This window comes from Rhodococcus sp. P4_F5 (assembly GCF_056401315.1).
Genome location: NZ_JBFUJP010000015.1, coordinates 1 through 57671, shown reverse-complemented (window position 1 = coordinate 57671; position 57671 = coordinate 1). Strand labels below are relative to the sequence as shown.

The following is a 57671-nucleotide window of genomic DNA, read 5'->3' as shown; positions in this document are numbered from 1 at the left end:
GGTGAACACCCTAGCCAGCCGGGGGTGTTCACCCATGACGGAGCAGGTTGGGCTGCATGCGGATTGGATAGGTCTACCAGCCGGTAATCACAGTTAAGGATGGCCCTTGATCGCACAGATATGGATGAATTCTAGGTTGGGGAAGTCAGGTTCGCCTCCGTCAGGCTGATGACTTGCCGGCGCCGTCTGAACGGCGACGAGGGATGACCCCCGAGTGGGGTGACGAGTCAGCTGGACTAGGGGCAGTCCCAGGAGTCATCGGCGGTTGCCAGATCCGGCAAAGAGAGCGCAGCTCTGGTGGCTGCCTGCAGAGCTCGGAGGGCAGGATTGAGAGGGGAAGAGAGTGCGGGCGGCAGGACTATGTGAACTAAGGCAGGTCTTCGGCATCGCATCGACCGGCGTTTTCGCCGTCGTGGGTTGGTCGTCGTGTCGGGGTGAGCAGGTCAGGGTTGACCGCTCGCGCGGCTTGGACCAGGGCGATGATGAGTAGTCCATAGACCCACACCGAGTACGCCCAGGGGCTGTGGGTGACCGCGGTGATGCGGGGGTCGTCCTTGGTCCAGTAGGTGCAGCGCACGCCGGCAGGCAAGAGCTCGTATTCGTGGGACCAGGCGATATTGGGATGGAACCTGCTCACCAGGTCCGGATCTGGTGGAGGGAGTCGGTCGGATGGGAAGCCGTCCGGCACGTGCCCGTCGCGTTGGGAGCAGGTATAGCCGGGGTAGTCGTTGTAGTCGTCGATGCTGGCGAACACGAGGACGGCGATCGATCCACAGATCGACAGCAGCACAGAGGCTGCAGCCGCAGACCTGCGTGCGTTTCGACCAGTGGCGCTGAAAGATAGCCAGATAATCGCGCCCAACAGCACAAGAATCAGGCTTATAGGCGACTGGAGCGGAGCGAGGAATGCCCCCACGGACACCTCCCATCCGAGCGTCGGTTCTTCTCCAGTGCGAGGGTAGCCATGAGTGACGGAGCCGTGGGAGTTGGCGTGTGCGCGGCAAGGTCGACAGGGTTTCTACGGCGCGGTTTACGGCTCTGAATCGCACGTTCAGGGGTGTCGCGGGTGCGGACGTACGGACACCGGAACGACAGCTGGCGTGCATGATGGCCGAGCTCGCCGATGCACTGGGCCCGACCTTGGAGTTGGCGGCGAGGTGGGTGAGGGGGAACGTGAACGCGATAGAAGCGTCCGTGTCAGGATCGAGACATGAGCAGCGCGAGACAGATCAGCGAGCAGGCCGTGGTCCTGGCGATGGACTACGGACAGTTCAGTCTCTCCGGCGGCCTCGGGGATTTCGAGGACGAGCTCGAACTGCTCGCGCATGCGCAGGCTGCGCAACCGTGCGCTGGTGACGGCAAGGCGCTGGTGGTGCTGAGCCCGCACCAGAACAACTTCGAGATGCCGATCGCCGTGCAAGTGTGGGACGGGCGCCCGCCCGCGGACCGGGACGAGTGGCAGCAGGTTTGCGAGGAACGACTCCGGATCTCCGARGCCGGGCAGATGATGATCGCCTCACCCACCACGGGCGAGGTCTTCTGCGAGGTCCCCGGAGGTGACTATCTGATAGAGGTCARCGGCCGYGGGTTCGTCAACTACGGCTGGCCCGGAACYACYACTCCAGGCGATGTTTGGAGGATYCGGCTGTGGCCCAACGAGGGAACCGCACCGCAGCCGGCTCAGATGTGGGACATGCCCGGMTACGGGATCCCCGAGRACAGCCCGCTCCCCGAGCCCACAGTGGAGCCGGCGGAATCGGACGAGCCGAAGTGGATCACGGTGTCCGGGCCAGGAGGCGGCAGCCGCAYGGTCACACCGTCCGAACTGCGCGCCGAGTCCGCCGAGAGGGAACGTCGGGCATGGGGCGGCGGTGACCCAATCCCYGAACTKCTCGAGTACARCGGCGGACAGCACCTCGCCAARTACGACCGCGCCCTCGTGCKCGCACTCMTCGACATGGACGACAYCCGGYTACGCGAGGTCGCGCRATGGTGCGTCACCAAGGCGTACRAGYTCGCCGGCCTCRCCGACCGACCCTGGATCGCACCCGCGTTGACGGCTCTGCACGCCGGTGACCCACTGCCGTCGCCGTTCGACGACCATGCCACAGCATCCGCACACTTCGAGGCCGAGCGCCGATGAGAAGCGCCGGACCGTGTGAGTAACAGACAGGGCGTGATCTACTCGATCGGGGAGTTCGACCCGTTCGACATGGGTCCGAGCAGCCGTCCCGCGTTTGCGCTCCCCACGATCTTCGCGGCCGCAAAGCCGGACCCGAGGCAGGCTGCGTTCGAGGCGCTCTACGGCGCCTCGGTTACATACCAGGAAGATGCACGCGAACAGCATGGCCAGCTCCGGGCGGCATTCGGGATCGCACCCGGCCAGCCGTAACCGGTATCAGCGAGTCAACGCAACTGGACCGGAGACAACCTCACCTGCTGGTCATTCGGGATGCGTCCGTCTCATCGGATCACAAAACCCCAGGTTCTTGTCTCAACATCTCAACATGTCCGAATTCTGTCTCAAGATTCGGTGTCTGCGGCAGCAGTTGTAGGTTCCGGACCTACTTGTCCGATCGGCCTGTGGATTTCAAGATCTTCCACGACACTTGTCCTTGAAATTCCGCGCGAAGATGTCCTTTTCCACGGCTCCCGATCCGATTCAGTTCCGCAAGATCGCGGCCCCACGAATCGTGTCGGACCGCCATGACATCTTTGCAACTCAAGTCCATCGCGACGGACGTCGATAGGCACTCAGTGTCGGAGTGGACCAGGCCGGCCAAAATGAAACCCCTCATCTGAACCGTGCCGGGTTTGATGCCGCCTCCTGCTTGTGAAGGTCAACGTTGCAACCGCCCCGCTCCAGTTGGACCTGTCGCGGTGTCAACCACACCGGGGGCAGTCCCTCTGGTCTCGGCGCCTGCTTCGGCAAATCCTTGATCCTCGCCGCCTTCGTGAACGAGGCCATCACTAAGTGGCGCAAGCACTTTGCTCGCAAGAAACAAGCCTGATCACGAACTCGATGTACCCGCGGATATTCCGGTATGGCGAAGGTCAAAACGCACATCCAAACCCGCAGAAAGGCGTTCAGCGGGTTTCGGTCGGGGTGGTTCGATGTGAGGTTCCGCGCGACGAGGAAACAGGCGCGCCGGGTCTGCGGACGTAGGCCGGGGTGAGGGACGAGAGGAYCTTGGTGTCGTCGTCGACGATCAGGATGCAGGCGGTGTCAGTCACCTGATCCGTCGTGCCTGACCGAGGAGGAACGAGGCCCGCCCGCCCCAGCACTTACCGGGTCAGCAGGCCGGCGTGGTGGGTGTGACGCCGCCGTTCTGCGCGTCCGTGCTCGCGACCGTCTCGTCCTCGCCGAGGGCACGGATCTCTTCGGCGCTGGCGACGACCGCGGGTGCGGTGGCGGCTGCGGTCGTGACGTCTTCCGGTTTGAGTTCACCCTTCGCGACCAGCGCGGCGACCTCTTCCGGGCTCAGGGCGGGATCGCACTCGTTGTTCGGGGTGTCGGACTGCATGGCCGGGACGAGCTTCCCGGCGGGGGCGGGGGCGGAGACTACGACCGGTGCGGTCTCGGAGATGGCGCCGCTTGCCCAGGCAATGCCGGGCACGACGATCGCGGCGACAGCAGCGATTCCGGCTGCGGTGATGGCTACTCGTCGGCGGACGGGGTTGTCGATGATGGACTTACGCATGGATGATCTCCTCGCTCGGTGCCGCGGCCCTGGTTGCCCCGACATCAACGAACTTATGGCCGGAAAACTGGGCGTTCGCTAGCGAACTCTTAGGGGTTGGTTAGAGAATCCTGCTCGTCTGCTGTGATGATTGCCGCGCGATCCGCAGCACACCGCGAAACCCCTCGGGTGTGCTGGATGGCGGTCCGCGCTTTGTGGTGATTGCAGGGCCCGCCGAGGCGATCGAACTCATCATTTCGGAGCCGCGGATCGACGTGGTAGTTGATGACCCGGATGTTGACCCGCCCCGCTGCTACTCAATCTTGGTGAGTGGCCGGCAGGAGAAATGATCCAGTTTGTCGATCGTCAACCAGCACACCCGACACCGGTTCGGGACTCGATCCCACGCTGGGGAGACGCGGACCGAAGGTGTCCTGTTTATCCGTCCTGCATATCGGTCTCGGGCGCCCGAGGTGGAACCACTGCAGTCGGAACATAATTGGGGGACACATGAGCAAGACACACATGGCTGAATATGTCAATCCCATTCAGGTCCAGCAGGGCGGCTTGATCCGGACCCACCCTGATGCACGGATCAGGCAGATTGCTGAGCTCGGGTATGAGCGAGTCGGCAGGAGTCCGTGCCGGTTTCGATGATGTTGCCGCCGCGGTGGTCGAGGCAATCCGCTTGCTTGACCCTGAGTTAGCGGGCAAGAGCGCGGACAGGGTTCCTGAGAAGCGCACAAAAGTTCGCCGCCGGCTCAGGGTGATGATCGAGACCGAGATCGACCTCGCCAGCCCAGAGAACGTCTGTGGCTGGATTCTCCGCCGAGGGAGACCCTCGCGGGCAGATGATGACCGGCCTTCATACCGGACGCGGTCGAATCGCGGATCAGCCGCGGGCACGTTGACCGATGGCCGCTTTGTTGACGATATGGGCGATTCGACCTGCCCGTGTTGCGTCTCGAGCGGCACAGACGATCCACCACAGCATCTGTTTGCGGGCGCTGGGCGGAAAACTGTCCCAGTTGCTTCGAGCTTGCGGGTCCCGGTCCAGCGCCGCCTGCAAGTCAGATGGTTCCTCGAGGTCTTCGACTTGGTCGAGAATCGTCCACCAACCAGTGGATTTCGCGGCAGCAATGGCACGGTGACCAGCAGCGGTCATGAGGCCACGCGCCTCCATATCGGCTGCGCGTTCGCGGTTGAGTCGGGTCCAGGAACTCTTGCGTCTACGCGGCGTGAACAGTTGCAAATTGCGCTCTTCGTCGAAGATGGTGTTGGTGGAGTCGATCCAACCAAAGCAGATGGCTTCCTCGACGGCCTGAGGGTAAGGGCAGCGTGGTCGGCTGGTGGTGGTGCGCCAGGAGCACAACCACACACCTCGGGCTGACGTGTGATTGTCCGTCAACCAAGTTCGCCACTGTTCCCGAGTCTCGGCGTGGATGATCGGGTAGTCGAACTTCCACATTGGGGGGTGGACGGAAGCCGGTGGCGATGATTTCGAATTGGTCACTTACTCTCCAAGCTCAGAGGGAAACGGATACGTGTCTCGATAGACGAGGGGCCTGCGCAGGGAACACGTCCCCGCGGCAACCTGGACATGAATGGTCTTGTCGCGCAATCCTCTTCTGACTGTCATGGTGGCGAGACCCTGAGGTGAAGGGCGAGCCGACTGACGGTGTCGGCGAGCTCGGTTGGTTCGATGACGACCACTGGGGCGGTGAGCGCAATGCGCGCAACCGTCATGGCGAGCCTGCCGAGATCTTCGCTGCGGATCTGGACAAGGCAGCGGTCCGCTGCCACATCGATCGGTGTGTGGTCAATCCATCTGAGTACGCCCTCGAGGTCGGCGAACGTGGCTTCGATGGCGAGTTTTGCATCGTGGTGACGGGGTGGCGAGCCGACTGATCTCGCGACGAAGCCTGCCGCGTCACCGCCCGGGATCTCGCGTGGCGTGAAATGACTGCCTGCCAGCCAGGGCTCCGAGAGCCGGTCCAGTCGAAATGTTCGCCAGTCCGCACGATGGTGGTCCCATGCTACGAGATACCAACGACGTCCCGCCGTGACAAGGCGGTGCGGCTCGACGAGCCGTCTGCTGCTCTCGCCATCACCTCGCCGGTAGTCGAAACGAACGTGCTCGTGGTCGCGACATGCCGCAGCGAGCACACTGAGTGCTTCGGGGTCGACGACGTCGTCGTCGGCCCGCCGCATGGAACTGACGCTCGAATGCAGTGCCGACACACGTCGGCGTAGTCGATGGGGCAGGAGTGTTTCGATCTTCGTCAGCGCGCGCAGCGACGTTTCTTCGATGCCTCCGATGGCGGCCTCGGCGGCGTAGCGCAGTCCGACGGCTACCGCCACGGACTCGTCATCGTCGAGGATCAGGGGCGGCACGTGCGCCCCCGTTGCAAGTCGGTAGCCCCCGTATTTTCCGGACGTGGAATCGACCGGATAGCCAAGGTCGCGTAGGCGATCGATGTCGCGGCGCACCGTCCGCTGCGTGACATCGAGTCGTGCGGCAAGTTCGGCACAGTGCCAGAAACGATGGGTCTGAAGGAGCGAGAGCAGTTGCAGTGCTCGGCCTGTGGGATCGTTCCGCATTTCTTCAGATTGCCAGCGATCTAGGACTTCATGTGTCCACGATGCTCCCTATCGTCGGAGCAACCGGTCGATCCAGACACGAGATCGGTACTCAACTCAAAGGAGCATCCGTGAATCCATCCGACTTCCCCAGGCCCGTCCTTATCCCAGTCAACGGCGTGGAACTCGAAGTCTTTGAAGCAGGGCGACACAATGCCGGGAAACCCATCGTGCTGTGTCACGGATGGCCAGAGCACGCCTATTCTTGGCGATACCAGGTGCCCGCCCTTGTCGAGGCGGGCTACCACGTCATCGTCCCGAACCAGCGCGGCTACGGCAACTCATCACGTCCGACCGAAGTGACGGACTATGACATCGAACATTTGGCGGGTGATCTCATCGCACTTCTCGATCACTACGGCTACGAAGATGCCACCTTTGTCGGTCACGATTGGGGCGCCTTTGTCGTGTGGGGCCTGACCCTGTTGCACCCGGGCCGGGTAAACAAAGTGATCAACCTGAGCCTGCCCTACCAGGATCGCGGAGAGCAGCCCTGGATTGAGTTCATGGAAGCCGTGCTTGGCGGTGACTTCTACTTCGTCCACTTCAATCGACAGCCGGGCGTCGCGGACGCCGTGTTCGAAGACAACACCTTCCGGTTCCTCCGCAACCTGTACCGGAAGAACGAACCCCTCAGGGAGCCTCAGCCGGGTATGGCGCTGATCGATCTCGCCAGAGCAGAGACGCCACTCGGTGAGCCTCTGATGAGCGATAGCGAATTGGCCGTTTTCGTCTCCGCCTTCGAATCGACAGGATTCACGGGCAGCGTGAACTGGTACAGGAACCTTGACCGCAACTGGCATTTGCTGGCGGAGGTGGACCCGATTATCCAACAGCCCGCACTCATGATCTACGGCGACCGTGACGCGATCGCGAGGGCTGAGAACCTGACAGAGTTCGTGCCCAATGTGGAAGTAGTCAATCTCGACTGCGGTCATTGGATCCAGCAAGAAAGACCCGATGAGACCAACCAAGCGATCTTGAACTGGCTGGAACGGCAGGATGCCACATAGTTTCAAGGCTAGGTGCGGTCTCAGTGAAAATGTTAGTCTCATTCAGGTCCAGTAGGGGGCTTGATCCGGACCCACCTTGTGTATGAATCAAGCGGATTGCTGAGCTCGGGTGTGGGCGAGTCGGTAGGAGTCGGTGCCGGTTTCGATGATGTTGCCGCCGAAGGTGAGCCGATCCACGATGGCGGCGCAAAGTCGTGGGTCGGTGAACGTTTTCGTCCAGCCGGAGAACGATTCGTTGGAGGCGATGGCGACGGAGTTCTTTTCCTCCCGTTCGGTCAACACCTGGAAAAGCAGCTCGGCGCCTCGTTTGTCGAGTTCCATGTAACCGAGTTCGTCGATGCAGAGCAGATCCACTCGGCCGTAGCGGGCGATCGTGCGGGCGAGTTGTTTCTCGTCGGGGCTTCGACGAGTTCGTTCACCAGTCGGGTGGCGAGGACGTATTTGACGCGGTAACCGTGCTCGGCGGCCGCGGCGCCGAGCCCGATGAGTAGATGCGATTTCCCGGTTCCGGAGTCCCCGATCAAGCACAGGGGTTGGCCTTTGCGGATCCAGTCGCCGGTGGAGAGGGTGCCGATGGTGGCGGGGTTGATGTTGGGGTTGGCGTCGAAATCGAATTCGGAGAGCCACTTTTCGCGTGGGAAGCCAGCGCCCTTGATCCGTCGGACGACACTTCTGCGGTYACGGTCGTCGCATTCGGAGAGCAGAAGCTCAGCCAAGAAACCGTAGTAGGAGAGTTGGTCTTTGTGTGCGGAGCTGGCGGCCTCGGCAATGACGGCGCGAATGGTGGGAAGCCGCAGTCTCCGGCAGGCTTGGTCGACTGCGGCGGTGGCGGCTTCTTCTGTCAGTCCGCGGCGGCGCAGGGTGGTGGAGATCGATGTGCTGGGTCGGCTCATGTTCCTGTTCCTTCGGTGCTGTGTGTTGTGGCGCGGGTAGGCAAGCGGAGCAGCTGGTCGTAGCAATCAACACTGGGGAGTGGCCGTGAGTCGGGCCGGTAGACCGGCGATGACCGCTGCTGGATCGGCGAGACGGCGTTGGGTTAGGCTGACAACACGTTGCTCACCGCTGCCACGACGAGCAACGAGATGACGGCTTGAAACAGACCCACCCGCATCGATCTTCGATGACGAGTGCCGACGGGCTTCGACTGCAACGACGTCGGCGGTGACCGCGCCGACGGTCAAGGCCGCTTCGATGACGGCGATTACGTCATCGGTATCGATGATGCGGTGCAGGAGCAGGACATCGATGAATTGGCGGGTTCCGCCGGCGTCGCCGTCGGTTTTGCGGGCCGCAGCCCAGAACGCGTCATGACTCGAGGTGAATGTTCCATTTCTGCGGGCTGCGGCCAAAGCGCTCGCTCCTGGTAGCGCACCGGGTTTGGTGCGTAGCACTTCCAGGTAGTGGTCGAGATCGAGGCTTTGGCCGCCTTGAGTGACGACGCGCCTGTGACGTGCGATTACCGTCCGGCCGTCGAAGACCACTACTTCCGACGCCCGCAGCGACACCCGTACTTGTCTTCCGATGAAACGTTATGGGACAGAGTATTTCGCCATCCGGACGGTGATCAGTGCGCTGCGATCGACTCGGGGAGTCAAGGACAGTCCGGGGTGGAATTCTTCGTCTGGAGCGGGCAGCAGGAGCGGTGTCTCTGCTGCGAGGTCCTGCCCAACGGTCCGGATTCGGTTGTGGATGCGGCGGTTGTTGTCGGCGGTGTCCCAGGCGCGGATCTTCTCGTTGAGCTCATCGAGTGAGTCGACAACCGGCATCGGGGACAACCTGTTTCGGCGGAACCTGCCTACTTCACCCTCCACGCCGCCTTTCTCGTGTGCTCCGGAGATGCCGGGTTGGCAGTAGAACGCGTCGAACTCGAAGTGCGAACGGAAGAGCAACCATCGCTGGTTCTCCACCCGAGCACGAGATTGCCCGTAGATCACCTTCTGCACTGCGCTGGTCAAATTGTCGTATCGGATGTGACGGGTCGGGACACCACCGATCTCGTCGAACGCGGCGATATGGCCTTCGAGGAACGCTTCCTGCCCTTGCGTTGAGTAAACGCGGTGCACAGCTTTCCCTGAGTACGAGAGCCGGAAGGTGAACATGTGGCATTTGGTTTTCATCCCGGCCAGCATCACCCACACTTCACCGAAATCGACTTCCGCCTCGGCGCCGGGAGCGTGTTCTTGCGGGACGAACACTTCGATACGGCGTCCAGCTTCGACGTCAATCTGCGCTCGCCGGACCCGCACGTAATCACGCACCGTCGAATACGACAGCTCTTGCGCCCCACGCTCGTCGGCAAGTCTGGCGAGGATTCGGCGGGCMGTGTGACGTTGCTTGCGTGGTGCGTCGACATCAGCGGTGAGCATCACGTCGATCGCGTTTTTGAACGGATCGAGCTTCGGTGAACAACGCACCGGAACTTTTCTCGGCGGCGRCTGCGCGTGCGCCAACGCCATCCGCACCGTCGCCCGGCCGACCTGATGCCGGCGAGCCAACTCCCGAATCGAATACCCCTCGACCCGGGCATCTCTCCGGATACGAGCAAACAACTCCATCCGAGTCTCCATCACTGCCCTCCACCAGCTGCTGGCATCTGAACAACCAGATRCCACCAACACTGAGGTGGGCTCGGTTCAAACCGTCACCACCGCTGCGGCGAGTCGCAGATGGGTCTGGATCAAGCCGTCACAGCGGTCTCGAATCAAGCTGTCACAAACACTGCGTGTCAGGGTGAGTTGAGTCCAACGGTTCACAGCAACCCCGCCAGCAGACATTTTCAGCGCGTCGGCTCGATCGAGGGATCCGATGCCGAGTTGAGCCATGTTGCGATCGCGGATTCGGTCCTTTGTAGGTGTTCTCGGCGCTGACGCACTTCATGAAGGCGTTCGGTGAGCCGCGCCCGGGTGACCGAACAGCATTTGCGATCGTCGTCTGGGGTCGGTTCCAGGCAGGGCATCATCACAGTGATGTCGCCTGTGTTGAACCCAGCGTCCAGCAGTGCCTTGATCTGCTTGGCACGCGCTACGTGGGCAGGGGTGTAGTCGCGGTAGCCGGCTCTTGAGCGGTCCGGCTCGAGCAGACCGCTGGCTTCGTAGTGTCGAAGACGGTGCGTGGGCACTCCGACCTGGCTAGCTGCATCTCCGATACGCACGACGCGACCTTCCTACCTCGGGAATTTGACCTTCACATTGATCTTAAGGTTGATGATCGGCGCCATGGATTCCTTCTCTCGGCGTGTACCTGTTGTCGTATTGGCGATCACGCTGTTCGTCGTCACCACGAGCGAGTTCCAGGTCGCGGCGATGTTGACCGATATGGCCTCGGACTTGCATGACGCGCCCGCCACGCTCGGCATGCTGGTCACGGTGTACGCCCTCGGCATGGGTCTGGGCGGCCCGGCGGTTGCGTGGCTGCTACGCGGGCTGCCCGCCAGGCAGGGGTTGGTACTCGTCTTGGGTGCATACGCGGTGACCGAGGCGGTCGCGGGCACGGTGGGCTCGCCCGGTCCGTTGTTCGTGCTGCGGGCGGTGACCGGAGCACTGTCCGGGGCGACATTCGGTATGTCGTTGTCGATCGGCATGCGGTTGGGAAGTAAGTCGGAGCAGACCCGCTCGTCAGCCGTCATCCTGGCCGGACTCATGGCGGGGACGCTGCTCGGTCTGCCGCTGAGCCACTTGGTCGGCACGTTCTGCGGGTGGCGGGTCTCCTTCTACGTACTGGGCGGGGGCGCGGCGATCATGGCAGCAGTGGTCATGTTCACCGTGCCGGCATTGGGCCCGGATGAGAAGGCGGCCGACAGCGCCGACGGCGGCAGTCGTGCTCTGCGTAGTGGCGCACTGTGGGTTCGTTACGGCGCGAGCTTTCTGACCATCGGCGGCGCGTTCGCGGCCTTTGCGTTCATCGACCCCATCCTGCGGCGGAGCGGTTTGAGTGAGGTGTCATCGACCTGGGTGATGCTCGGTTTCGGTGTCGCTGCTCTGACGGCCAATGCGTTCGCAGGCCGCATCACGCCCGGCTCGGCCCGTCGATGGCTGCTGACGGGTCTGGCAACGCAGCTCCTGGCACTCGTGCTCTACCTCGCCGGCCCAGACGATGTCGCGATCGTCGCACTGGCCACGATCTTGTTGGGCGGAACGGGAATCGCACTCAACTCCTTGCTCGTCGATCGCGTCCTCTCAGTCGCCCAACCGACAATGCTTGTCAACACATTTCACACCTCTGCGATCACGATGGGGATCGCGGCAGCAACGGCGATCGGCGGCCGAAGTTACTACCGAATCGGGGACCTCAGCGCCACGCTCTGGGTGGGCTTTGCCTTCACCATCGCCGCGTTGGCCCTGACCTGTCAAACCCCAGACAAGGCGGCGTGGCCGAAGTCCGACACCGTTCCTGCCGTGTGAAGGACCTGACGCACACCAACGCCCCGTTGTCCGTCGAAGGCCGCCACCTGGTCGACGGGCAGGGTAGGCCGCTAGGAGGCCTCGATGGCATCCGTGGCCGAAGGCCGCCATCGCGGTCAACCCGACCAGGCATTGGTTTACCTTGCAGTGCTTGAATTTTGGTATCTCGGAACGGATGATGCGCGTCGTCTCGAGATCTGATACCGGTCGGCTTCGGTGGTACCACCCCAGACTCCGAATGGTTCCCGGGCAGTGAGGGCGTGGAGTCGACATGACGGTAGGACAGGACATGCTGCGCAGATGGCCTTGGCGTCACGTTCGCGGCGGGCCCGCGCTCCGCGTTCCTCGCCGTCTCGGGGGAAGAACAGGTTGGGGTCCATGTTTCGACATCGGGCACGGAGTCGCCAGTCCCATACCTCGCTGACAGGGGGTGGGAGGGGTGGGAGGGGTCCGGGCATCGCGGTGGTGTCCTCTCGGGGGCCGTTGCGTCCCACTGTCACACTCCTGCGCGTCAATGGTCGCGGCGGAGGCCGGGATGAGCCAGTCGGGTTGTGCAGATGGCGTCGAGTTGGTGTACGACGTGCTCCGGCAGATAGGAGGATGCGCCATTGTGCAGGTAGGCCTGGAGTCGCTGGAAGTACCTGGCCGGGGTGATGCCGAACTCCACAAAGATGTCGGCCGACGAACCTCCTCCCCAGTGTCTCCACTTCAGGGCGAACGCTAGGAGGTGGTCGTTGTCGGTCATCATGCCTCCTAGGATGCTTGCGCTGTCAGTGCGCTTGTGCGGCTGGGGAATTGCTAGTCCCTGAGTGCGGTGGGGCGTCTGCGATCGCGGGGATGGGTGTCGACGAATCAGTCAGTCTGCTGGGTGGTGGTCGTGAGTACGCTGCCAGAGCGTTGTTCGACCAGGTGATCACACCTTGACTGGACGGCGTTGTCGGGCAAGTGAAATGCGGGCCGCGCGGCCGCCCGACTGCTCGGCTCCGGGCGGCCCGATCGTGTGCGGATGTCCGTGACGGGACGTCCGCGGCTCGGTGCGGCCGACGAAGGTCAGACGGTGGCGACGGCGTATCCGTGAGCCTCGCCCGCCGTCGATATGGAGGGAGAAGGTCCGTGGCGGAGAATCCGTGCGGCACAGAGTTCCGACGCGGTGTCTGCGCAAGACGTGGTCTGTGACGCACACCGTGTCACAGAACCACCGATCCGCGAACACGACGGCGTTGTGGAGCATGCACTCACCGCTCACCGCTCGCCGGTCTCGTCTTGGAAGGCCGCCGCGCGGGCCATCTGCACAGGCCGACGGCGAACAATCGCCCATGCCACACCCAGCACCGCAAACCACACCGGAGTGACCAGCAGCGCGTGGAGAGTGTCCTCCTTCTGGGTGAACGCCCAGATCAGGAATCCGAAGAAGGCCAGCACGACATAGCACATCGGGATTCCGCCGGGCATCTTGTACGTGGAGGCCTCGTGCAGGTGCGGGCGGCGCTTGCGGTACACGATGTAGCTGATCAGGATGATCGTCCAGACGAAGATGAAGCAGAGCGAGGAGATGGTCGTCACGATGGTGAACGCCTCGATGATCGAGCTTCCGACTGCGACCATCACGACACCGGCCAGCAGGAACACGCCCGAGAGGTACAGGGCGTTGGCCGGGACTCGGCGGGAGGTCAGCTTGCCGAACAAGGCCGGCGCGTCACCCTGCCGGGCGAGGCCGTACACCATCCGCGACGTCGAGTAGATACCCGAATTCCCCGACGACGTCGCCGAGGTCAGAACCACGAAGTTGATCACCGAGGCGGCGATTCCGAGGCCAGCGAGAGTGAACATGGCCACGAACGGGCTGCGGTTGGCGCTGATCTCCCGCCACGGGGTGACCGAGATGATCACCACCAGGGCCACCACGTAGAAGAGCATCACACGAACCGGGATCGAGTTGATCGCCTTGGGCAGGTTCTTCTCCGGATCCTTGGCCTCGGCAGCGGTGGTGCCGACGAGTTCGATTCCGACGAACGCGAACGTCGCGATCTGGAAGCCGGCGACGAAGCCCATGAACCCGGTCGGGAAGAACCCACCGTCATTCCACAGATTGGCGAAGGAGGCCTCCGCACCGCCGGGCGCGGTGAAATGACTGAAGACCATCGCAAGGCCGACCACGATCAGGCCGACGATCGCAATGATCTTGATCAGCGCGAACCAGAACTCGGTCTCACCGAAAGCCTTCACGCTGGGCAGGTTCAGCCCGATCAGCAGCGCCACCGCCGCGAGCGCCGGGATCCACAACGGCAGCGAGCCCCACCAGTACGACACGTAGCCGGCAATCGCGATGACGTCGGCGATGCCGGTGACGATCCAGCAGAACCAGTAGGTCCATCCGGTGAAGAAGCCGGCCCACGGTCCGAGCAGGTCCGCGGCAAAATCCGCAAACGATTTGTAGTTAGTGTTGGAGAGCAGCAGCTCCCCCATGGCTCGCATGACGAAGAACAGCATCGTGCCGATGATCATGTACACGAAGATCACCGACGGACCGGCCAGGGAGATCGTCTTGCCGGACCCCATGAACAGGCCGGTGCCGATCGCGCCGCCGATCGCGATCAGCTGGATGTGACGGTTGGACAGTTGCCGCGACAGCCCCGGCTCGTTCGACTCGTCGGCTGTGTCAGTAGTTGACGCGGACGTGACTCTTGGCTTCGTGTACTCGGACACAAGATGCTCCTAGGTTGGGATGAGCGATGCACAGCAACAACAACTCTGGGCACACGGACGGCGCCGATACACAGCCCGGCTCGACTGGTCGGATCGATCGAAGCTGGGGTGTCCCGAGAGAGCACGGGTGCGCTTCCCAACTGCTCGGATGCCAAGAGACGGCCGCGACTCCTCGACAACTCCGATCATTGCCAATCGAGACTCCTCCGGCATCTACCCGATGGAGAGTGGTCGCAAGCCCTCACTGCGACTGAAGGACGTTCCGGCCCTTGGCCTCAGCGTCTCGCACCTGAGGTCTGTGCCGCGGATCACACTGTAGGGRCGGCGGGGCCGTAGCGCAACGGTCGAATCAAATCGAGAGGCCACATGGATGCACGGTGACCCCACGATGTTTCGGCAAATTCTGACCAAATCCGCAGTGCAACAGTGTCTTACGACACCAATGCTGGTTCCACCCATTCCACCCACAGCCACAGGTTCGGCAACGTCCCCGCAGCGGACCGTTTCGGCCGCCGGCGGACGAAACGGTGCAAACTCGGCCCACATTTTCATAGCGCATCACCGAAGGTGCATCGCACACTGCCGCTATGACCTCGGCCATGTCACCGCTGGTCAGGGGGCTGATTGTGCTGTTAGCACTGACTGCAGGCGAAGTGTTGGAAGGACAGCACCGTGACTTACCGCACGACCCATTCGAAGATTGTGTGACGGCCACCACGTTCGAGGAGAGGTACTTCATGAGGCTCAGTTCCACGGCCCCACAACGCGTCGGCATCGTTGGTGCGGGAATGGTCGGGCTGTCGACAGCATGGTTCCTGCAGGAGCGGGGAATCGAGGTTACGGTATTCGACCGCAAGGGAATTGCGGCCGGCGCATCATGGGGGAATGCCGGGTGGATCACGCCCGGTATCAGCACTCCGCTGCCCGAACCTGCAGTGCTCCGATACGGCGTTCGCGCCGTGCTCAGCCCGTCCTCACCCGTCTATGTGCCGCCTACGTTGAATCCTCGGTTGATTCGGTTCCTGGCATCATTTGCCCGACACAGCACCGCCGCACGGTGGCGCGTGGCGATGGAGTCGTTGGTAGGGATCAACCGACATGCGTTGTCCGCGTTCGACGAACTCGCGGACGGCGGTGTGAAGGGAAGCGCATATGAAGCGAAGTCCTTTCTGGCTGCGTACCGGACGCCGGCGGAACGGGCAATCCTGCTCGAGGAGATCGAGCACATTCGGTCTGCCGGTCAGGGCATCGAATTCGACGTCCTGACCGGTGACGACGCGCGCGAAGTTGAGCCGTCGCTGTCCGACGAGGTCGGAGCCGCCATCCGGCTACACGGCCAGCGATTCATGAATCCCGGTGACTTCGTGAACAGTCTTGCGGAGGCGGTCCGCGCGCGCGGAGGCACGATCCGCGAGGGCTACGATGTCTCCGGAGTCGTCGATGAAGTTGGCACCGTGCGCATTTCGAGCCAAACCGGCGACGTTGAGCGATTCGATGCCGTCGTCCTCGCGACCGGAACGTGGCTCGGCGACACCGCCCGCGACTTCGGCGTCGGGATTCCCGTACAGGCGGGGCGCGGATACAGCTTCAGCGTCGCGATCGATCACGTTCCGGCGGGGCCCGTCTACTTCCCGGCACAGCGGGTGGCTTGCACGCCCCTCGGAGACCGCCTCCGGGTCGCCGGAATGATGGAGTTCCGTGCCCCCGATGCCGCCCTGGATCGGCGGCGGATTGCCGCGATCGTGCGGGCCGCGCGGCCGTTGCTGCGTGGCGCTGACCTGGATGCGCGGCGCGACGAATGGGTGGGTTCACGACCGTGCACACCGGACGGACTGCCCGTGATCGGAGCGACCCGATCGCCGCGCGTGTTCGCGGCCGGCGGTCACGGCATGTGGGGGATCACCCTCGGGCCGGCGACGGGGCGCCTGCTCGCCGACACCATCACCACCGGGCGAACCGCACCCGAGCTGGCACCGTTCAATCCCCTGCGATGAGTCAAGCGGCGATGAATCCCTAGGCACATGCCGTCGCCCTCGACGCGACCTGCCAGACGTCAGGTCGCGTCGAGGCGACGGCAAACTTCCGAGCCGAAACGTGTGCCTGCGATCGGACCCCCGACCCAGGCCTAACGGCGCACGATCGGACTACCGGCAGCAGCCCGCCGGGCATTACCGTAAGAACACGAGTCCGACTGGTTGGGCGTCGATCGTGTGCTGAGCGAACGAGAACAGGCCCAGTCGAGTTGCCTCCGGCACCGAGGAGTACCGATGATCCACGTCAGTGCATTGATCGACTCTCTCGGCGGAGCATTGCTTCGCCAGGTTGTCTCCGGTCACCGAGACCAGATCAGCGACGTCACCCTCTCTGGCGACCCGTCCTTCGAGCACTCCGGAGGCCTCGTCCTGGGACTCGGAATCGACAGCACGGCCGCCGCCGTCGACCTCCTGCATCGCTCAGACCGCACCGGCGCCTGTGCCCTGATCCTCAAGGCGCCCTTCGCCGACGACCCGGACGTAACCGGCCTCGCCACCGAACTGGGCATCGGACTGGTCGAACTGCAGCCGCAGGCATCGTGGACACACCTGGTGTGGTTGACACGCAGCATCCTCGATCACTCCACGACACTCGCGGGATCAGAGATTCAGCGTGATCCCAGCGGCTACGGCGAACTGTTCGCGTTCGCCGACGCTGCCGCCGCGATCGTCTCCGCACCCGTAACTATCGAGGACGCCGACTCGCGCGTACTCGCCTACTCCGAACTCCAGGACACCGCCGACCCCGCCCGCATCTCCACCATCGTCGGCCGTCGCGTCCCTGACCGGATCATCAGCCACTTTCGCTCCCGCGGAACCTTCCGACGACTTCAAAAGTCCGACGAGCCGATCTGGGTCGATGCCGGCCCCGACGGCGTGCTGCCGCGCCTCATCATTCCTATCCGCGCCGGACGCGAGCTACTCGGCTCCATCTGGGCCGTGGACCCCGGACCCGTCCCCGACGACCAGGTACGCGAGCTGACCCGAACCGCTTCGGTGATCGCCCTGCACCTGCTGCGATTGCGCGCCCAATCTGGTTCCGCACGCCGCATTATGGCTGACCGTCTTCGCGCCGCATTGCTCACACCCGACCACGAAACCGGCCTGCGACTACCTCCAGGCCCATGGCGGGTCGTCGCCTTGGCCGACATTGGTACCGACGAGCCGCCGGACTATCGGGTCGAACTGTGGGAGTCGGTCATGCGCCGGCACGGATGGACACAGCCACTCCTCACTGCCATCGACGGCGTTCCGATAGCCGTGGTCACAGAAGGTGGGGCGCCGCGTACCGCGGGGAGCTGGGCATGGCTCCATGCACTGGCCGCCGAGACATCCGCATACGACAGTGGCGTGGCGGTCCTCGCCGGAAGGCCCGCGCACACGACGAAGGATCTCCCCCAGTCACGTGCCGAGGCAACCGAACTCATTCACCTGGCTCGCACCGGGCGCGTGGCGGCTCCGGCGACGACCTTCGAAGAATCCTGGCACGAAATCGTTCTCGCGCGAGCCCGAGCGGCACTGCTCACGGGGCCACCGCTCGGCGAGGGACCCGTCCAGACGCTGGTCGAGCACGATGCAGAGCGCGGAACCGAATACGTGACCACTCTGGCCACCTTCCTCGCACACTACGGCGAACCGAAGCGTGCCGCCCAGTCGCTTCATATCCATCCGAATACGTTGCGCTACAGAATGAAGCACATCACCGACCTCACCGGGCTCGACCTGACCGAGACCCGACTCCGCCTTGCTATCGCAATCCATCTCACCTCGGTCCTCGATGCCCGAAACGACACGAAGGCCACGAAGAACCTCACCGCCGGTGACGCCACCACAGGATCATCCGGCGATCATGCAGCGACTGAACTTCCGGGTGACCAGGTGTCTGAGGACATCCCGTAGGGGCTCCGCGTCATGAACCCCGGGGGCACAAAACACAAATGCGCGCTTGAGATCAGGTAAATCCGACCGCTAACCCACGGATCCCGGACGGGGAGGCATCTTTCGACCAAGGCCTCCCTCGTTGGTGAATCCGCACTAGATTTCCGCTGCGATTGGTGCAGTCGGGACGATGCCATCCTGGGTGACCAGCAGCACAATGGACACATCGGACGACGTCCTCGGCACTACATATCGACTCAGCTCAGACGGCACGCTTTCTCCGGCCATGTGCCAATTCCCATAAATGACAACAACACTCGAAGCAGGAGCAAATCAATGTCCGAGAACCCGTCCGCCCCCGATGCACTCCACGGCGCGAAAAGTGCCGCCCCTGCGCGCTTGACGACAGGGGAGGCGATCCTCAGCAAGGCCGGTTACACCCTGCCGGTCGCGGCGGCGCCAATCGGTGCGTATGTGGCGGCCGTGCAGGCCGGCAATCTGGTCTACACCTCAGGACAGCTACCGTTGGTCCAGGGGATGATCGAGCAACCGGGAAAAGTTGGTCGAGACGTTTCAGTGAACGATGCGTCGAGGGCGGCGGAGATCTGCACCCTGAACGCCCTCGCCGCCATCGATGCCCTCGTCGGACTCGACGCCGTTGTGCGCGTTGTGAAGGTGGTCGGGTTCGTCGCGTCTGCCCACGATTTCACTGGCCAGCCAGCCGTCATCAACGGGGCCTCGAAAATGCTCGTGAATGTCTTCGGTGACGCCGGGGTACATGCTCGCTCAGCTGTCGGCGTCGCGGAACTGCCCTTGAATGCACCCGTCGAGGTCGAACTCATCGTCGAGATCGCCTGACCCTCGAATCTCGCAGGCCTCCCCGACGATTCCTACACCGCCCTCCGGCCACGTCGTCCGTCCCCTGTGGTCACGTAGTCAGCCGAAGTCCACCAACGAAAGGAAGCACTATGGTGCACTGCTCGAAGCCCGCGCCCGACCAGCACATCATGGCTTTCGCCCTCAAATGGCGCCACTGGGGTGGTGGTCCGGCGGGTGACATCTTCATCGAGTTCGGCCTCACCCCGGTCCAGTACTTCCGTAGGCTGGAGGCCTTCCTGAATGCCGGCGCCGCAAATCACCTTCCCGCCGACATTGCCCAGCAACTGCGCACCATCTGCCGTGGCCGACTCACCACCAGCTGTCGCACCATGAACGCCGCACCACAAGTCTCGTGAGGACGATGTCATGGAAGCCGAATATCCTCAACTGCGTCTCGACGTCGATGCCCTCGACCACAACATCCGAGTGATGGCCAGCTGGTGCAGGGCGCGTGCCGTCGAGCTCGCTCCCCACGTCAAAACGAAGATGTCGGCTCCGATCATCGAGCGCTCGACGGAAAGTGAGGAATACCCTTGCCCTTCTTAGTGATTCACGCCGTGCTCGCGTGCGCGCAGTTGCTCAGTCCGCGGTGCCTGTCGGCAGCCGCCTCGCGGTTCGTCAGGACAATCGCCGTGGCGCGGGCCCAGTCTCGGTGGATGGCGATGGTCTCGTACGCCTCCGCTGATTACCGAGACCCACTGGACGACGAAGTCACCACCGCGCATCTGCCTCGGACTTCGGCGACATGGACGCGGCGCCCATGACATCGCTGCCGCGCCGCGTTGTCACGTCGAAGTACTCGATATCCGATCCGCAGACCAACTTCGAGTTCGATGTTCGGCGCACCGTCAATCCCGAGCTGGTCAAATCGATACTCGCCCGGTACCGCCGTCAATCCGAACAAGCCGTTGCCACACTGCGCGCGTTTGAAGGCCTCTACTACGATCCGCATAACCAGCAGAAGCTCGATGTCTGGGGAACATCGGACGCGCTGCGGCCGGTCTTCATGGCGATCCATGGCGGCTACTGAACGGCACTGTCCCGCCACGACGCAGCCTTCATGGCACACACTTAATGCGAAGGGAATCACCACTGTCACAGTCGATCACGGGTTGGCCCCGCTGACATCACTGGAAGAGATGGTGCGCCAGATCCGCTCCGCCGTCGCGTGGATCGATGATCAAGGGCGTCTCCGATCCGAGGAGACGAGCATTGAACAACTCGGCGATAACGTGGGGTGTCGGCGACTACCCCCTGATGGCGGAACATCTCCGGCCCGCGGCGCTGGCCGCTGTCGAGGCAGCAGCAGTCGCACCGGGCGATCGAGTGGTCGACGTGGCCACTGGCACAGGGAACGCAGCACTACTGTTTGTTTCGTTTCTTCGCTGTAGGTTCCGGATCTACTTGTCCGATCGGCCTGCGGTTTTCAAGATCTTCCACGGTAAATGCCCTAGAAATTCCGGCTGTAGATGTCCTATTCCGCAGGCCCTCGGGTACTGAGCATCCAAGGATCACGCTCTCGGGCACCTGAGCAGCGATCGTTGCCGTCCCTCCACCCGCATGGTTCTGGGCGGAGGGGCGCCGGCACTCGATGCCGAGGCACACGGTCGACATGGGCTCCCGGACTAGGTCCCGTTGTCACGGCGCGTGCTACTCGCCGTCGGCCCGCCCGTCCGCGTACTGCGCGACCACGCGGTCACGCCATTCGCGGAAGTCGTCGAACTTGCCGGCGAGCGTCTGCCGCACCAAACGGCACCTCGCTGCGGATCCCAGAGCATCAGGCCATGGCTCAGTGCCACCTCCATCAGGACGCCTGTGCTTCTGTTGAGCACCTGCTGGTCTGCGGCTGTAACCGCCTGTCCCGGAACAGGACCAGGGCCGGGCGCAACGATCGGCTGGAACACGCCTGACACGTTAACCGGAATCCGACAATCTGAACCGGTACCTACCGTGCGGCGGGTTGGATCATCCCGCGAGCGGGAGCGCAAACGTGCACGGCACCTCACGCGGATGGGCCGGGTCGAGGACGTTGAGAGCCATGTAGGCTGCCCGCTTCGTGCCGGCGATCGAGAGGTGATCGGAGTAGTCCTGTTCGCAGCCATCCTGGACAACAACGTTGGTGACGTCGTAGCCGGGCAGTCCGGGCACCTGACCTTGGGTGTAGGGCTGAATCACCTCGTCGTACCGGGTGCTGATATTGGTGTACCTGATGCCCTTGACGTAGGGGGTTCCGCCGGCGTTGAGCTTGTCGATGAAGTCCGATTCCGACGTGAGTTGGCCGCATGCCCGGCAGAGCGGGATGGCGGTGTCCGGAATCCCACGTTGGTGGAGAAGTGCCGTGATCGCGTCGGCRCCCAGTGCCTTCGTTCCCAGCCACAGGGGGCCCAGTGACACGTAGTTGGAGATCTTCGACTGCCCACCGAGGAACTTTGCGTAGTAGTTGGCGACGGCAGTGCCCTGCGAATGTCCGATGACGTCGACCGTCGATGCGCCCGTTGCCGAGAGGACCTGGTCGACGAAGTCGCCGAACTGCTGTGCGCTGCCCTCGATCGGGGTCAGCCCGCCGACCACCGAGACCTGCGAGGGTGCGTCGGGAACGGCGCCGTAGGTCAGCGCGAACACGCAGAATCCGGCGTTCTTGAGCATCGGGACGTAGGCGCCCCAGTTCGCCTGCTGCGAGCCGCCCGTTCCGTGGACCAGCACCACGGGGCGCGGGTGCTCCGCGGTGGGCTTGCAGCCGAAGTCGTTGGACCCGGGAAGTGATCCGCCCGGATTCGTCAGGTCGTTCTGAATGCCTCCGAAGGAGTTGTAGTTCTCAGGCAGCGGCTCGGCGTTCACCGCACCCGCCCCGAACGGCAACGCCAACGCGACAAGCGAGAGCGTGAGGATCACAGCACGTGACACCCGGAACATTTGGCCTCCGAAGGTTGTATAGGCCACTGAACCTAGCGATCGGACGTGAAGTAGTTGCCGATACGATCAATCTGCTTTGAAAAAGCGAGCTCGGCGGCCCCTCGACGCCGACAATCGCACCATCGTTCGCGTGCGGATTGGCCAGCCACGGTGGCTGTTCAAATTCACGGGGCGGGTCTGGTTCCGTCGTGAAGGCATTCGAGGACCGCCGCAATGCTCGGCGCAACCAACGGTGGTAGGTGCCGGCGCACCTGTCGAAATCGGAACCTACAGCTCGCCCGCCGGCACACCGAGGGTTCGTGTCCTCGGTGAGTTCGTACAGCGGGGCTGCGGTGGTGGTCGGCGAGCCGGGAGTCAGTGCTGGCTACCGCGGTGAGAACGCGACCGCGAGGTCACGGGCCGGATGCGGTGTCCCCGCGGGAGTGACCCAAACCATTTTCTACACCCGTAAAATTTCTTTTTTCGCGTGGTTGCCGCTGTCGCCGAAAGTTGAGACAAGAACCTGCGGAAACACGGGCGATGAGACAACGGAGCACCTCAGTGTTGAGACAGAAACAATTAGAGGAGGCTTACCATAGTTCGCCGCCTTCCGTGGCGGGACGCAGCGATGCGCGATCCCGTCCGCGACGTTCCCGCCGCAGCTGTCGACGGAGGGTGTCCGACTGTCATCTCGGAGGATCGAACACTTCTGAGTTCTGTTCCTGCCGTTGCGGATAGCGTCTCAGGCGAAGTGACTTACAGAACCTCACGGCGACCGGACGAACAGCGAGCGCCCCTGAGGGGGCTTGCTCAGTTGGTCGATGTCGCCGCAGTGCCCTGGTCGATCGCAAACGACGGATCGGCCTTGGTCCGCGGTCAGCTTGGCGACGTGACCCGGCTTGTGGCTCTGAGAAGGGACGACACTCAATGAGACTGCCCGACAACTGTTGCCGCCACGTCGTTGACGATGATCACGATAGTGAAGGATCACCGTCATGACCGTGGCGTCCGAAACTAACGACGAGAGTACGAATGTATGGGAAGCGCGACTCCGCGAGGCCGCGCGGAACGGCGAACCAATCGACTTGGCCACAGACCCGGGCAACCAGAACCCTGCCCTCGCCGAAGTCTGGGGAACGGATCGACAGATACCCGCTGCTGCGCTCCGCGCGATGCTCATTGATCCGGGCACGAGGGTCGATCCCCGGGGGTTGTGGATCAATGGCGCACGAATAACCGGAGGGCCAGTTGACCTTGGGAACGTGCAGTTCAAGCATCCCCTCAGCCTCACGAATTGCCTCGTTGAGGATGCCATCGACCTGAGTGGCTCGACATTGAAGGACCTAGTTCTTACAGGTTCCCATATCTCTTCACTTCACCTCGATGGCGCAAGGGTCGATGGCTGCCTGTTCGCCAACGCAGGCTTCACTGCCGAAGGTCAGATCCGTGCTCTCGGCGCGCGCATCAGCGGACAACTCGTATTGAACGGCGCCACCCTCACCAACCCCGGCGGGATCACCCTCCACCTCGACAAAGCGACCATCGACACTGGCCTGTTCATCGGCGAGGGCTTCACCTCTGAAGGTGAGGTTCGTGCAATCGGCGCCCGCATCGGTGGAGAACTCGCGTTGAACGGCGCCACCCTCACCAACCCCAAAGGCATCGCCCTCAACCTCGATGGCGCAACTGTCGACGGCGGTATCTTCGCCCCATTGTTCGTGGCCGAAGGCGCGGTCCGCGCACTCAATGCACATATCGGTGGAGAACTCGCGTTGAACGGCGCCACCCTCACCAACCCCAAGGGCATCGCCCTCCACCTCGACGGCGTGACCATCGACGGCGGCCTCTTCGCCCACTCCGTATCCACCGCAGAAGGCAAAGTCTGCTTCAACGCTGAAGGCGAGGTCCGCGCTCTCAACGCACGCATCAGGATCCTTGAGCTGGATAACGCCAGCCTTAGAAACCCCGGCGGAGTCGCCCTATCTCTTGACCGAGCCAACGTCGAGGGCGCAATGTTAGCCCGCTCCGGCTTCACCACCATGGGCGAAGTCCGCGCTCTCAATGCCCATATCGGCGGACAACTCTCGTTGAACGGCGCCACCCTCACCAACCCCGGCAGGCTCGCCCTCAACCTCGACGGCGTGACCATCGACGGCGGCGTACTAGCCCGCGCGGGGTTCACCGCCGAAGGCGAAGTCCGCGCCCTCAAAGCACGCATCGGTACCCTCGAACTGAACGGCGCCACCCTCACCAACCCCAAAGGTATCGCCCTCCACCTCGACGGCGTGACCATCGACGGCGGCCTCTTCGCGCGCGAGGGCTTCACCGCCAAGGGCGAAGTCCGCGCTCTCAATGCCCATATCGGCGGACAACTCTCGTTGAACGGCGCCACCCTCACCAACCCCAAAGACATCGCCCTCCACCTCGACGGCGTGACCATCGACGGCGGCCTCTTCGCGCGCGAGGGCTTCACCGCCAAGGGCGAAGTCCGCGCCGTCAACGCGCACATCGACACCCTCGAACTGGACGGCGCCACCCTCACCAACCCCACAGGCATCGCCCTCCACCTCGACCGGGCGAACATCGCCAGCGGACTCTTCGCGCGCGAGGGCTTCACCGCCGAGGGCGAGGTCCGCGCTCTCAACGCGCACATCGACACCCTCGAACTGAACGGCGCCACCCTCACCAACCCCACAGGCATCGCCCTCCACCTCGACCGGGCGAACATCGCCAGCGGACTCTTCGCAGGCAAGGGCTTCACCGCCGAAGGCGAGGTCTGTGCTGTCGGCGCGCGCATCGATGGAGAACTCTCGTTGAACGGCGCGACCCTCACCAACCCCGATGGCATCGCCCTACACCTCGACGGTGTGTCCGTCACAACACTCCGGATGGCGCGAACCCAAGTCGACGGAAGAATCGATCTAACTCGTGCCACGATCACCGACCTGCGAACCCCGGAAAAGTCTATTCCCAATGGCCGGCTAATCGCTACCGGCTGGCAGATAACCGACATCCACGGGTTGATCCGAACCGATCGCCGCGCAGCGGAACGCTGGCTCGATACCGCCCCGCCCACAGTGGAATTCACCGCACAACCCCTGTACACGTTGGCCGGGGTGTACGACCGCAATGGCCAACCAGCCGACGCCAGACAACTCAGATTCGTCGCAGCCAACAAGGTCACCCGGCATGCACCGTGGTACTCGAAACCACTACGCTGGTTGTACCTGTTGGTCGCGGGTCACGGCTACTATCCGCTCCTCGCGACGGTGTGGCTCCTTGCCGCCCTCAGCCTCGGAACCGCGCTCGTCGCATCCCATCGCATGGACTTTGTTCCGACCGACCCGAGTGCAGCACACGCATCAGCACAAAGCACAGGCGAACCGCTCGTATCGCCAATCACTGCTGACGTCACCTGTACCCGGTATCCCACCTACCCATGCTTCGAACCGTTGACCTACACGCTCACGAATGTAATACCCGCATCCAGCCTCAACCCGAGACCTGACTGGCGAGCGGAAACTGAAGCGTCACTACTCATCACCTTCGGATTGCCGATTCTCCGTATCTTGTCGTGGATCTTCACCGCCATCCTCCTAGCGGGCGTCACCGGCCTACTCCGGAAGACCTAGACACGATGTGGAGTCTCGGTGACCGAATCGCATGTAGGAAACTATCTCCGGAGCCGCCGTGGAGTCGGCGAGGACCACCCTGGCGCGCAGGCCCGAAGTCGACGAATCCGACTCGAGGACCTGCCATCGATCGGTCTCAAACGCCGCGATTTCCTACCGGAGATCGTCCTCGGGCTCGGCAGGGACAAGCGCTGTCGCGGTGCCAGCGGCGTCAAGGACAGCGGCGTCAAGGCCAGCGGCGGCGGCCGCGCCGTCACATCGCTGGCGCCAATGAACTCGAGCAGGCCGCTCGCTGCACTCAGATTCATCTGTCGACGCAGACTTCTGGTGATCTCCTCCGCTGAAATGCGAGCGGTGGCCGTAGGCTCTACACCTGTGACGTCGGTGTTCAACAGTGCGCGAAAGAACGACAATCTGCTTTCACACAGATTGCGGTCGATCGTAAAACAGAGCCAGCTAGCGGATCGTGTGAACACGATTCAGGATCTCAACGAGCTGGACAAGTTCGAAAAGGGCCTTCCGGCGGCGCTGGATGGCATCCGGCCGATAGCTCCCAAACTGGGGGATCCGAGGCCAGCTAGCGTGCGTGAAAACGGGGGCGCGTGGGTTCCTGTTGAGGGTTCCTCAGACCTACAGTCGACCACTCGCCACTACTTGGCGGTCAAGGTTGAAGGTGATCACGAACTTTGCACTTGCTGGCCGGACGACACAGACGAAGACATCGCCCCCCTGGACACGCAAGTCCAGGAGGAATCCGCCAGCTGGTCACGGTCGTGGGGACGCGCTGAGCGGGACAAAGTGAAGGCCGCTGAAGAGATGTGGGTGCTCTCAACGACCGGGGACCCAGGTGCAGACGGGGTGTGGGCTCTCTATACATTCTTCGACCTCACGAATGAGGAAGAAGCAGCGGCCGGCCCCGGGGGCACGATCGACCTCCATGCGAAGTTCATGGAGCGGTACGAGGAAGCCGCCCGGATTGTGAATCAGGTCGCCCGCCAGGTTGCCCGGTACTTCGATGAAGAACTCCCTCAGTGGTTCAAGCGGGAAATCGAGAGGCGGCGGGCGATCCTTACGAACCGAGCAGGGGTCACACAGACGCTGAAGTTCTCGAACGAGTGGGTTGTTCCCGCGCCCCAACTCGCATCCTCGACGGCTGTCGGCGCCACCAACCAAGCTGATGTGCAGCCTGAAGCTGAAGCATCAGGAGTCGATGCAGTAGTCAGGCTGAATACGCGCGCACGGCTTGACCCTGCGAGCTTCGAGGACGTCCAGCGCGTTATCCGAGTGTGGGCAGACGCGCTAGAGCGCTACCCAGCAGCGTACCGGGATCTGGGTGAGGACCGGATCAGCGATCTCCTAGCAGCCACGCTTAACGCGACACTTCCTGGCGCCAATAGGGAGGTGTACAGCCGAGAAGGCAAGTYGGACATATTCATTAAAGCGGACTCCATAGCTGAGGGCACTGGGCCAGCCAAGGTATTCATCTGCGAGAACAAGCGGGCGAGTGCAGACAAGGTCGTCCAAGAGGCGGTAGATCCGCAACTGTTCGGTTACCTTACGGTTCACGACACCGCCGCCGTTCTCCTCCTCCTGCTGGAGCAGCAGGGTTTCGATAATGCAGCTAAGGCGCGGTTGATTGCGCTCCGCAAAGTGGTCGGATATCAATCGGAGAAGCTGGGCCCGAGCGGGTGGCCGATCTTCAAGTACGTCCACGAAGGTAAACGTGTCGAGTTGTGCGTGGCCACCGTTCATATCCCGAGAAAGCGCGAGCGGAGAGCATCCACATCGGTGAAGCCCCCTCACGGCAAGTAACGCTCTCGGATACCAGCCGCCGACCCGCCAGCACCGGGGCGAAGCTGGGGAGGCAATGGCTCAGGTGGTGATCAGCAACATGCTGAATCGTGGAATGAACGCCGAAGTTCGCGAGACGGATACGGCGGAAGGCGTCCTTGCTGATCGGTGACCGCAGGAAGCACCGCGGGCTCCGTGGAGCACGGTACGCGGGCAGCGAAATACGACCTACTTGGCGGTGCGGCCTGGGGAGAGATCGGCCAACTTGAGCTAGATCCAGGTCGTGTCGTCGGGGCCGCTATTTCCCTGACGATCCTGCATTCGCAGATCCCGGCCATCGAACATCGCAACAGAGGTAACTGAGGACGGATCGAAATGGGGTTGCACCGGGCCGTGCCATCCCTCGGTCCGCAGCGCCGGGGAGACCCACCCCGGGTCGAGGGCCCATCGGCAGCCCGGGCCGGTAACGCACTCTTATGCCAGGTAGCCCGAATCTTCCGCGCACGACTTCTCGATGCGATCTTGGCGCCGCCGCAGACGACCGCATCGCCGACGCGGCCAGTTCCCATCGCGGGCCATAGTCGCGTCGAACCCGACATCGCTGGCCGGCGGTCTGGGACTTCAACTCCTGAGGTCGAGCTTCACCCCAGTGCGACGCATCATCTCGAACGTGCCGATCGAGGTCACCCCCATCGCGGCGCATGCGTCAGGGATCATCACCCTTTTCCGCCGCGCAGGGTTCGACTGCTCATGGGTCACCATCGTGTGGTTGTGCGCGCTGGCGTACGCCACGAGTTGGTAGTCGGCTGCGTTGCCCGCGAATGCCGCCAGCGCGGCAGGCTGGAAGTTCTGCGATTGAGCCCAGCTGGTCAGCGGCTGGAACTGTCCGATGGCAGCCGCGTCGACTGGGCGGAAGAAGGCGCTGTTCGCCTGGGCCCACTCAGACAACTCGTCGTCTCCGGCGAGCAGTTCGTCGCGCACGGCCTCGATGCTGCACACCAACTCGTTATCGTGCGCGTTCTCCAGCCACGCCCAGAAGCCCGGAGCGATGTCGAAACCGTAGTAGCGGTTCTTTGCCTCGATCAGGATGTTCGCGTCAACGAGGAACATCACGCGACTCCGATCTCGTCGGCGAGACGGGTGAACGTCTCGTGCTTGCGTGTGCCGAGCAACTGGTACGCCTCTCGGTAGCTCGTGTCGCCCTCGTACGTGCTCGCGATCACAGCGCGGGCGAAGTGACGGCTGAGGCGCAGTGGCTGGGTGTTGTAGTAATTCCCGCCGGTTCCGCGATTGCGCTGGGCGTGCAAGATGACGTTCTCGCGTTCAGCGTCGTATAGCTCTCGGTATCGATCCCAGGAGAGGAACCTCGCGTCGAAGAACCTCTTCAGAATGACGAGGGTGCTGACCTTGTAGCGGCGTGCGAGTCGCGTGACCTCCTCTGCTGTGGGCTCGCCCCGGTAGTCGCTCCGGAGAGACGCAAGGGGCACGAGCACCTCGGCGGCCACACGATTGCACCAGAGTTCCTCGGCGACGCCGTCGCGCGAGACCATCGCGGCATCCGACAGTGCACTCCCGCCGAGCCAGATGTGCGCGAGCTCGTGGATCAAGGTGAAGATCTGCGCGGCCTTGGTGTCGGCGCCGTTGACAAAAATCAGAGGGGCGAGGGAATCCGAGAGCGCGAACCCCCGGAACTCGTCAGGATCGAGTGCCCGGTGGGTGTCGCCGCCGACGATCCCGCTGACCATCACGAGTACGCCGATGCCTTCGATCAGGTCGATCAGTTGCCGCAGTGCGTCGTCGGAGTTGACGTACCGCGAACGGTTCGTCAGGTCGAAGCCCAACGCCTGCCGGATCTCCCGGGCGGACTGGACCGAAGGTGTGTTCACCGTAGCGGACCCCACGAACGGTAGGGGTTCACCGCCTTGCTGACGCTCGTACTCCCGGTACCACTCCTGACGGGACTGGCACATGTAGATCGTGTCCAACAGATCCGCCGACGGTCGCGGGACCGCGGCGTTGCCAATCGTGCGCATGTCGGGGATGGGCACCGGCTCGGCGGGGGGCTCGGGCAGGAACAGGAGGCCGAACGGCGTGTGGGTGGCGTGAGCGAACTGCTCCAGTTGCTTGAGGGTCGGGCGCTGGTCTCCGCTGAGCCACCCGTCGAGCTTCGGGGCACGCTTCTGGGTGGTCTCCTCGTCCCATCTGGCGCGCTCGACGGCCCACTCCAGGAGGCTGGGGGCGACGTCAACCCGAACGACCACGGGACTCCTCACTCCTCATCGTGCCGATGTTCCAAGTGAGAGTGTGCCCGACCTAGCAGAAGCGCGAGGGATGACCCCGCGGATTCCGACTGGCATGTCCCCAGTAGATGAGTCCAACCTGGTTCCAGAGTCCTGGCTCTGGAACCAGGTTGACCGATCCGGACCTGCCAGAAGCCCGGACCGGCCACCCGAATGAGCCCATTCGGGGTCGGGCACTCAGACGGCCGCCTTCTGATCAATCGCCGCCTCGTAGAAGGCATCCGCGAGCGCAACGATGACAGCACCGATGCTGGGGCCGTCGCTGAAGAAGTAGTCGGCCATGGTGTTGTGGGCCTCCTGGTTGTCGACGACCGCCTCGACAACCGCCGATTGGAAGTCCTGCGACTCCATGAACTGCTTCTTCGAGTTCACCTTGGTCTGGTTGACCAGGTCCGGGTACGCGAGCAGTCGCTGCACCAACCCCTGCACGAACTCGCGGATCTGGGACTCGGTGAACGCTTCAGCGCCGAAGAGGTCGTTCATCTTGTCGATGACGACCTGCAAGGCGACATACTTCGGGTCCTTCCGGGCGCCGGTGCCGGCGGCGCTGATGCCCTTGAGCTGACCGTCACCGATCAGCGCGATGTCGACCGCAGCCCTCTTGTTGTGCTTGACCCCGACCAGCACCACATCGGAGAGGTCGACCTCCGCGGCCCAGGACGAGTCCGCGATCACCTTGTCCAGGAGCCGCAGGAAGATCGACAGCATCTCCATGTACGGGTCGCCGTAGTCGACGATCTGACTCATGAAGTCGTAGAGCCGAACATAGGTGGAGACGTCCTTGCGGAACAGGTCGAGAGTGTTGAGAGTGATTTTGTCGTCGGCCTCCAGCGCCGCCGCGTAGCGACGCGCGAAGTCGTGCTTGGCCGGGCTGATCGCGGCCGAGAGCGCGTTGTTGCCCTTCCGGGTGACCCACAGTTCGGCGACCTCGCGCACCTGCTCGGGGGTGTAGATCCCGGTCTGGGCGAGTTTGGTGGCGAGGTGGACGACGACGTAGGGGTCGGTCTCGGTCTCGAGGGTGGCGCCCGTGAAGTACGGCTCGAACGCGGCCCGGATGTCCTCGGGTTTGTTCACGAAGTCGATGACGAACGTCTTGCGTTTCTGCTCGCCGCTCGCGGTGCGATGGGTGCGGTTGAGCCGGGACAGCGTCTGCACGGTAGTGACCCCGGAGAGCTTCTTGTCGACGTACATCGCCGAGAGCAGTGGCTGGTCGAAGCCTGTCTGAAACTTGTTGGCGACCAGCATGATCGTGTACGTAGTGCCCTTGAAGGCGGCGGCCAGGTCCGAGCCGGCGCCGGGGTTCAGATTGGCCTCGGTGAACTCGTCGTCCTTGCTCGGCTGCGGCCCCCACTCCGAGGTCCACTGCTCGTCCTCGTCCATCGTCACCGAGCCGGAGAAGGCGACCAGGGTGCGGTAGTTGTACGAGTCGTCCAGGGCGGCGCGCTTGGTGATGTAGGCGTCGATCGCCTTCTTGTACTTCACCGCAGCCTTGCGCCCGTCGGTCACGACCATCGCCTTCGCCTTGCCCTCGAGCAGGTGGGCGACGTTGGTGTGGAAGTGCTCGACGATGATCTGCACCTTCTGGCTGATGTTGGTCGGGTGCAGTTTCACCCACCGCATCAGCCCCTTGCGCGCCGCGGCCTCCTCCACCTCGCCGCCGTCGCCGCCCTCGGCCTTGCCGGCGATCTTCAGTGCGGTGTCGTAGGTCTGGTAGCCCTTGAGCACGTCGAGGATGTAGCCCTCCTCGATCGCTTGGCGCATCGAGTAGAGGTGGAACTCGGCCGGCTTCCCGTCAGAACCTTTGCGGCCGAATAGTTCCAGGGTCTTGTTCTTCGGGGTTGCGGTGAATGCGAGGTAGGAGATGTTCTCCGACTCGGCTCGCTCGGTCATCTCCGCGGCCAGGATCGCCTCGACGTCGACCTCGCCGCCCTCCTCGATCTCCTTGACTTCTTCCGCGGTCAGGACGGCCTTGAGCTTGGAGGAGATCTGGCCGGACTGCGAGGAGTGGGCCTCGTCGGCGATCACCGCGAACCGCCGCCCCTTCAGCGAGGAGTCGGCGCGGATCTCGTCGAGGGCGTACGGGAAGGTCTGCACCGTCACCGCGATGATCAGCTCCCCGTTCTTCAAAGCGGTTGCCAACAGCCCGGATTTCGACTTCGCGCCCGCTTTGCGGACGTCTTCCGGGCTGATCGTGGCCACGATCTTCCCGGACCCGTCGATCTGCCGGATCGCGTCCTGGAGTTGGCCGTCGAGCACAGTGCGGTCCACGACCACGATCACCGAGTCGAAGACCTTCTTGTCGCTGACGTGCAGCCGCGCGAGCCGGTGTGCGGTCCAGGCGATGGTGTTCGTCTTCCCCGACCCTGCCGAGTGTTCGATCAGGTAGCGCTGCCCCACGCCCTCCTCGCGGACGGCGGCCACGATGTTCGTCACGGCCTCCCACTGGTGGAACCGGGGGAAGAGCATGCTCGTCCGCCGCACCGACGTCCCGGTCGCGACGTCCCATTCCTGTTTGGTTTCCACGATCATCAGCCGGCCGATGATGGTGAGCCAGGCGTCCTTGTCCCAGACTCGCTCCCACAGGTACGCCGTCGCCGACCGCCCGCCCTCAGCCGGCGGGTTCCCCGCGCCACCCTTGTGCCCCATGTTGAACGGCAGGAAGTGCGTCTTCTCGCCCTCGAGCCGGGTGGTCATCGCGGCCAGGTCGTTGGAGACCGCGAAGTGCACCAGCGCCCGGTGCCCGAACGACAGCAGCGGCTCCGGCCGCCCGTTGGTCAACGGATGCCGGTCCTTGCGGTACTGGTTGATCGCGTCGTCGAGCGACTGGGTGAAGTCGGTCTTCAACTCCACGGTCGCGACCGGGAGTCCGTTGACGAAGAAGACCAGGTCGATGCTGCGCTGGTCGGCGGTGGAGAAGTGCACCTGCCGCATCACCCGCACCCGCATCGCCGCGTACTGCTCGTTGGTGGTCGCGTTCAGACTGGTCTCGGGGCGGAACTGCGCTGTCTTCAACCGGCCACCACCGATGTACTGGACGCCGTTGCGCAGGATGTTCAGCGTCCCGCCGCCGTGTTCGAGGGGCTTGTCGAGCGCGGCGGTCAGCACGTCGAGGAACTTCGCCGGCGACCCCGCGGCCTTCAACGCCTTCTCGTACGCCGCCTGCTGGGTCTCGTTCAGCCAGGCGAACAGGTCCTCGGGGAAGAGCGCCCGCTCCCGGTCGTAGCCGGCGTCAGCGGCCGAGTACAGCCACCCGTGGGATTCCAGGTACGCACAGATCTCGGACTCGAAGACGACCTCGTTGTGATCAGCCATCACGCCATCTCCCGCACGTCGATCTGCCCCGTCACCGCAGCCGTGATCAGCGCCGCCCGGCGCTCGCGGACGAGTTCGATGAACCGCTCGGTCTCCGCAATCGTCGTGTCGATCTTCGCAATCTGCTCGTCGAGATAGGCGACGATTCGCTGCTGCTCTGCAAGGGAAGTAACTGGAAGGGGCAACTCTCGAAGCGCACCTACGTTGAAGTGACCCTGCAATGCTCCAACAGAGCCGTGTTCGATGCGAGCCGCTGCTAGCGGCGAGTTGAGATACCAGACCAAGAAGTCTGGATTGGTACTTTGTCCGGGCCTGATGATGAGGATGTCAATGGCGTTGGCACCGTCGAGTTCGTCAGGAATCTTCGCTGCCGCCCCTGCATTACCGGTTCGGACTACGACTACGTCGCCAGAAAACAACTGCGACTTTGAGTGAGCCGCGTGGCCTTCCTCCGAGATGTTGACTAGGTCTGCGCGTGAGATTGACCCGCGCTTGACGTTGACGCCTCGAAGTGCCGGAACACCGGTGTCGACGTACCAGCGCGAAGGCTGGACCACGATGCCGACTGTCACGTCATCCACCGCGAATTTGAGGGCATGCTCCTCGTTCGCCGAGTTGAGGAAGGTGTTGGTGACTACTCCGCCGCGGCGTTCGCGGAGCATCTCGATCAGGCGCTGCTGCTCCTCGATGAGCGTGTCGATGCGGGCGGTCTCGCGGTCGAGGTAGTCGGCGACATCACGCTGTGATTGACGGTCAGGAAGTGGGATTGAGTACGACCCGACAAAGGAGTCAGGGACACGGCGGAGGCCCCCCGACCCGGTCATATGAGATTCACCCTGCCCCAGAAAGGGCGATGACTGCAGAATCCAACCGAGATAGTCCGCGTCGACTTCGGTTGACGGACGCATCACAGTGATTTCTGTCGTCGCAAAGGCTTGGCCGTCCGGGAGATTCCGCGCGACAAGGCCTTTACCGTTCTCGAAGCACGGAGTCACCTTTGCGAACGCAACATCACCGTTCGCCACGTATGAGTACCCCTGGCGCAGGTCACCGAAGAGACGACGACGGCTCGTATCTGGTTGGCCAAACTCGGAGATCGCTTCCATCGGAAGGTATACCGCATCACTATCGGAGTCCGACGTGGGACGAGGGTTGAATGACACGAGATACCGCAGGGGCACCATAGGCGCCTCCGATAGTTCCTCCTGGATGCTCACCCCTCCACCTCGCGCAGGAGGTCGAGGATCTTGGCGACCTGCTTCTCCAGGTCCGCGTCGATCTCGGCGAGGGGCCGGGGTGGGACGTACTTGTAGAAGTGGCGGGTGAAGGGGATCTCGTAGCCGGTCTTGACCTTCGTCCAGTCGATCCAGGCGTCGGGGACGTGCGGCTTCACCTCGGAGTCAAAGTACGCCTGGATCACCTCGGCCTTGCCCGCGTCACCGGCGGTCGAGCCACCGTAGGTGAACGGGACGTTCTCGGTGTCCCGTTTCTTGGGGTCCGGCTTGGGCTTGCCCTTGCGGTCCACGACCGGCTTCCCGTCCTCGTCCAACAGCGGACGCTCGACGGTGATGGTCCAGTAGCCGAACTCGTCGTTGCGCAGCACCTTGGAGTGGTCCGGGTCGGCGTCGGTGAACTCGGCGTACAGCTTCACCACCTCGTCGCGGTCGGTGTCGCTGATCTCGCGGTTCTTGGAGCCGAGGTTCTTCCGAATCTTGGTCCAGAACGAGGTGCCGTCGATGAGCTGGACCAGGCCCTTGCGGTCGGGGTGCTTGGTGTTGTCGAGGATCCAGATGTAGGTGGCGATCCCGGTGTTGAAGAACATGTTGGTCGGCAGCGCGACGATCGCCTCGACCAGGTCGTTCTCCAGCAGCCACCTGCGGATGTTGGAGGGGCCGGATTCGGCAGCGCCGTTGAAGAGCGGCGAGCCGTTCATGACGATGCCGACGCGGCCGCCGCCGTCCTCGCGGGGGCGCATCTTGTGCGCCAGGTGCAGCAGGAACAGCATCTGTCCGTCCGAAGTCGCCGGAAGGCCCGGCGCGAACCGGCCGTAGGGGCCGGCTTCGTCGCGCTCTTTCGTGACCGTCTTGGCGTACTGCTTCCAGTCGACACCGTAGGGCGGGTTGGACATGCAGAAGTCGAAGTGGCGGCCCGTGAACGCGTCGTCGGTCAGGGTATTGCCGAAGGCGATGTTGGTCGCGTCGTGGCCCTTGGCCAGCAGGTCGGACTTGCAGATAGCGTATGACTGTCCGTTGTACTCCTGGCCGTACAGGCTCAGCTTCGCGTCAGGGTTCTGGTCGAGGAGGTGTTCTTCTGCCAGGGAGAGCATGCCACCGGTGCCCGCGGTCGGGTCGTAGAGCGTGCGGACGATGCCGACCTCGGTCAGGTCGGCGTCCTTCTCGGCGAAGAGCAGGTCGACCAGGAGCCGGATCGCGTCCCGCGGGGTGTAGTGGTCTCCGGAGGTCTCGTTCGCGGCCTCGTTGAACTTGCGGATGATGTACTCGAACGCATCGCCCATGTCGGCGTTGGAGACGGCGTCCGGATGCAGTTCGATGGCCTTGAAGGACGTGATGACCTCGCGCAGCAGCTCCGCCTTCTCGAGTGCGAGGATCTCCTTCTTGAAGTCGAAGTACTCGAACACGTCGACGTCGGGTGAGAACCGGTCGATGTAGTCGGCCAGGTTGTCCGCCAGCCCGTCGGCGTCAGCCAGCAGGTTGTCGAAGGAGTAGTTCGAGGTGTTGTAGAAGGGCCGTCCGGTGGCTTTCTTGACCTCGACCTTGAGTCGGTTGGGGTTGTCGTACTTGGCAGCCAGCTGACGCACCGTCTCCCGGTCGGGCTCGAGTATGCAGTCGAGGCGGCGCAGGATTGTGAGCGGGAGGATCACGTTGCCGTACTGGTTGGGGCGGTAGGGGCCCCGAAGTTGGTCGGCGATCGACCAGATGAAACTACCGAGGGTGCTCACAGGGCTCCTTTACGAGGTTCACTCGACGATGACTGTTGAGACAATTGCGTGCGTGCTCGTCCAGCAGAACGTGCACAGTCTGCAACAGCCCGTGTGTCACACGAGCATCATCGCGCATCACGACACCGGGAAGCGGGTCCGGTCGAGCGAGGTGTGAAGCATCCCGGGTTTAGTACACACCGCGGCTACTTGTTTGCGGCAAGTTGGCCGGCACAGAGCACCTCATCTGCCACACTCATCCCAGCCGACTAGGCAAACGGGAGGACAACGAAGTTGCGAATCATGGCGGCAGTAGGCATCGCGCTCCTCGCGGGCGTGCTAGCCGCCGCCCCAGCGGCGGCTCAGGAGGCCCCGGCAGCACCGGAGCTACCGAATTCTTCCGAAGACCCTGGAAGTGACCAGCAGAATTGGATTCCGGTCCCCTACGTCCGGGACATTCCGGAGTACAGCGGCGAGGCGTACCTGAATGTCGATTTCGCGGACTTCCCCGGTGCACAATATGTTTCCGCAGCGCAGCGGCTCAACCCGACGCAACCCTGCACATGGCAACGCCTCGGTCCAGGTGGGGAGATCATGGAGCAGCACCTGGTCACCTGGGACCAAGAACACCTTGCGAACCTCGAACCCGGCGACACCGAACTCGTGTCCAAGAACTGCGGCGGGTGGACGTTGACTGAACCCGCACGGCCGGATGGGTCGACACTCGGTGCCGGTCTCGTCCCCAATCCGGCGTCCACCATCCCTGAGGGCTACGGCAATGTCGCCATGAATTTCTCACCGCACCCGCCTCGCGGGATCTACGCGTCGAGCACTCGGCCGGCCGACGGACCCTGCAGCTGGAAGACCACCGGTCTTGATGGTGATCGAACGATCATCGAGCGTCACGCTGTTCGCAGCGACCGGGTCGTTGTCGACCTGACCGCCGATGCGCTCTGGAACTTCAAGGCGGAGAACTGCGGGACGTGGACGCTCCTTGAGGAACCGGCCCCGCCTCCCAATGCCTCTGACGCTGCTGGCTCCCTTGCTCTCCTGTTCGGGTCGTAGCCAGGCGAACCTGCTCCGCAAATAATCCGCCCGCCACTCAAGGACCTGCCACACCGACGGTTGTGGCCGTCGATTGGGTAGCGAGAGCCACGTGGGAACAGCGAACAGGAAGCCTCCTACCATTCGAGCCTGGGATGGACCTGCATCAAGCAGTGCCCCACGTCACCGACATTGGTCCGTCCGTCAGCCCGGCACTACACGCGCGCGTCCCACAACCTTGGAAATGGAACGGGCATGACCCTGACGCCCGCCGGAGCGGATCGCCCCAGGTCAGCACGTCTCATAAGTTGGTGCCAAAATCGACGTACCAGGATTCCCGCACAGTGAACCGTCTCGGGCCTGATGCCGCCGCCAAAGATTGTGACGCATGCAGTTGCGACTGACCCCATTCAGTTGGACCAGCAAAGGTGTCAACTAGACCGGAGTAGTCCAGATCGTCCGGGTCCTCGAATCCGAGCCCCTTGAATGGGTTCTGTGCATGAGGCCATCGAGACACCCGGTCACATGCCCCGGCAGGCGGTGTCGAGGATGCTGTCGATCGCGATCTCGGTGAGGTCGTCGGCCTCGAGGTCCTCGAGCGGGCTGCGACCGTCGAGGATGTCGGTGGGAGTGAGCCACCAGCTGGCCGCGCCGTACGGGTCGTTCTCGACGGCGAGTCGCTGGTTCGCGTGCCGGACCAGCGGGTGGATGCGGTGCTGCTGCGGGTCAAGTTGGAAGGCCGGGTATCGGTAGTCCGGGCGGGTACCGACCGGCAAGCCGATCAGGTCGCCGGCCCTACGGCGCTTCTGCGCCACACCCCGAGTCGGTGCACTGGTGGGCGCAAGGATGCTCGAGACGGCCAGCGAGTCGAGGAGCTGGAAAGAGCTGATGACCAAATCGCGGCGCTCTTCGCTGGCCCGCTCTTGGGCATAGTCGTCACGGCCGACCACTCGCGACCACCTCACCGGGACGAAGACCCGCCGCACGCAGGAGGGGATCGTCGATGACGGTGGAAGCCCCGCCGTCATTCAAGCCGATTCCCACTCGGCCGCGGCGATCACGTCGATAACCGGCTCGACATCTGCGGGGGTGCCGGCAACACCGGTCAACCACGCCACGATCGAGACGGGGTGCCCGTTAACGCTCAACGAGGGCTGGGGCTGGGTGAGTAGTGCCTGCACAGTCATCGGGTGCAGATCCTTCGCACACCGGGGCAGGACCTTATCGAGGTAAGGCACCGCGCCGGTATCGGTAAACTGTGCAGGCGGCAACAGTCGGTTGCCACCCGAGTCGAATGCCCACAGGGTGCCGTCAGCGATGCGTTGCCGGATCCGCGCCGGGGTAACACCGAGGCGGGTCGCGGCGTCCGCAATAGACAAGGACGTTGCAACCAGGTTCTCCATACGGATGCCGCGATCGACTCGCGCGGCCACAGCAGCGTTCGGATCGGAAATGAACCCGGCGACGGCGAAGACCTGCGCTTCATACACAGACAACGAGGGGGCACCCCGGTTCCGGGACTGCAGGTCGCGAAGGATCTGCGCGAGTTCCCCGCGGCCCATGTCGGTGCCGGTCACCTCCCGGAGGGCATCCTCGAAGTCGAGGTCTCCTCGCAGGTAGCGGGCTACTGCTGTTGCTGCATCGTCCACCACAACCACCGCCCTGTCGACCACTCTCGTACGCAAGTACATGCTAGCCGGGGGGGAATGGCTGTCCGGCACCGCGAACCCGGCGCCTGCGACCAGTCAGCAACACCCTCTGATACGACCACGGCAAGGCTTCTGCAGAGGCACGTATCCATCACCAAGCGGACGCCTTGCTTGTATCAGGCGATCTATGACCTCATGCGCTGTCGCGCTGGCCATTGACAGCGACGAAGCCCATCGCCGCAGCGAGCACCCGCGGAGCGGACTCATCGATCTGATCGTCCCGCAACAACTGGATTGGTGAACGATACTCCAGCGCCGGATTGTAGGTCTCGAACCATGCGCGGACCGTCTCGACGTCATTGGTGCCGGCGAGCTCAAGTGCGGCCTGGTACGCCGTCCGCAACTGATTCAACGCCCTGGGGCTGTTGATCATCCGCGCGCCAGTCGCCCACTGGTGGACCGCGCGAGCATCAGCAACGCCGGCGATCGATGCCGTGATCCGAGCTCCGAGAACTTCCTCCAACCGAGCCGCAACCTCCGCCGACGAGGCGGTGACTGCAACGACATGAGCACTGACCGACACGAATCCCACCTCGACTCTCCCTCCGATACCTACGTAATCACTGGGCAATGCCGGTTGGATCGCACTAGAGATTCGCGCAACCCGACCACCCAGGACTATTCTATTCGGCATCGGAGTATCAGCCATGAGTTGATCGACAACTTAATCCCACGATCAACGAAAGGACATGGCTCGTGAACTCCGATTCTCATCCGGCGCGTGGATACGCGGCCGGATGCGCCCCGACTCATGGATCTGCACACCAGGGGGGGCGCCATGACCTAGGCCCATGCGAAAAGCCGGGCATCAGCCCGGCTCATCACTTGTTCGGCGGTTGCACCCGCCGTCCTATTTCACACCCACATCAAAGGGAGCTTTTCCATGTCTATTTCAACCTGCCCATTCCAGGTTGTCAAGCCATCATCCTCGCGCTGGATGCCACGATGACCAGCCAGTTCGTACGCGGCGTGTCGGTGAGCGCCCGGCGCGGTGTCCGCCGCACCCCGAAGCAGATCAGCGCGCATTTCGGCCGGGGGTTGCCTCGCCAGGACGCGCTCACTGCCTTGGCCGATCCAGGGCTTCGCACCAAGGCGATCGCCGGATGCAGGGCCATCTTCTGGAACGGAACCGGCGCCCACTCGTCAGCGGTGGCCACACTGCGCGAGGTCGACGTTGCTAGCCTTCGCCCAGTACGACGGCTCGGATCACACATGGATGCATGGTCGAACCTGCTCATCCACACCACCCGCGTCGATGGCGCACCACACGCAGTGTGGGCGGAGTCGAAGCTGGAGGAACTCTGGATGCTCGAGCTCGATCGCCGGCCAGACGTTCGCGGCTACCAGACGCAGGCCTGTGTGCTGTCGTGGCCAGTCGGGGACCGCTGCATTCTGCAGATCCCCGACATACTCGTCACCTCGGACACCGGCACTCAAGTGATCAGCGTGCGATCCGCTGATGCCATGGACACATACGCGACCGTGATGCTAGCCAGGCTCATACCGGAAACCCTTGACCACCATGGCATTACATACAGCCTTGTCGGATCGATTCCCCGCCAGAGAACAGTGAACCTTCGGATGCTCGGCGCACACCGATGGAAGTCTCCGGTTGTCCGAGAACCATGGTGGAGCTCAGTCCAGACCAACCGCGCGGGCGCGCTCGGGGCCGTGGCGGAAGCATGCGGGTCAGGTCCGGTTGGTCGCGCGCGGGCACTGCGTGTGCTCGCACAATGCCATTTCGACGTCGATCTTGACCTCCCCATCAACAGCGCAGCGGAGGTGAAGTGGAGATGAACCACAACGGATTCGGCCAGGGGACCCGAATGGAGATCGACGGGGAACTGTGCACTGTCGTCACCATCGCGGCCACACTGACACCCCCCATCGTTACGTTGCGAAGCGATAGCGGCGAATTTGTCGAGATGCCTCTGCTACAGGCGATCTCGATATTCCGCGCCTTCAACGAGGTAGATCAACCCAGAGTTTCCGAGGCCGGCGACATACTCGACGACCTACCCGAGCACGCCCAGTCCCTGGCACTCGAGCGTGCCCGGCACATACGTGAGATCATCTACGGCGACTCCTCCGGCATCGTCCTCCCCGACAGTGACTCTCGGTACAACCCCGCGGCTACAACGCGGGCGACGCGACTGGCGACGAAAGTCGACGATCTCGCAGGCCAGCGCGGCTACTCACGCGCGGCGCTGTATCGAATGGTTTCGGATTTCGAGCGCGGCGGAGTGCGCGCCCTAGCTCCACACCAACCTGAGGGGCCACGTTTCGATGACCCGCGCGTCGGTCTCGAGGAGGACACCCTCAATGCGATCTACCGGGTCCTGCTCGATTTCGCCAAGCACAAGTCGACGGTCGGGTTGCAGGCACGCAAGACTCGGGTTCTGCGCGAGTTGGCCGAACTGGGCATCGACGACCGGCGGTTATCCCCTTTTCGTCTCGAATCCGTCGTGCGCTTCATCTCCACTGACCTCAACCTGTCAGGCAAGGCGCGAACCCGACGTACGACAGGAGCACGAGCACAACGCGGCCACCGCCGGCCTCCCCCGTCGATGCCGGGAGAACGGATTGAGATCGATGCCACTCAGTTGAACGTGCAGGTCAAGTGCATACACACCAACAGGTCGTTTCGGCCATGGATCAGTGTCGCTGTCTGCGTGGCGACACGCCTCCTCAGGATCCGGCTGTCACCCGACAAGCCTTCCGGGCGGGACACCCGAATGTTGCTCTTTGACGTGATGTCACCCCTCGTGCTGCCCAAGCACACACGCCCCCACACCCTGGCGCTCGGAGTCCCGAACGAGGTGGACGTCCAACCCGGAATGAGTATCGGAGTCCTTGTCGTCGATCACGGCAGCGAGTACGAGAACTACCGAGTCGTCGACGCCCTCGCTCGGTGGGGCACCACTATCGAGCTCGCCCGGACTCGCCGCGGTATGGACAAGCCCTACGTCGAGTCGGCAAACCGGATCTGGGACATCATGCAGGAGGATCTCGCCGGGTACGTTGGCAACGGTCCTGAGAATCGCGGGACCGGGGTCGAGTCAACACTGACATTGCCTGCGCTGCAATCAATCTGTCAGGAATGGGCGACGACCTACTACCCGCATCGGCCCCACAGCGGGCTGCCGTCGCCGACTACGCCTGGACACTTCCTGACTCCCGCTCAGCGGTATGAACAATGCCTCGTACGCGGGGGTGACCTGCACGTCACGCCGCACCCGGATGACGTCTTCGGATTCCTCGACACCGTCGACCTGACCGTGGCGTCAGACGGCGTTCACTATCGGAACTTCCGCTACGACGGACCGATCCTGAACGAGGTCCGACACGGCGCGGTCTCACCGTTGGCCCGGCCCGGGCGCAAGCGCCGGTTCTATTACGACCCCTACGACCGTTCGAGACTTTTCTTCCGAGACGATCACGGCGGCCGATGGCATGTCCTGACCGCGATCCACGACGACGGTGCCACCTTCCCACCCTTCAGCGACCTGGTCGCAGATGACCTGGCCCGATTCATCGGCCAGAAGCGACTCACACGAGGACTCCGGGACAGTGCCGAGGTCGCCTTCTCCCAATTTTCCGAACAAGTTGCCGAACGCGAACGCATCCGGTGGTCCCTCGACCGGGCGCGAGTCGCAAACGCGGTACCTGACCCGCAGTCCGCCCCCAAGTCCACCGAAATCAGCGGAATCGATGCTCCGCCGGTACCACCAGTCGACATGAACACCTTTGCAATCTGGGACCTCGATCCCGTCGACACCGATGAAATGTGGTGACCAGCATGACTGCACACGTGATCACTGGCCTGAGTGCACTGACCGCCGATCGGCCACCTGTCCTGCAGAATCGGGCAGATTGGCCGCTGCTCAGGCGCCGCGATTCGGAGGATGCACCGCCCTGCGGGATCGATGGCGACAATGTCCGTCTCGCGCGATGGGTTAGCTCGATCGGGCCTATCGAAACTTCGGATATTCAGGCCATTGAGCGTGACATGCGCCTGCTTCTCGAACACAACGCCAGTGCAGTGAACGCGAGTCGGCGGTGGCTCGCCATCAATGGCGCGTCACTCATTGGGAAAACGCAGGCTACGACGGCTGCGATGCTTCGCGTGCATGACAGCCTCCTGGGTCATTCACACGAGCCAGGCAAAGGTCTTCGGGCGGAGCACATTCCGGTCATCTACATCAGCGACGTTGGCGCAAAATGGCCGTCACTCTTGCGGTCTATCGCCGATTTCGCGGGCATACCCGTCACTCGCTCTTCGTCCGGTGCAGACACCCTCAGGCAGTTGCGAACGGTACTGCCGCGCCTAGGAACCCGAATGATCGTCGTCGACGATGCACACATGCTTCGGCGCGTAGGTGCTGCCCGCGACCTGACGGACAATCTCAAAATGACGCTCGACGCACTTCCTGTGAGCTTCGTCTTCGCCGGAGCTGGGCTCGAATACAGTGCCCTCCTCAAACGCACGGATCGCTCCGAGGACGAATACTCCGCGGCCGTCCAGCTTGCCGGACGAATGTACCGGTACAACCTGGAAACGTTCAGCGACACAGACAAACCGCAAATGCGTGCTTGGCATCGCCGGATAGGCAAGCTGATCAAGCGACTCGAACTCATCGACGGGCTCGACAGCACAGAGTTGCGCGACTCGACCTTCATCGCAAACCTCTTTCATCTCTCTGGCGGACGCACCGGCATGTCACTGGACCTTCTCAAGGACACGACTATCGCCGCGATCACCCAGCGGCGCAGTCCCACCGTCTCCGACCTCATCGCAGTGTCCAAGAGGAGGGGATCAGTGTGATACCGATCCAGGCCGATCTACTCAATGACGAGTCAATCGACTCTTGGCTCGAATACCTCGCGGATCTCAACGGCTGTCTGCCACGACTTATCACGGGCTACAAGGATGTACTCAATCAAGACAGGGCCCTGCCGTTGTCCCGCAGCATCGACGACCTCACACTCCTTCGAATCGCCGACAACACGGGGATGAGTCCTGATCGACTCAGCGATGCGACATTGCGTCGATACCGGCCAGTCGGCCTGGCGAACGTGCCAGGCCGCGCCTCGGGGGAGGGCACGTGGTCCCAAGTGCGAGGATCTGGGTACTGCCCAAAATGCCTCAGCGACGGCGGACTCCGCTGGAAGCTGCCCTGGCATCTTCGCTGGTTCAATATCTGCGACGAACACCACACCGTCCTCGCCGACAGGTGCCCGTCGTGCAGCACGACAGCGCGCAACGCACGCACTCACCATCCACGAACTATCAGGTCCAACGCTTCGGCATGGCGTCTTGAGCGATGTACCTACGGTTGTGCGACGGAGATCCTCGCCAAGAGCGTCGCACACACGATCGATGAGGACTCCGCTGCATACCGGACACATTCATGGCTCACAACGCTGCTGCAGGCCGGCAGCGCCGAAGCCGCCTACTCCAACGGCGAGTCCCTGCCTGCAGTGAGCATCCTCACCGATGCCGCACTTCTCACCCGCCACGCACTCAACGCCATGACGTATACCGACGGTGTCGGGTCGATCCCCGACAGCCCCGATCCCGGGGATTGGACGCAGCAACTCACCGGTTCGGATTTCGTCAGCAAGCCAACTGGCCGCAGTGGGGTAGCGGCGGTTACGACGTCGCAGTTTCTCATCGCACAGACCGCAGCGATCAACATCCTCACCACTTCCTACAGCGGTCGAGATCTTCTCGGTACCTGGATGTCCGAATCTCGGATCAAACAAGTCATCGGACACCTAAAGCGTTCACACGGAACCCGCACCACAGCTCACCTGCAGCGACTTCTCGGTTGGCGCCGGATGCCGTCTGCGGGAACGACGTCGAGCGACCGACTCGGGCGCCGACGAACTCAGCACAGCGCCAGGGCACTGGCCCACGCCACACCAGAGGCCATCGATCCGATGAACCTGCCGTCCTGCATTTGGAGACCTGTTCGAGACCACGCGCCTGAGGCGCCCGACCGGGTCGCGCGACTCCTGCCCCTCACCATGCCCATCGCTCTCGCTGCAATGGGACGCAAGGTCGACTACGGCAGGCTCGCCGCCGAGTTCGGCCTCGACTATGGCACCGACGAAATCCGCTATGCCCTGAACCATCTGATCAGCAATGAGCATGGGACCAAGATGTATGACTATCTTCAAGGCCTCCATGCACACCTGCGATCATGTCCACCGCCGATTGACTACAGGCGACGACGTCGTCTATTTCCTGCCCCTTCCGATATCGGCCGCAACCACACCAGGAGCCTGGCCCGCGCGGCCGACGCATACCTGACCGAAGCCTTCACGTGGAAGATCCGGCGCTACATCTGGCAGCTCCTCAGCGGTAGCGACCCGCTGGTGACGTACGGCACGGCTCTGCTTCACGGCCCGGCGGCCTACAGCTATCGCAAATTCGTCATGACGATGCCGGCCGATCTTCAAGACAAGGCTGGCGAAGTGGCCCAGCGGCTATTGCTCAAACACCGGATCGGCGAACCAATCAGCTACACACCGGAATTCAATCTTCACACCGGAACATGGGCACCCCGCGGACGCGAACAACGGTACCTCCCTGACATCGGCCGCAGCGACCTTCGACGAACAAGCCTGTCACTCACACTGGCTGCCTCCACCGCCGGCGACCCCGAGGAACTCCTCCATCTCGCCCTCGCCGGCGAGAAGATTGCAGCGCTCCGACTGTGGCACTTCGTCGCGAGCGTCCAATACGGGACTGAAACCGAGGCTGCCACCGCATTGGGGATCCGGCAACCTCAGCTCAGCCGTGAGTACCGGTATCTCTCGCGCTCACTCGGATCTGACATCTTCGTGTTGGCCACGCGCTCACAGCCACGAAGGCTCACCCCGACCGGTGTCGCGCTGCATGACGTCGCGCGGACCTACATCGACCGCCTCAGGGACATCGCTGGACTCGAAGCCCTACCCCCAACATAACGAACTCAGTACGCGTCAGGCCGGCAGTAGTCACCCGACTGCCGGCCTGACATATTTGCTACCACTTCAACGAACGGGTTACGGGACCCACCACATACACCCGACAGCATCGATGATGCTGTCCGAACAATCGGTGGCGCCTCATGCTGTGAGGTGCGTTGTCTCAACCTGAGACAAAACACCAGGTGCTTGTCTCAAAATCTCACCATGTCCGATTTTTGTCTCATTTTCGGGCGATGGCGGCAGTTGTCGAGATGCAGCGAAGACTAGCGGGACTCGCCGGTGCAGTTTGACTGATCTCGGGCGTGTCGAGGGGACTCGCTAATGTAGGTGCAACGAGCGGAGCTGAACGCAGCCGGCCGAGCCTGCAGGCCGCGGGTCGTGCAGTGCCGCCGAACAACGCCTGGGATGCTTCACGGTGATGCTGGGACTGCCCCGCTCCCGATTTTGCTTCTCAGACGCTCCTGCAACCTGCGTCGCCAGGAACCGCGCTGGTGGGCGGCTTGAGTGTTCAGCTGTGCGGGCGTCTCGTGCGAGATGAACTCGTCGTGTGAAAACTGCGGCGGCGCAAGAACAGGGGGAGTGGATCCGGCGTGAACGGCCTCGAGGTGCGCGCAGACGCCGGCCAGGATCGTGACGTCGGACCGGTTGTAGGCGATCAGCCGGTCCTTCAACACACCATCGCCGGTCTCTCGATATGTCCGCCATAGGCTGTCTGCCATCATTCCACCGCCTACATCGGTGTCGATGGCAAGCCCGAAGTACTCGGCGACCTCTTTGACGCCTCGGCGCGTAATCGGGAGGAACAGAGCCTTTTTCGCCCACTGGTGCAGATCGAGGTGTCGTGATTCGAGGGTCTCGAGGAAGGCCGCGGCGTCGAAGGACTCCGGCATCGGGTAGTGCTCGATTACGCGTGTCAATGCCGGGAGGTCAGCTGATGTCCCACCCCAGGTGACAACGGGAAGATCCGGATACTTGGCCAGGAATCCTGCGAACTCGGCGATCAACGCCCCCTGTCCGGTCTCGTCGGCGAAGGCCGTGATCCGGTGCGGACCCTCCACGCCGACCGCGTGCGCACACAACAGCCACACCACCCATGGCGCATATGACTGGTACTCGAGGTCGAAGGCGATGAACCGGCCGGGCAGCGAATCATGCTGGCCGGAAGTCAGTTTCGAGGAGTTCGCGATGAACACTCGCGCGTGTTCCCTCCAACCGTCGATCGTGTCGTCGGACGGCCTCCGACGTCGGCTGGGGGCCAGCGCCGACCGGATGTCCTCACGCGAAAGATCAGCGAGCTGCCCAACCGTGTTGACGCCGCCGACKACCAGGGCCGCGCCGGTGCTGGGGCCGATCCCGCTGATGACCCTCACGGGGGCCGTCCGGCGCGCGGCCGGGTTCTGAGGACGCGGGTACTGGCGGCATACGGTGCAGTCACACCAGAACTGCTCGACGCCGTCCGTGAGAGCCGAACGCGCCCGCGTGGCCACCTCGCGCACCTCCGCAAGTACTTCCGCGGGGATGTCGAGTCGGATCGGGGCGCTCCGGCCGCCAGCCCCGTCAGCAAGCTGGAGCCACCCGACCGGATCGGCCCGCGGGACGAGGCGGTATGGCTCGAGGAGCAGCCAGTAGAACGCCAGCTCGAACAAATCGGACAGCTGGTGCTGTGTCCGGTGCTTGATCTCGAGGGGCTGGAGTTCGCCCGAGGCCATGCTGACTCCGTCCGGTATTCCTCGGAAGCGCAGGTCCCGGTTGACGAAGAGATGGTCAGTGAGCACGAACGTGTCGGTGGCGAACAGATCTGCAATCGCCACCGGCTTGCCGTCGTCGTCGACGATCGGGGTGGCCTCGGAGCGCGCCGCGCGGTCGAAGCCGGTACCCGCCTCGATGACGGCGCGCTCGCTGGTACCCACCGCCGCGGACTCGGCGACGTCGCCGCTACGAAGGAGCACGAAACCCTGCCTGCAACGCAGGAACTGAGTCAGATCGCTCTTCGTCAGCCAGTCGGGTGCGGCAGTGGATGGCAGCGTCACCAGCACACCCTAGAACGACAGCGCTATCGGTCAGCCGTCAAGATTGACAGCAGACCGCACCATGCAAAGTAGTTAGCGTCGCGGACCGATTTCCGAAACTCGACTGCCAATGTCATCTACACGAATGACACACCGCGCGTGCATGAATCACCCCGAGCGGGCGACACACCAGTCGCACTCGCGTCGACGCCGGCTGTACTCGAATCGTGAACTACAGTCCGTGATGTCCACAGACCGTCCGAAAGAGGTATGCACGCATGCCGGCCCGCTACTTCGCGCCAATCGCGGTGATCGATGATGTCAAGAATCACACCAACGTGGTTGTCTGGCATGTCGACGTCGGGCACACCGCCGCCTTCGGCGCTCCGATGCCCCGCATGTCCGGCGCCGGGTGCTACTCGGTCGAGGAGCTGCACCCAGACCGCGCGCGATACCTGATTGCCGAACGGCTCATTGTGTTGGCGGGTAGCGCTGCTGACGAACAGCGACTTCAGGCCGCGCGCCTCGCCCGGGCCGAGGACAGACGAATCGACATCCTCACCGAACTCGAATTTCTCAAGATCACATCACCAGTGTGAACCGACTGGTATATCGCGGTTCATCATTCAACAAAGCGCGCCCTGCGCACCCGAGCTGAAAGACTGGCCTTGCAACTCGAGAAGATCCGCATCGAAAACTTTCGTGCACTGAAGAATGTCACCCTTCCCCTGTCGAAATTTGGATGCCTGATCGGCGAGAACAACGCCGGCAAGTCATCGGTCCTGCACGCACTGCACCTCGTCCTCACCGGCAACACACCCCGGAAGGTCGACATCCACGACCACCACGATTCCTCTTTGCCGATTCGAATCGAATTGACGATCAACGGAATCAACAACGAGGACCTGGCACGGCTCTCCGACTCTCACCGGGCGAGCTTCGAAGCAGACATCACCGATCACACGATCACCCTGGTGCGTATCGTTCCACCCGGCGAGAGCAAATCGTCGCTGAAGATTCTCAAGCTCGGCCCCATCGAGGATCGCTTCATGGACGAGGTACTCACTCCCGTCATGACGGGGAAGAAGAACGAGGATCTTCGGAAGGCAGTGGTCGAGCTGATCCCAGAGCTCGAACTCACACTTCCTCCGAGACCCACTCTGAAAGGGATCCGTGCGGCGCGTGACCAGATCGTCGCGGACCTTCCCCCCGAAAAAAAGATGCCTCGGGACGAACCGCTCGGCACCGGCATTGACGCCGCCATCAAAGCCTTTCTCCCCGAACCGCTCTACATCGAAGCCGTCAAAGATGTTGCCACCGAACTGAAGACGAGCGATACCGCCACCTTCGGCAAACTGCTCAAGATCCTGCTCACCGAGGTTTCTGACCAGTTAGAGGGCATCGAAGAACAGTTCTCGGACATCCAGCGAAAGCTCAGCAGGGTGTTCGACGCATCCGGAAACCCTACCGATGATCGTCTCGAGCAGGTCAAGAAGATCGAGAGCACCATCGAAGGGTTCGTCCGCGAGAGCTTCCCCGACATCGACCTGAAGATGACCGTCCCCATCCCCGAGATCAAGACCATCGTCGCCGGCGCCGAACTCACCGCAAACGACGGGCACGAAGGTTCCATCGTCAGCAAGGGCGACGGGTTGAAGCGGGCCGTGACCTTCGCAATTCTTCGCGCATACAACGTTCTGCGCCACGAAGGGCTCGGCGACTCTGAACCTAAACACACCGGCGGCCCGAGCTACCTGCTGCTGTTCGAGGAGCCGGAACTGTATCTGTACCCGTGGGCACAGAGGCAGCTCTTCCAAGCACTCGAAGCGTTCGCCAAGGATCACAGTGTCCTCGTAACGACGCACTCCCCGGTCTTCTTCAGCCCCGAGTCGACGAAAACCTTCACCAAACTGCGCAAGGTCTCCGAGGCTGGGAGCACTCCCTACACGAAGATCACCCCCGTAGACCTGGGCACTTCCTGGACGGCCCGTGATGCCTTCCAGATCATCCGCCACGAACACAACGAGATTGCCTTCTTCGCACGAGCGGTCGTGCTCGTCGAGGGCGACAGCGATGCCGTCGTTCTCACCCACCTCGCCAGCTTGCTCGACCCGAAATGGAACCATATCGACCGCAACATCGCGTTCGCCCGGACCGGCGGGAAAGGGAACATCGAGAAGTACCGCACCTTCTTCGAACACTTCGATATCCCCGTGCACGTCGTGTGCGATCTCGACGCCCTCATCGATGGCTTTGAGAAACTCACCGCGACAGAGGAAATCATCAAGATCCGGCAAACCTTGATGGCGGCCGTCGATCGCAGCCTGCTCACACCCGCACCGGATATCACGGCGAAACCAGCCAACAGGCTTTCCGCCCGTGGAGATGCCCGGAGCAACTGGGTCAAGGCGAAGGAAGCGTACGAAAGCGGGGCGCAGGACAGTGCCGCGTGGACGACGCTACGCGAGGCCATGGACGGCTTCTTCACCTGGCACCGCAAAGACGAGAAACTCAGTTCCCTCACGGGAACCGATCCGGACATCGCGTCATGCAAGCGCGCGCTCCTGGACGCCCTGCGCGGCGAAAAGGTCCATGTCCTGTCGCGCGGGGACCTCGAGGCATACTGCGGCGACACCGGGCGCTCGAAAAAGGTCGCGCACGCTCTCGAATTCTGCGAAAAGACACCCGACCTGACCTCCTATCGAGCGGTCCTGGCAGATCAGGCAGACAACATCGTCGGAGAACTCACCACCTTGTTCAGCAGCATCTTCGCCGAACCCCCCACACAATCGATCCTTGGTAACAGTAGCGACGAGCCCGGTGGCACACCGATCGAACGAGTAATCATCCCCCCACCATTCAATGCGCCCACAACCGCGGGAGGAACGACCGCAGCCGCACAAAACTGATCCGCCCAGCTACAAACGGCGAACGGCACGTCGGGAACTGGCTGTGCAATGCCGACGCGGTGAGCGTCAGCAATGATGCGTCGACCCCACCAGTCCTGGCAGATGCAGCCAAGCTCGCCGTACTCGCCCAGCTCGCGGGCGAGTACGGCACACCCAACGTCGAACACCGAGTCCCGACGTACATGCAATTGTCATCGCTATCGGGGTGGCGGCATCTCGCCTCCAGAACTGATCGGATGCCGCAGCAGCGGAGGAAGACCTACGCCCCGCCTTAAGATCGGGGCGAATTTGGGCTACCCGTCGGCCCAGTCGCATCGCCGGTGGGCGACGAAGAGGCAGGCGGGGCCGCTTTCTCCGCGTTCCACCGGCCGATCATCAACGGCTTGCAGAGGGTAACCCCGCTCAGGTGGCCCGGGGGGGTACGCGCGACGAGCGGCGCACCGCACCCGGTCTTTCACGCCGGCGCCCCGCGCACGTGGGTACCGGGACGAATTCACCACCGGCTCTCATGTCAAGCGGTCCTCTACGGGGTCAGATCCAGGGTGATTACAGATGGTTCCTCTACGGGGTCACCAATCTTCCGTTGCCCTTCGGAGCTCTGCCGACATCGACCAACTCTTCAGCGATACGAACGACGAACCCCCGTTCTAACCGTCTCCTTGACGGGCGAAAGGCTCCACTCAAGGCTGGTAGTCGCCGCGCGGTTTCTTCGAGATAACCAAGTTGTAGTCACGGTCGTCGGTCCGTTCAAGGCTCACGTAGTAGCCGATGTAGTTCGTCTCGCGGAGGACCTGGCTGAGCACTCCCCAGTGAATCACCGTAGGGACGTTGCCCTGTCCGGAGATGCGGCCCGGATCGTGGCTGACCCTCAGGTCCTGCACGCCGAAGTCTCCGCCGTCGATCCAGGTGCGGAATCCGACCTTGACCTCTTGCTCAGACTCCTTGCCCTCGGTCGGGGTCCAGGGGAGCCCACCGAAGAAGTCGTCCCGGAAGTAGACCTTGTGATCAATAGGAGCGTCTTCCTGGCTCAGGCGAAGGTTCCCGGTCGGGTTGCTCTTGGCTGACTTGACTTGCTGCGCCGCGGTGTGGTCCAGCTCCTTCACCCAACGACGCTGGATCCGATCGCTGGAGAGCGGTGGATCGTTCGACGGGGCGGGGGCGACTCCAGGCGATACTTTTTCGGCCGGCTTTGGCGACGGCTTGGCCGGAGCGATCTTCGCGCTCAACCGAGGGAGCTTCCTGAGGCCGACCAGGACGGGCTTGAACAGCCCACTGATGGTGGCCACGATGGTGCTGTCGTTGTCTTCCGGGGTGTCAGACCTGCTCTTCTGGACACGCTTCGCGCGGGTCTCGGTCCCAAGGACAATGTCGCTGCTGGCCTCCAACTGCGTGATGAGCTCTTGTGTCAGGGGCAGGCATGAACTGATCTCAGCGATGAGCTTGTCGAACCACTCCTCCACAGTATCGGTGACGTCCTCGCCTTCGTCGGCGTCCCAGTCGACCCACAACGACGATTCGTAGTTCCAGCCGAGCCCACCGGCGGTGAGATTGCTCGACCCAACCAGAAGCGACCGTCGACCGGAGGACGATGCGAAGTAGACCTTGGGGTGGAACGTGCGCCGAGGGTCGTGGAACACGTAGCTGGCATCAGCGGCCTCCAGGGCGAGTTCCAGGCCTTCCTTGGTCGCGCCGCCCTCGCTGACGCCGAGGATCAATGTGATGTGCCCGCCTTGGTCGCGAAACGCGCCGAGGGCATCCCATACGCGGCCCAGCCCTGACTTCTTGGCCCACGCGACGGCGATCTTGATCTCAGTGAAGTCGTTGCTCGTCGCGTGCTCAACGAAGTCGACCAGGTTGAGTTGCTGGTCGAACGGCTGGCCCACGAAGCGGAGTCTCATGAGGCTCAGAATCGCACAGGCCGGTGTAGCGCTGCCCTTCCCACATGGATAGGGTCCTACTTCAGACTCTGAAGTAGGAGAAGAATTGCGTACCCGAGATGAAGTGAGCGACGACAAGCTCCGCGGTGGGTTCTACTCCCCCGACCTCCTCGTCGACCTGTGCATCAAGCGCTCGGAGGCACTACTAGAAACCCGCACCAACATTAGGGTCCTCGAACCTTCAGCCGGGGACGGTGCGTTCCTCAGAGGTCTCGCGCGCAGTGGGCTGGTCCGCGACGTGGCGCATATCGAAGCTGTCGAGGTCCTCGCCTGCGAAGCACAGAAGGCCGCGCAGGCGCTTGACACATTGGACCTGCCCGGTCGGGCGCTTCACGAGAACGCCCTGCGCTGGGCGCAGAGTGCGGCGCAGGACTTCGACCTCGTCCTAGCTAACCCGCCGTTCGTGAGGTTCCAATTCATCTCTGAAGAGGACAAGCAGCGCGCTAGGGCGATCAGCGCTGAGTTGGGGACCGCCGGAAGCTCTGTCTCGAACCTGTGGATCCCCGTGTTCCTGTTGTCGCTGGCGAAGCTGCGCGACGGAGGGGCCTTCGCGGTGATCCTGCCGACAGAGTTCCTGACCGGGGTGTCCGCGAACGCAGTGCGCAACTGGCTGCTCGCCAACACGACCGATCTGACGATCGACCTGTTCAAGCCGGGCTCGTTCCCGTCAGTCCTCCAAGAGGTCCTGATCCTCAGCGGTCGGGCATCCAAGCGGCCGGCGGGCCAGATCTCGACTGTTCAGTTCCACGACCATAACGGCGGAACGCGCTCCTGGTCGCACTCGATCGACCCCGGCATGGGGACGTGGACGAGCTATCTGCTCACGCCTGACCAGAACAAGGCGTTCACCGACGCGCGCTCCGTCCTCGAGGTGCAGGCGCTAGGAGCCGTCGCCCGATTCAGCGTCTCGACTGTGACCGGCGCCAATAGCTACTTCTGCGTAAACTCCGAGGTAGTCGAGGAGTTCGACCTCTCGGAGTGGGTGATACCGCTGCTCCCCAGGGCTCGCCACGCCGAGGGCGTGGTCTTCGACAAGGACGACGAACAGGCGCTGGATGGGGCGGGTCGTCCCGCTTGGATGCTTAGCTTCTCAGCCGACAAGTCGTCGCCGGAATCGCACGCGGGCGCTCGTCGATACCTCAAGATCGGCGAGTCGCAGGACATCGACAAAAGGTTCAAGTGCCGTGTACGTACGCCCTGGTATCGCGTCCCCGTCGTACCGGCGGGGGAGTTGCTCCTGTCCAAGCGCTCGAACCGCTTCCCCCGAGTGATCTCCAACCACGCGGAAGTGGTTACGACTGACACGATCTACCGAGGCCAGATGCTCCCCGGAGCCCCGATCACGGCCGACGACTTCACGGCCACGTTCCACAACTCGCTCACCATGCTCTCCGCCGAAGTCGAGGGGCGGAGCTTTGGCGGCGGTGTGCTCGAACTGGTGCCGAGCGAAGTCAGTTCGCTACGAGTGCCCGTCGTCCCTGGGGCAAGATCGGAGATTCCCGCGCTCGACCAGATCTCCCGGCAGTCTGGCGACCCGGAAGCGCTGATCCGTGCGACCGATCAGACGCTCTCTCGCATCCTCCCCGCACTCAACGCCCAGATGCTCAGCTCCCTAAGTGACGCTCGCATGGAACTCATGGACCGCAGACTTCAACGGACGCACTCAAAGTTCTACAGCTAGCTGACCGCACGCGAACCGAACGGGTCGGCGCGGTTGTGCAAAGGAACATTCCTGGTCTTGCAAAGTATTGTGAGGATCCCCTCAGATCCGGAACTTCGGCTTGATGGCACGATTCGATAGGTCATTCGGCATCCTGAGCGCTTCGGCATCCTCCTCGAATTCGTCCCAGAACCGAGGAAGGCAACCAGTGTGGAGCCGAGCAGCTCGCGTACCGCCTCGACAAGCTCGGGCGGGGCACCGTGTCCACTGCCGGGACCGCGTGACGCAGACCAGAATGCGATGGTCACGATATGCATTCGGCGCACCGTTGACCGTCAGATTGAGTCAAGTCAGGAGGCCGCCACATGACACACCCCGAAGACGATGCCGCGAAAGCCCCTCTGCTCCGGGCCATCGCTCGCCGACGTCTCGCCGACCTCGAGCTCAACCGCGCGATCGTCCGGGCGTTCCGCGACGGCATGTCGGAATCCCAGATCGGTGCGATCGTTGGCACCCACTCCGAGGCGGCCATCCACCGAATCCTTCGCCGGTGCTCCGAGGATCCGTCCATTCTCGCCGAATCGCCCGCCGAAGTGATCGATCAGCGGGCTGCTGGCTTCATCGGGGACACGCTGATGATGGAGAGACTCTTGAGTTGGCCCTACTCATTCGGTCACACGGTGGTCATCGACGGCGTCCCCACCGATGCGTACGCCGGTGGCGACTGGGACGAGGTCGAGCGGGCCTACTACTGCGGCCGCCTCACCGACGCAGAGTTCGTCAAACTCGCCGAACAGAACAAGGCCCACCTCGGCCGTGCCGCACGACTGTGACGAGGCTCCCGGCCGCCCACGCGATACTCGACCGCCGGCCCGCACATTCGACGCCCGAGAATCGCCAAGTCTCAGTCCCACAAGGACCTTCGCCGCTGGCCATGCTCGCCAGTGCCGACATGACAGACCTCACGGCACGATCGCCCTGTGGGGCGCACACAGGTGTTCACCCAGTGAGGCCTGTTGCGTTCACTTATGGAGCCGCGGACAGAATCGGAGCTCGGATTCCCAGCCGGCCACGCGTGGTCGGCCAGATTTGACGGATCCTCGATCCGATCGATTCGAGGGGCTGGGCGGGGCATGGTGAGGGAGGTGCGGTTCTCGTGTCGGCGGCATCGGTGATTCCGCCCAGGACAACAGGAATTGGCGACAAGGGTTGGCAACAGAGATTGGCAATCCGTGTGCGAAGCCACTTGGTGGATCGGTCAGGACCAACCAGAAGTGAACCAATTGCCGAAGGTGAGTCATATCGACTCCCCTCGCGCAAGCGTTCGCAGCGCTCGCCCGAGCTCCTCCGGAAGCGTGTCACGGAACACCCGGTACGCGGCCTTCGATTGTCTGGTCACCGGGGGGATCCAGGCCGGGCTGGTGTCCAACCACCCCTGTCCAACTTCGCACCACATCCACGTGACTGCATAGGGGAGCGCCGCGGCACGACGCCGGGGATGAGCCATCCGAGACCACTTGGGAAACCAGGTGTCGGAGGACCGAGCTAGGTCGCGGACCCGTCGTTCGAGTGTCCGATAGTCCCTGGTAGGAGATAGGTCGGCAGCGGCAGAGCGGGTTGCCGCCGCGAACTCCTGTGGGCTCACGACCAGCCGCGTGCTCGCTGCTCGAGACGTACGCCGGCCAATATCCGGGTCGAGCCCGATACTTGCTGCAGCCGCGGACCAGGTCGATCCAGGTTGTCGTGCTCGTGCGAGGCACAGGGAGGCATACAGCCTCCCGGTGCTCTCTTGCGTTGCCAGCATTCCGACGAAATGACGCCTATAGGTGCGTTCGTCGATAAGTTGGGGGATCGCCGACAACGGCAGTTCGATCAACACGTCCTGGTGGTCGAGTTGGAGACCAATGTGGCGGCGGGCCGATAGCACTTGAACGGCAAGCTGACTCAATACCGGACTCATTGCGGTCCGATTGACGAGCCAACCTCTCGGCCCTCCGGGAACTTGGGGGATCAGGTCGAACCACTCGGTCAAACGTTTCACCGCTGTCGATGGGTCGTGATTGGACAGTATCGAGTCCGCCTCCGCCAGCGCTTCACCACGGGTGACGGGACTCGTCGGAGGCTGAATACCCCACCGCGGACCTCGAAGCTCAGTGGCTCGAGCGGCCGCTTCGACGTGAACCCCTCCCGCCCAATCGACGAACTGGTGCGCGTAAGGCCGGGATGCGAGGTGGAGCAAAAGGGTGGTCAGGTTCCTGAGCTCGGCAAGGAATTCGGCCGGTGCAAGGAGTCCGTCGAGCACTCTCGTTTCTCCACCACCGATGGCGTTCGAAGCCCGGCGGGCGGTGCGAATCGCGCCACCGGATGCGGGTATTCCGGCCTCCGCCAGAATTGAGTGCCGACAGTGAGCCGAGACACCGAGCGGGTTCCCGCACGGCTGGCTCGTGTCGAGCTCTCGACGGAATGGATTGTGTCGTCGCGATCGAAAGCGATCTCCGCAGCCGGCGCACTCTGCGATCAGGTAGGTGCCATGCTCGATACACACCGTTGAGGTCGGAAGTCTCCACGACAGCTGCCAGATTCCGTCGTGGGACAGACACATTGGGCACACTTGCGTCCCGTGCTGCGGGAACCAACCGCGGGACGAAATGGTTCGAAAGCTGGACCGGGCGAGGGGGTCGAACCCGTCCAGATTGAGCGGGGTACCGCGGTCGTACCTCACCAGTGTCGAGTTCTTGACGTCGGGGCCGGTCAATCCGGTGAGATCCACTATCCGGTAGACCATCTCGCGGCTTGGCCGAATGAGCATGAACGCTGCGGACGGAGACGAAGCGTCTCGTTCCTCGGTGAGCAGTCGGAAGAGGTCCTTGGTCATGAGGTCGTTGGCCAGTGCGACCCGCTCAAGATACGAATCCAGCGATTCGCGTGGGTCGATCGGTATGCGGGCCGGCAGCATCGACTCAGGCTCTCCCCAAGGCCATATGTCGCTCATCGACAAGATGCCGGTTGGTGAACCGATTTCCGGGCCCGACCCGCGCAATACCAGCGGGCCGCGAGGTGCAAGACATGTGAGCTGCGGTGCTTGATCGCTGCGAGACGTCCGAGGACCCAGCCGAGGGATTCACCTCGTCGATCTGCAGGCGTCCTGGAAAGCCCATCAGTCCATGATCGCCGATTGCGCTCAGGCGCCGGCAGGAATCGAGTCCTTACGCAGTATTCCGCTTCGGAACTGGACCTACCGCACCTGCGCGTCGCGTCCTGCGAGTGAGGTCAGCATCCGCGTTGCACAATGCGGCGGCGTTCCTGYGGAGGGTGAGGCGCCCTTCTGGGT

Annotated in this window: 38 protein-coding genes and 3 pseudogenes; 19 read left to right on the top strand and 22 right to left on the bottom strand. The window is 63.0% G+C overall.

All coding sequences use genetic code 11. From position 1 onward, the window contains the following. Positions 1–367 precede the first annotated feature (367 nt). Entirely contained in the window at positions 368–916 is a 549-nt protein-coding gene (locus AC1DU4_RS09225) for a hypothetical protein (protein ID WP_477839126.1), read from the bottom strand. Between the two features lie 1242 nt (positions 917–2158). On the opposite strand from AC1DU4_RS09225, the gene AC1DU4_RS09220 reads away from it, so the two are divergent. After that, complete coding sequence (locus AC1DU4_RS09220) at positions 2159–2392, top strand: hypothetical protein (protein WP_477839124.1); 234 nt, start codon at positions 2159–2161, stop codon at positions 2390–2392. 901 nt (positions 2393–3293) lie between these two features. On the opposite strand, the gene AC1DU4_RS09215 is transcribed toward AC1DU4_RS09220, so the two are convergent. The 3 genes from AC1DU4_RS09215 to AC1DU4_RS09205 all read right to left on the bottom strand — a co-directional run bounded on the left by AC1DU4_RS09215 (position 3294) and on the right by AC1DU4_RS09205 (position 6281). Continuing rightward, entirely contained in the window at positions 3294–3701 is a 408-nt protein-coding gene (locus AC1DU4_RS09215) for a hypothetical protein (RefSeq protein WP_477839122.1), read from the bottom strand. Positions 3702–4572: 871 nt separating this feature from the next. After that, positions 4573–5193 (bottom strand): YdeI/OmpD-associated family protein, encoded by a 621-nt coding sequence (locus tag AC1DU4_RS09210; RefSeq protein ID WP_477839120.1) that lies wholly within the window; start codon positions 5191–5193, stop codon positions 4573–4575. Between the two features lie 122 nt (positions 5194–5315). Continuing rightward, a complete protein-coding gene (locus AC1DU4_RS09205) occupies positions 5316–6281 on the bottom strand; it encodes a helix-turn-helix transcriptional regulator (protein WP_477839118.1) in 966 nt (321 codons plus the stop codon). A gap of 110 nt (positions 6282–6391) precedes the next feature. On the opposite strand from AC1DU4_RS09205, the gene AC1DU4_RS09200 reads away from it, so the two are divergent. Continuing rightward, a complete protein-coding gene (locus tag AC1DU4_RS09200) occupies positions 6392–7333 on the top strand; it encodes an alpha/beta fold hydrolase (RefSeq protein WP_477839116.1) in 942 nt (313 codons plus the stop codon). An 87-nt stretch (positions 7334–7420) separates the two neighbouring features. Here the strand turns inward: AC1DU4_RS09200 and istB are convergent. The 3 genes and pseudogenes from istB to AC1DU4_RS09185 all read right to left on the bottom strand — a co-directional run bounded on the left by istB (position 7421) and on the right by AC1DU4_RS09185 (position 10484). Then, positions 7421–8226, bottom strand: a pseudogene (istB, locus tag AC1DU4_RS09195) (IS21-like element helper ATPase IstB). Beyond that, a pseudogene (gene istA, locus AC1DU4_RS09190) lies at positions 8223–9900 on the bottom strand (IS21 family transposase). Before istA ends, istB begins: the two co-directional pseudogenes overlap by 4 nt. Before the next feature lie 209 nt (positions 9901–10109). Next, positions 10110–10484 (bottom strand): MerR family transcriptional regulator, encoded by a 375-nt coding sequence (locus AC1DU4_RS09185; RefSeq protein WP_477839114.1) that lies wholly within the window; start codon positions 10482–10484, stop codon positions 10110–10112. Positions 10485–10536: 52 nt separating this feature from the next. Between AC1DU4_RS09185 and AC1DU4_RS09180 the strand changes: the two genes are divergently transcribed. Continuing rightward, the gene (locus AC1DU4_RS09180) at positions 10537–11733 is read left to right on the top strand and encodes an MFS transporter (RefSeq protein WP_477839113.1); all 1197 of its coding nucleotides are present in this window, start codon (positions 10537–10539) and stop codon (positions 11731–11733) included. Positions 11734–11990: 257 nt separating this feature from the next. On the opposite strand, the pseudogene AC1DU4_RS09175 reads toward AC1DU4_RS09180, so the two are convergent. The 3 genes and pseudogenes from AC1DU4_RS09175 to cycA all read right to left on the bottom strand — a co-directional run. Next, positions 11991–12113: pseudogene (locus AC1DU4_RS09175) on the bottom strand (WhiB family transcriptional regulator); the annotation flags it as partial. Between the two features lie 131 nt (positions 12114–12244). Continuing rightward, positions 12245–12478, bottom strand: coding sequence for a DUF3263 domain-containing protein (locus AC1DU4_RS09170; protein ID WP_477839111.1), 234 nt, complete (start codon positions 12476–12478; stop codon positions 12245–12247). 497 nt (positions 12479–12975) lie between these two features. Continuing rightward, positions 12976–14439: a D-serine/D-alanine/glycine transporter gene (cycA, locus tag AC1DU4_RS09165; protein WP_477839109.1), complete on the bottom strand. Its 1464-nt coding sequence runs from the start codon at positions 14437–14439 to the stop codon at positions 12976–12978. A gap of 737 nt (positions 14440–15176) precedes the next feature. Here cycA and AC1DU4_RS09160 point away from each other — a divergent pair. The 5 genes from AC1DU4_RS09160 (at position 15177) to AC1DU4_RS09140 (ending at position 20259) form a co-directional block, all read left to right on the top strand. Beyond that, on the top strand, positions 15177–16433 hold the full coding sequence (locus tag AC1DU4_RS09160) for an NAD(P)/FAD-dependent oxidoreductase (protein ID WP_477839171.1): 1257 nt from the start codon (positions 15177–15179) through the stop codon (positions 16431–16433). A 273-nt stretch (positions 16434–16706) separates the two neighbouring features. Continuing rightward, positions 16707–18371: a PucR family transcriptional regulator gene (locus AC1DU4_RS09155; protein WP_477839107.1), complete on the top strand. Its 1665-nt coding sequence runs from the start codon at positions 16707–16709 to the stop codon at positions 18369–18371. A gap of 378 nt (positions 18372–18749) precedes the next feature. Then, complete coding sequence (locus AC1DU4_RS09150; protein WP_477839169.1) at positions 18750–19208, top strand: RidA family protein; 459 nt, start codon at positions 18750–18752, stop codon at positions 19206–19208. A gap of 110 nt (positions 19209–19318) precedes the next feature. Further along, a complete protein-coding gene (locus AC1DU4_RS09145) occupies positions 19319–19585 on the top strand; it encodes a DUF3263 domain-containing protein (protein WP_477839105.1) in 267 nt (88 codons plus the stop codon). 404 nt (positions 19586–19989) lie between these two features. Continuing rightward, positions 19990–20259, top strand: a complete 270-nt coding sequence (locus AC1DU4_RS09140; protein WP_477839103.1) for a hypothetical protein — start codon at positions 19990–19992, stop codon at positions 20257–20259. 935 nt (positions 20260–21194) lie between these two features. Here AC1DU4_RS09140 and AC1DU4_RS09135 read toward each other — a convergent pair. After that, on the bottom strand, positions 21195–22142 hold the full coding sequence (locus tag AC1DU4_RS09135) for an esterase/lipase family protein (protein WP_477839101.1): 948 nt from the start codon (positions 22140–22142) through the stop codon (positions 21195–21197). Positions 22143–23116: 974 nt separating this feature from the next. Here AC1DU4_RS09135 and AC1DU4_RS09130 point away from each other — a divergent pair. Continuing rightward, positions 23117–25753 carry a translocation/assembly module TamB domain-containing protein gene (locus AC1DU4_RS09130; protein WP_477839099.1) on the top strand — a complete coding sequence of 879 codons (2637 nt, stop codon included), beginning with the start codon at positions 23117–23119 and terminating at the stop codon, positions 25751–25753. Between the two features lie 18 nt (positions 25754–25771). Beyond that, the gene (locus AC1DU4_RS09125) at positions 25772–27565 is read left to right on the top strand and encodes a hypothetical protein (protein WP_477839097.1); all 1794 of its coding nucleotides are present in this window, start codon (positions 25772–25774) and stop codon (positions 27563–27565) included. A gap of 600 nt (positions 27566–28165) precedes the next feature. On the opposite strand, the gene AC1DU4_RS09120 is transcribed toward AC1DU4_RS09125, so the two are convergent. From AC1DU4_RS09120 to AC1DU4_RS09100, 5 genes are all read right to left on the bottom strand, one after another. After that, on the bottom strand, positions 28166–28654 hold the full coding sequence (locus AC1DU4_RS09120; RefSeq protein ID WP_477839096.1) for a DUF4411 family protein: 489 nt from the start codon (positions 28652–28654) through the stop codon (positions 28166–28168). After that, a complete protein-coding gene (locus AC1DU4_RS09115; RefSeq protein WP_477839094.1) occupies positions 28654–29805 on the bottom strand; it encodes an ImmA/IrrE family metallo-endopeptidase in 1152 nt (383 codons plus the stop codon). Before AC1DU4_RS09115 ends, AC1DU4_RS09120 begins: the two co-directional genes overlap by 1 nt. Before the next feature lie 216 nt (positions 29806–30021). After that, positions 30022–33156, bottom strand: a complete 3135-nt coding sequence (locus tag AC1DU4_RS09110) for a type I restriction endonuclease subunit R (RefSeq protein WP_477839091.1) — start codon at positions 33154–33156, stop codon at positions 30022–30024. Beyond that, a complete protein-coding gene (locus tag AC1DU4_RS09105) occupies positions 33156–34373 on the bottom strand; it encodes a restriction endonuclease subunit S (RefSeq protein WP_477839089.1) in 1218 nt (405 codons plus the stop codon). The genes AC1DU4_RS09110 and AC1DU4_RS09105 overlap by 1 nt, the downstream gene beginning before the upstream one ends. Beyond that, positions 34370–36115 (bottom strand): type I restriction-modification system subunit M, encoded by a 1746-nt coding sequence (locus AC1DU4_RS09100; protein ID WP_477839087.1) that lies wholly within the window; start codon positions 36113–36115, stop codon positions 34370–34372. The genes AC1DU4_RS09105 and AC1DU4_RS09100 overlap by 4 nt, the downstream gene beginning before the upstream one ends. A 273-nt stretch (positions 36116–36388) precedes the next feature. On the opposite strand from AC1DU4_RS09100, the gene AC1DU4_RS09095 reads away from it, so the two are divergent. Then, positions 36389–37159: a hypothetical protein gene (locus AC1DU4_RS09095; RefSeq protein ID WP_477839085.1), complete on the top strand. Its 771-nt coding sequence runs from the start codon at positions 36389–36391 to the stop codon at positions 37157–37159. 500 nt (positions 37160–37659) lie between these two features. Here AC1DU4_RS09095 and AC1DU4_RS09090 read toward each other — a convergent pair whose 3' ends face one another. The 3 genes from AC1DU4_RS09090 to AC1DU4_RS09080 all read right to left on the bottom strand — a co-directional run bounded on the left by AC1DU4_RS09090 (position 37660) and on the right by AC1DU4_RS09080 (position 39379). Continuing rightward, the gene (locus AC1DU4_RS09090; protein WP_477839084.1) at positions 37660–37953 is read right to left on the bottom strand and encodes a hypothetical protein; all 294 of its coding nucleotides are present in this window, start codon (positions 37951–37953) and stop codon (positions 37660–37662) included. 213 nt (positions 37954–38166) lie between these two features. Beyond that, on the bottom strand, positions 38167–38787 hold the full coding sequence (locus AC1DU4_RS09085; RefSeq protein ID WP_477839082.1) for a hypothetical protein: 621 nt from the start codon (positions 38785–38787) through the stop codon (positions 38167–38169). 193 nt (positions 38788–38980) lie between these two features. Then, complete coding sequence (locus tag AC1DU4_RS09080; protein ID WP_477839080.1) at positions 38981–39379, bottom strand: hypothetical protein; 399 nt, start codon at positions 39377–39379, stop codon at positions 38981–38983. 413 nt (positions 39380–39792) lie between these two features. Here AC1DU4_RS09080 and AC1DU4_RS09075 point away from each other — a divergent pair, with 413 nt between their 5' ends. The 4 genes from AC1DU4_RS09075 to AC1DU4_RS09060 are packed head-to-tail and all read left to right on the top strand — an operon-like array spanning position 39793 to position 45822. Then, positions 39793–40644: a hypothetical protein gene (locus AC1DU4_RS09075; protein ID WP_477839078.1), complete on the top strand. Its 852-nt coding sequence runs from the start codon at positions 39793–39795 to the stop codon at positions 40642–40644. After that, positions 40635–42641, top strand: a complete 2007-nt coding sequence (locus tag AC1DU4_RS09070) for a hypothetical protein (RefSeq protein WP_477839076.1) — start codon at positions 40635–40637, stop codon at positions 42639–42641. The genes AC1DU4_RS09075 and AC1DU4_RS09070 overlap by 10 nt, the downstream gene beginning before the upstream one ends. A gap of 5 nt (positions 42642–42646) precedes the next feature. Continuing rightward, positions 42647–43672 carry a TniB family NTP-binding protein gene (locus AC1DU4_RS09065; protein WP_477839074.1) on the top strand — a complete coding sequence of 342 codons (1026 nt, stop codon included), beginning with the start codon at positions 42647–42649 and terminating at the stop codon, positions 43670–43672. Beyond that, positions 43669–45822 (top strand): TniQ family protein, encoded by a 2154-nt coding sequence (locus tag AC1DU4_RS09060; RefSeq protein ID WP_477839071.1) that lies wholly within the window; start codon positions 43669–43671, stop codon positions 45820–45822. Before AC1DU4_RS09065 ends, AC1DU4_RS09060 begins: the two co-directional genes overlap by 4 nt. 413 nt (positions 45823–46235) lie before the next feature. On the opposite strand, the gene AC1DU4_RS09055 is transcribed toward AC1DU4_RS09060, so the two are convergent. Next, positions 46236–47861, bottom strand: a complete 1626-nt coding sequence (locus AC1DU4_RS09055; RefSeq protein WP_477839069.1) for a ribonuclease H-like domain-containing protein — start codon at positions 47859–47861, stop codon at positions 46236–46238. Between the two features lie 251 nt (positions 47862–48112). Here AC1DU4_RS09055 and AC1DU4_RS09050 point away from each other — a divergent pair, with 251 nt between their 5' ends. Further along, positions 48113–48433 (top strand): hypothetical protein, encoded by a 321-nt coding sequence (locus tag AC1DU4_RS09050; RefSeq protein ID WP_477839067.1) that lies wholly within the window; start codon positions 48113–48115, stop codon positions 48431–48433. Between the two features lie 69 nt (positions 48434–48502). Beyond that, a complete protein-coding gene (locus AC1DU4_RS09045; protein ID WP_477839065.1) occupies positions 48503–50743 on the top strand; it encodes an AAA family ATPase in 2241 nt (746 codons plus the stop codon). Between the two features lie 680 nt (positions 50744–51423). Here the strand turns inward: AC1DU4_RS09045 and AC1DU4_RS09040 are convergent. Continuing rightward, positions 51424–52626 (bottom strand): high mobility group family protein, encoded by a 1203-nt coding sequence (locus AC1DU4_RS09040; protein WP_477839063.1) that lies wholly within the window; start codon positions 52624–52626, stop codon positions 51424–51426. 118 nt (positions 52627–52744) lie between these two features. Here AC1DU4_RS09040 and AC1DU4_RS09035 point away from each other — a divergent pair, with 118 nt between their 5' ends. Together AC1DU4_RS09035 and AC1DU4_RS09030 are read left to right on the top strand one after the other, a co-directional pair. Beyond that, the gene (locus tag AC1DU4_RS09035; RefSeq protein WP_477839061.1) at positions 52745–54361 is read left to right on the top strand and encodes an Eco57I restriction-modification methylase domain-containing protein; all 1617 of its coding nucleotides are present in this window, start codon (positions 52745–52747) and stop codon (positions 54359–54361) included. A 344-nt stretch (positions 54362–54705) separates the two neighbouring features. Next, positions 54706–55173, top strand: coding sequence for a winged helix-turn-helix domain-containing protein (locus AC1DU4_RS09030; RefSeq protein ID WP_477839059.1), 468 nt, complete (start codon positions 54706–54708; stop codon positions 55171–55173). Positions 55174–55637: 464 nt separating this feature from the next. On the opposite strand, the gene AC1DU4_RS09025 is transcribed toward AC1DU4_RS09030, so the two are convergent. Beyond that, a complete protein-coding gene (locus tag AC1DU4_RS09025; protein ID WP_477839057.1) occupies positions 55638–57296 on the bottom strand; it encodes a TniQ family protein in 1659 nt (552 codons plus the stop codon). Positions 57297–57671: the final 375 nt, after the last annotated feature.

Coding starts and splice junctions, on each gene's coding strand:
- AC1DU4_RS09215 (WP_477839122.1), bottom strand. CDS start 3,701: ATGCGTAAGTCCATCATCGACAACCCCGTCCGCCGACGAGTAGCCATC.
- AC1DU4_RS09205 (WP_477839118.1), bottom strand. CDS start 6,281: ATGCGGAACGATCCCACAGGCCGAGCACTGCAACTGCTCTCGCTCCTT.
- AC1DU4_RS09180 (WP_477839113.1), top strand. CDS start 10,537: ATGATCGGCGCCATGGATTCCTTCTCTCGGCGTGTACCTGTTGTCGTA.
- AC1DU4_RS09170 (WP_477839111.1), bottom strand. CDS start 12,478: ATGACCGACAACGACCACCTCCTAGCGTTCGCCCTGAAGTGGAGACAC.
- AC1DU4_RS09160 (WP_477839171.1), top strand. CDS start 15,177: ATGAGGCTCAGTTCCACGGCCCCACAACGCGTCGGCATCGTTGGTGCG.
- AC1DU4_RS09155 (WP_477839107.1), top strand. CDS start 16,707: ATGATCCACGTCAGTGCATTGATCGACTCTCTCGGCGGAGCATTGCTT.
- AC1DU4_RS09145 (WP_477839105.1), top strand. CDS start 19,319: ATGGTGCACTGCTCGAAGCCCGCGCCCGACCAGCACATCATGGCTTTC.
- AC1DU4_RS09140 (WP_477839103.1), top strand. CDS start 19,990: ATGACATCGCTGCCGCGCCGCGTTGTCACGTCGAAGTACTCGATATCC.
- AC1DU4_RS09130 (WP_477839099.1), top strand. CDS start 23,117: ATGACCGTGGCGTCCGAAACTAACGACGAGAGTACGAATGTATGGGAA.
- AC1DU4_RS09120 (WP_477839096.1), bottom strand. CDS start 28,654: ATGTTCCTCGTTGACGCGAACATCCTGATCGAGGCAAAGAACCGCTAC.
- AC1DU4_RS09110 (WP_477839091.1), bottom strand. CDS start 33,156: ATGGCTGATCACAACGAGGTCGTCTTCGAGTCCGAGATCTGTGCGTAC.
- AC1DU4_RS09075 (WP_477839078.1), top strand. CDS start 39,793: ATGACCAGCCAGTTCGTACGCGGCGTGTCGGTGAGCGCCCGGCGCGGT.
- AC1DU4_RS09065 (WP_477839074.1), top strand. CDS start 42,647: ATGACTGCACACGTGATCACTGGCCTGAGTGCACTGACCGCCGATCGG.
- AC1DU4_RS09050 (WP_477839067.1), top strand. CDS start 48,113: ATGCCGGCCCGCTACTTCGCGCCAATCGCGGTGATCGATGATGTCAAG.
- AC1DU4_RS09030 (WP_477839059.1), top strand. CDS start 54,706: ATGACACACCCCGAAGACGATGCCGCGAAAGCCCCTCTGCTCCGGGCC.
- AC1DU4_RS09025 (WP_477839057.1), bottom strand. CDS start 57,296: ATGCTGCCGGCCCGCATACCGATCGACCCACGCGAATCGCTGGATTCG.